The sequence below is a fragment of the Pseudomonas sp. GW823-FHT03E05 genome (genome assembly GCF_058796855.1).
Genome location: NZ_JBXAJB010000010.1, coordinates 171,547 through 227,675, shown reverse-complemented (window position 1 = coordinate 227,675; position 56,129 = coordinate 171,547). Strand labels below are relative to the sequence as shown.

Below are 56,129 nucleotides of genomic sequence, written 5' to 3'. Positions count from 1 at the left end.
GCTATGGCGACGACTATCCGGTGGAGGCCAATGCTTCCGAGCGGGGAAGGGCGCAGAACCGTCGGGTAGAGATCGTGTTCTCCGACGAAAAAGGCCAGTTGGGCGCTTCTCGCTGAAGCTGCGCCAGTGCCACGGAAAAACCCGACGCCTTGCCCGCGTCGGGTTTTTTTATGCCTGCCAAGAGGTTCACAAAAACCCTACAGTTATGCTTTTCACTGCCCTGTGTCCTCGACTATTGTAGAAACTGTCCCAGTACACTTCTAAACTGTGCCGGTATTGTTTCACACAAGAATAAAACGCCGTGAAATCGAGTGCTGCGCCATGACCAATCTCTTGCTCTATCAACGTATCGCTCAGCAACTGGCTGAGGATATTCGCCGTGGTGTCTACCAGCCGGGGGAGCGCGTACCGTCGGTACGCAAGATGAGCTCGCAGCTCAATGTCAGCCACGCCACGGTACTCCAGGCCTACGCCAACCTCGAAGACCAGGGGCTGATTCGCGCGCGCCCGCAGTCGGGCTACTACGTGCACCAGACGCCGGCGCTGACCGCGCCCACGCCGGATATCGCCCGGGTCGAGCGCCCTGGGCTGGTGACCCGCAGCAGCATCATTCAGCAGGTGCTGGTGGAGTCCCGTCGCGAAGGTGTGTTTCCGTTGGGGGCCGCAGTGCCCAGCGTTGACTATCTGCCAGTGCGGGCGCTGCACCAGCAGTTGGCCAAGGTCACCCGGTTTCACAGCCCCCGGGCATTCAGTTACATGTTCAGCCCGGGCTTCGAGCCACTGCGGCGTCAGGTGGCCATTCGCATGCGCGATGCCGGGGTGGTGGTCGACCCGTCGGAAGTGGTGATCACCCACGGCTGCGTCGATGCCCTGCAGATGTCATTGCGGGTACTGACCCGGCCCGGGGACCTGATTGCTGCGGAGTCGCCGACCTACTACGGCCTGCTGCAACTGGCGGACTTGCTGGGGCTCAAGGTCATCGAGATTCCCAGTGATCCGTCCACCGGCATGAGCCTGGAAGCCCTGCAACTGGCGGCCAACCAATGGTCGATCAAGGCCCTGGTGCTGACCACACGCCTGAGCAATCCCCTGGGCGGCACCATGCCCGAGGAGCGGCAGAAGCAGTTGCTGCGCCTGGCATCGGATTTCGATATCCAGGTGGTCGAGGATGATATCTATGGCGAGTTGATGTTCGAGGTGGGGCGTACCAAGGCCCTCAAGGCCTATGACCGCCTGGATCGGGTGATCTACTGTTCGAGCTTCTCCAAGACCCTGTCTCCCGGCGTGCGCATCGGCTGGATGATTGCCGGCAAGTACCAGCAGGAGATCCAGCGCCTGCAGACCTTCAGCACCCATTCTGCGTGCAGCGTCACCCAGATGGGGGTTGCGGCCTACCTGGAAAACGGCGGTTATGACCGGCATTTACGGTACATCCGCCAGGAATACCGGAAGAATCTCAGCGCCTTTCAGCTGGCGGTGCAGCAGTACTTCCCAGAGGGCACGCAGATCACCCGGCCCAACGGGGGCTTCATTCTCTGGGTCAGCCTGCCGGGGCGGGTCAACACCCAGGAGCTTCATGTGCGAGCCTTGCAGCAGGGCATCAGCATCGCCCCGGGGCTGATCTTCAGCAACACCGAGCAGTTCAACCACTGTGTGCGGCTCAACTGCGGTACGCCCTGGAATCGCGAGGCCGAGCGGGCCCTGATGACTTTGGGAATGCTTGCCAGCCAGTTGTGCCAGGAGGCGGCGGGCGGATTTTAATCAGTGTGGCCCTGTGCTTGTCATGGGGCCTGCAACAAGCGAGCATAGAGGACCTTTTGTCGATCTACCTGTCTTTCATGAAAGCCTTTCTACCTGCCCTCTGGTTAAGTGTCTGTCTGTTGGGAACCGCCTTCGTGGCTCCTGTCCAGGCGGCTTCCTCCCAGGACAAGCCGGCTGCCGGGGCGGCCCATGCCACTAAGGCGGCCCCTGCCAAGAAGGCTCCGGCCAGCAAGGCCAAGCCTTCGGCCAGTGCCAGCAAGAGCAAGTCCGCGGCCAAGAAGGCGCCCGCCAAGCCCAAGTCCAAATGGGCCTATCAGGACATCAAGAAGCCGTTGCCCAGTGCCAAGGTGGACTTGAGCCTGCCGCCGGAAATGGTCAAGCACCTGCAGCCGGTGGGCAGTGTGCCGCTACCCAAGCGCGAGCCGCTGCTGCCGCAGATGTTTGGCGAGAAGCCCAAGGAAAGCAGCCCGTTCCAGCTCAACGGCCGCTTGCTCAGCAATGAAATGCAATTGCAGCTGCGCAACGAGGAGCGTCGGGATATCGAAGGCGCGGCCCTGGATTTCGAGTTCAAGCAGTAAATTCTTCATCCTCTTCTGTGACGGGTTGGCTCGACACTTTGTCGGAGACTGATCAGTCACGCACGGTTGTGCGTCAAATCCGTTCTTTGAGTAATTTTAAACGGCTGTTTTAGCGGTTACTCTTGGCGGGCGTCATTCAACACTCTGCTTGTCGCAAGGAGCTTTTCCTCATGAACTGCCGTGAAGGTTGTGGCGCCTGCTGCATCGCCCCTTCCATCAGCACCCCGATTCCCGGAATGCCCCAGGGCAAGCCGGCGGGAGAACGTTGCCTGCATCTTTCTGTCGAACACCTGTGCGGGCTGTTCGGCCTGCCGGAGCGGCCGGCGGTGTGTGGGGCGTTCCTGGCGGATCCCGAGGTGTGTGGCGAAAGCCGCGAAGAAGCTATCCGCCTGATTGGCTGGTGGGAACAAGTGACCGCGGCATAGAGTGTTCTCAATGAACGGAACTTCAACAATAAGGAATAAGACAATGGGTTCGCTGCAACGAATGGCTGTGCTCTGTGGTTTAACCGTGCTCTTGTCGGCAACGGCCCACGCCGAAGACTGGCAAACCGCCAAGGATGAAGACGGCATCAAGGTCTCCTTGAGTGAAGTGGCCGGCTCCAAATACAAGGCCTACCGTGGTGTGACCACCATGAAGACCTCCATCGCCAAGCTCCGCGCGCTTCAGGAAGACGTGGCGGGCGCCTGCTCCTGGATCCATGAGTGCAAGACCCAGAAACTGCTCAAGCACGAGGGCGATCAAAGCTGGACCTACACCCAGTTCAACACCCCGTGGCCAGTCACTGCCCGTGATTCGGTATTGCACATCACTACCAGCGAAGCGGCCGACGGCAGCCTGACCCGCAAACTGGAGGGCGTCCCCACCTACATCCCTGAAGAGAAAGGCTTCGTGCGGGTGGCCCAGGTCGAGGGCTACTGGAAGTTCGTACCCAAAGGCGCCGACCAGGTGGAAGTGACTTACCAGGTGCACACCGAGCCGGGTGGCAGCGTGCCGTCCTGGCTGGCCAACAAGTTCGTGGTGGATGCGCCGTTCAACACCCTGAAGGCACTCAAGGCTCGCGCCGAAAAGCCTTGATCGGCTGAGTTTTGCCAGCATTACCAGGGCCGCCTTCGGGCGGCCTTGTCATTGATGTGTTCCGGCAGCGCGGTGGAACGATTGCCCGTTGCTCAGGGTCGAGATGTTGTCAGCCCACTCATGGGGCTATCGAGGAGGCACTGATGCAAAAGTGGCAAGTCACTTTCGTTGACGATCATGGTGTCCAGTCCGTCGAGCATTTCGACTGCGACCAGCAACCGACGATGGAACGCGCCGCACAACTGGTGCGGGCCAAGTTGTTGCCAGTGAGTGCCGAACTGGACCTGAACGATCTGGACGGGCGCACCGAGGATCCCACCCTCAAGAGCCTGAAAGAGCAGAACAGCATTCAGATTCTCAGTATCACGCCGATCTAGAGAGGGTAGAGCGCGCTTCGCAGCAATTTCTGGCGACGTCCAGAGCAAGGCGCTAATCTGCAAACGAGATCAGCGAATTCTTCGCTAGGCTCTGATCTTGTCAGCTCCATGCTTGTTTCCTGACGACCCGCCCCGGGTCGTGATGCCGGTCCCTTTGGCCGGCGGTTCGGGAAACACGGAAAGTCTATCCATCGGTTTGAGGAGGACGTTTCATGAGCACAGCCGTTCAAGAAGACATCAGCAGCAGTGTGCTGCGCCGCATGAAAGAAGGCGGTTTCGACTTTTCACGATTCCATCCCATCGAGTTCTACGCCATTTTTCCGGATGAGGAGCGGGCACGCAGGGCGGCAGGACATTTTCGCGGTGAATCCTTGAATGCCCAGGTCAGCGTGCGTGACGACGGCGCCTGGTACCTGGAACTGAGCAAGGTGATGTACGCCACCTATGGCGGCATCGGGGATTTTGAACAGGACTTCGAGGCGGTGGTCGAGCCCCTGGGCGGCATCATTGAGGGCTGGGGAGTGAAACAGGAGATCCGTGGACGGCTGGTATAGCCTGCGCTAGATATACCGAGACAGACAATTGGCTGGCCCCTGGGCCGGCCAATTGTGTTTTCGGGGCCCGCACAAGGTAAAAAAAAGCCACCCGAGAGGGTGGCTAAAAGGGAAGACCGGTCAGGAGAGGGAACCGGTCGGGAGAGCCCGGACCCGGTTGTCATCGGCGTCATCAAGGTTGCAGCAGCGACTTCATCAGGCTTGGCGAAGTGTTTGCTCGATAGGCGCGATTATCCCCAGCGGCCAGCGGGCAGTGAAATCAACTCTGACTATGCTGGTGATAGCCAAGACCGATGCCAGCCATGGCCGGGGCAGGGGCGGTCCGCATGCATCGGTTATGCGGGCATCGGCCTTGGGCTGCAACGGACTGATTTTGGGGCGCTTGTGCCGAAGGCACAGGGCTGGCGAAGCCCGGGTGTGCAGGTGACAGGGAGTACGGCATGAACCACAGCGCTGTTGATGAAATGCATGGGGCCGACGGCCAGGTTCGCGAGCATTACCGCGAGTTCGCCCGCTGGCTGGCCAATACCCCCGACGAACTCCTGGCCCGCCGCCGTCGCGAGGCCGACCTGCTGTTCCACCGTGCCGGCATCACCTTTACCCTGTACGGCGATGAGCAGGGCACCGAGCGGCTGATTCCCTTCGACACCATTCCCCGCATCATCCCGGCCCGGGAATGGCGGATCATCGAACAAGGGTGCATCCAGCGGGTACGGGCGCTGAACCTGTTTCTGGCCGATCTCTACCACCAGCAACGAATCATCCGCGCCGGGATCATTCCCGCCGAGCAGGTCCTGGCCAATCAGCAGTACCAGCTGGCCATGCAGGGCCTGGACCTGCACGGTGATGTCTATGCCCATGTCTGCGGAGTTGATCTGGTACGCGACGGCGGCGGCCGCTACTGCGTGCTCGAGGACAACCTGCGCACCCCCAGCGGCGTCAGCTACATGCTCGAAGACCGCAAGATGATGATGCGCCTGTTTCCCGAGCTGTTCGCCGCCCAGCGCATCGCCCCCATCGACCATTACCCGAACCTGTTGCTCGATACCCTGAAAAGCTCCAGCCCCCTGGACAATCCGACGGTGGTGGTACTGACCCCGGGGCGCTTCAACAGCGCATTTTTCGAGCATGCGTTCCTGGCGCGGGAGATGGGAGTGGAGCTGGTGGAAGGTGCCGACCTGTTCGTGCGTGACGACCGGGTGTTCATGCGCACCACCGCCGGCCCGCAGGCGGTGGATGTGATCTACCGTCGCCTCGACGATGCCTTCCTCGACCCCCTGGCGTTCAACCCCGATTCCCTGCTCGGCGTGCCCGGCCTGTTGGCAGCCTACCGCTCGGGCACTGTGGTACTGGCCAACGCCATCGGCACCGGGGTGGCCGATGACAAGTCGGTGTACCCCTATGTCATCGAGATGATCCGTTTCTACCTGGACGAAGAGCCGATTCTGCAGAACGTGCCGACCTGGCAGTGCCGCCGGCCCGCCGAGCTGTCCCATGTGCTGGCCAACCTGGCGCAACTGGTGGTCAAGGAAACCCAGGGTTCCGGCGGCTACGGCATGCTGGTGGGGCCGGCGGCCACGGCGGCGCAGATCGAGGAGTTCCGCGTACGGATCAAGGCCCGGCCCGAGGCGTACATCGCCCAACCAACCCTGGCGCTGTCCACCTGCCCGACCTTTGTCGAAAGCGGCATCGCCCCGCGGCATATCGATCTGCGGCCCTTTGTCCTTTCTGGTGGTGAAACCCGTGTGGTGCCCGGTGGTCTTACCCGTGTGGCCCTGCGTGAAGGTTCGTTGGTGGTGAATTCCTCACAGGGCGGCGGGACCAAGGACACTTGGGTGGTCGAGGATTAAGGAAGCCTGCCATGTTGAGTCGAACCGCGTCGGACCTGTACTGGATGTCACGCTACCTGGAGCGCGCGGAAAACCTGGCGCGGATGCTCGATGTCAGCTATTCCCTGTCGCTGATGCCCCAGGACGGGCGCGGCGATGGCCTGCACGAGCTGGCCATGCCACTGCTGATCACCGGCACCCTGGAGGATTACCACGCCCGCCACCAGGCCTTGCACGCCGAGCAGCTATTGCAGTTCTTCGCCCTGGACCCGGCCAACCCCGCCAGTATCTACAGTTGCCTGGGATCGGCCCGGGCCTGCGCCCATGCCGTGCGCGGGCGGATCACCGCCGACATGTGGGAAAACGTCAATGCCACCTGGCTGGACATCCACCAGATCGCCAGCCAGGGCCTCAGTGCCTATGGCATGAACCGCTTCTGCGAATGGATCAAGGAGCGCTCCCATCTGTTTCGTGGCGCTTCCTACGGCACCATCATGCGCAACGACGCCTTTCGCTTTATCCGCCTGGGAACCTTCATCGAGCGCGCCGACAACACCCTGCGCCTGCTGGACGCACGCTACGAGATGGCCGGCGACCAGGCCGATGCGGTGTGCGACGGCACCGCCCATGCCTATTACCAGTGGAGTGCGTTGCTGCGGGCCTTGTCTTCCTTCGAGGCCTACACCGAGGTCTATCGCGAGGCGCCCGGTGCCCGGCATGTGGCCGAGCTGCTGTTGTTGCGCGCCGACGTGCCGCGCTCGCTGCGGGCCTGTACCGAGGAGATCGACCAGATCCTCGCCAGCCTGCCCGGCGACAACGGGCGCCCGGCCCAGCGTCTGGCGGCGCAGATGGATGCACGCCTGCGCTACATCGGTATCGATCAGATTCTCGACGAAGGCCTGCACGCCTGGCTGACCGACTTCATCCCCCTGGTGCGCCAGTTGGGCAACGCGATTCACCGCTCTTATCTGGAGGCGGCATGAGACTGTCCGTGAGCCATGAAACCACCTATCGCTACGCCGATCCGGTAGGCGCCAGCATCCAGTACCTGCGCCTGACACCCCACGACAGCGAGCGCCAGCAAGTGCTCTGCTGGCAGCTGGATCTGCCACGACCGGTGCGTGCGCAGCGGGACCCCTTCGGCAACATCCTGCACGTACTGACCCTGGACGAGCCCCACGAAGCAGTGATCATCGGCGCCCGTGGCCAAGTGGATATCGATGAGCTGCGCGAGGCCGAGCATGAATGCCAGTCGCCCTTGCCGTTCCTGCGTTTCACCAGCCTGACCGAGGCGGATGCTCAACTGCGCGAGTTCGCCGGCCGGCAATGCGCAAGGCGGCGTGATCGCACAGGGTTGATCGACCTGATGCATGGGCTGCACCAGCTCATGGCCTACACGCCTGGGGCAACGGACGTGGCCACCAGCGCGGCGCAGGCTTTCGCCGGGCGCGCCGGGGTCTGCCAGGACCACACCCACGCTTTCCTTGCCTGTGCCCGTAGCCTGGGCGTTCCGGCACGTTTTGTTTCCGGTTATCTGTACCGCGAGGACAGCGGGCAATTACTTGGCCACGCCTGGGCCGAAGCCTGGCTGGAAGGCGCCTGGTACAGCTTCGATGTGACCCACCAACTGGCGCGGCCCGAGCGCCACCTCAAGCTGGCGGTGGGCCTGGACTACCTGGATGCCTGCCCGGTACGCGGCATGCGCCGGGGCGCCGCCGGTGAGCAGATGCACGCCAGGGTGCTCCAGCAGTAACACGCGTTTTCGCTAGGAGTCGGCTTGCCGGCGAAGGCGCCAGAGGTGGCAAAGGCGATGTCGCAAGGCTCAGGGAACCTGCTTGCGCCCCGCCATGTGCCTAAGATACCCCAGCAGCAGGTCCAGCTCCTGATCCGGCAGGACGTTGTTGTTGAACCCGGGCATCTTCGCCTGGGGCCAGCGCCTCATGCTTTGCGGATCGCGGATATAGCGCTTGAGGAAATCGCCGCTGAAATACTCGGTGGGGCTGTAGGGGATATTCAGGTCCGGACCGAACTGTGAATCGCCGGCACCGTTGAGGCGGTGGCAGGCCAGGCAGTTTTTCTGGAACAGGGCAAAGCCCTGGTTGATCGGATCAGTGGCCGCCAACTGCGGATCCGGAAGCAGGGTGGGGAAGCGCTGCGCCACTGGCTCCAGGCGCTGGATGCGCGCCACCTGGAACGGCCATTGCTCCGGGCTGATATGCCCGGCGGCAGGATCGGTCCACACCAGATAGAAAGGCCCGGCGCTGGGTTTGTCGGCAGCCAGCGCAGGCCATGGCCGGCTCGGGTCCTCCACGGCCAGCCAGGCCTGGGCGCCCTGGCGTTCAAGCAGCGGCGCGGCGCTGAGCTCCGCGGCAAAGCCGTCCAGGGCCACGGCTTGAAGATGGTCTTCGGCCTTCAGGCCCTTGAGCAGGGTCGCCATGGGCACGGCGCGGTACTGCATGTCGCGCTTGTAGGACACATCGTCCTTGATGGTAATGGTCTGGGCCTGGGGGTGCCTTAGCAGTTCTTCGGTCTGCCAGGTGTGGCTGGCGGAGCCCAGGTCGATCAGCAGTTGCGCGGCGTGCAGCGGGCTGCTCAGCAGCAGGGCAGCGCCAAGGAGGAATACTTTCAATTGATGGCCGTCGGGTCGTCGTCAGTGGGTTCGTCGCCGGGAAGCACGTCGTCCGGTCGCGACACATGGTCGAACAGGGCGTCCCGGAGCTCTTCGTAGTTGCCGCCGTTCACGATACCGAAATAGCCGTGCTTGACCAGCGTGTCTTCGGCTTCAAGGGCGTGCTGGTTGGTGTCGCTGTAGATCACCACGGTGGCGTTGGGGTCCAGCACCACTTTGCGCAACTGGTAGGCCAGGCCCTCGGCGCTGATGCCGGTGCCGTCCTCCAGTTCGAGATTGACCTGCAGCGAGTTGTGCACATTGCCGGCGGCAAAGTCGCTCTCGTTGCGCAGATCGAGGATCAACGCCCCATCATTGATTTCGTCCACCGCGCGGTTGACGTCGATGATTCCGGCGTGAGCGTGAAAGGCGCTCAGGAGTGTGGCGAGTGCAATCCAATGGCGCATGAGTCTTCCCCTTGGTGTTCCTCAGGAAGACTGGCACACAAGTCCGTGCCCCGGTAGGAACCGGGGACAATTTTCCGTCTCGTTGATCGAGCAGCCACAGATCAGCCGATCACTTTGGTGAGATTCGGCAAGATCAACAGCAGTGTGGTTGCGAAAAGAATGAGCCCCGCCTGACGTACTTTCGAATGCTTGAACATGGCTGAATGCCTTTTGTTGTTATTCCTGAGCGTCAATGCATGCCGGTGGGTGAACTCCATTACGAGTCACTATGAACCGGCTATGTGTCCTTTTTCTTACTTGCCCCAGTGCAGAATCCGTCTGGAACTTCCTACAGTTTCTACCTTAGGGGCCTTGAATCCTCTGGCTTAGATCCAATTCATATGAATTTATATTTCTGATTTATTAAAAGGCTATATATCGGCCCGGGCGTGCCTTGGCCGCCCTCTGGCTAGACAGCTCGCGACCCTTCATCGGCAGAGCCCTTAGCTGCCTACCGTTCGTCTGAGCGTCGGCGTCAAGGCGGCTGAGCGCATCGGTCATTGAATCCGACGCTGCCGCGCCTAAGGTGGGAGCTCGACATTTTCCCCTGCACAGCGGTTCGAGGACGTCATGACCCAAGCTTTGATATTCGATGCGTTACGCACGCCCCGCGGCAAAGGCAAGGCCGATGGCGCCCTGCACAGCGTGAAACCGGTGAACCTGGCCGCGGGCCTGTTGCGCGCCCTGCAGCAGCGCTGCGAACTGGACACCAGCCAGGTGGACGACGTGGTCCTGGGCTGTGTGACGCCCATCGGTGATCAGGGCGCCGATATCGCCAAGACCGCGGTCCAGGCTGCGGATTGGGATGTAAGCGTGGCCGGGGTGCAGATCAATCGCTTCTGCGCTTCCGGGTTGGAGGCGGTCAACCTGGGGGCGATGAAGGTGCGTTCCGGGTTCGAGGAACTGGTGGTGGTTGGCGGCGTCGAGTCCATGTCGCGGGTGCCCATGGGCAGCGACGGCGGGGCCTGGGTGCTGGACCCGGAGACCAACCTGCACAGCCATTTCACCCCCCAGGGGATTGGCGCCGACCTGATCGCGACCCTGGAAGGCTTCTCCCGGGAGGACGTCGACCGCTTCGCCCTGCACTCCCAGCAGAAGGCCGCCCGCGCCCGGGCTGGCGGGGCCTTTGCCAAATCCCTGGTGCCGGTGCAGGACCAGAACGGCATCGTGCTGCTGGACCATGACGAGTTCATTCGCGCCGATTCGACCCTGGAGGGCCTGGGCAAGCTCAAGCCGAGTTTCGAGATGATGGGGCAGATGGGCTTCGATGCCACGGCGCTACGGGTCTACAGCCATGTGGAGCGGATCGACCATGTGCACACCCCCGGCAACAGCTCGGGCATCGTCGACGGCGCGGCGCTGATGCTGATCGGCTCCGAAGCCAAGGGCCGCGAGCTGGGGCTCAAGCCCCAGGCGCGGATCGTGGCCACGGCGGTCACCAGCACCGACCCCACCATCATGCTTACCGGCCCGGCGCCGGCCACCCGCAAGGCCCTGGCCAAGGCCGGGCTGCGGGTCGAGGACATCGACCTGTTCGAAGTCAATGAAGCCTTCGCCTCGGTGGTGCTCAAGTTCATCAAGGACATGGCCATCGACCCGGCCAAGGTCAATGTCAACGGCGGCTCCATCGCCATGGGCCACCCGCTGGGGGCCACCGGCTGCGCGATCCTCGGCACCTTGCTCGATGAGCTGGAAACCCGGCGCCAGCGCTATGGCCTGGCGACCCTCTGTGTCGGCGGCGGCATGGGTATCGCCACCATCATCGAACGCCTCTGAGCCCCGACTTCAAGGAATCCCTTTCATGACCGATGCCATCCGTTACGAAAAAGGCCAGGACCAGATCGTCGTCCTGACCATCGATATGCCGGGCCAGAGCGCCAACACCATGAATGCCCTGTACCGCGACGCCATGGCCGGTGCCGTGGCGCGCTTGCAGGCCGAACGGGAATCGATTGCCGGGGTGATCATCACCTCGGCGAAAAAGACCTTCTTCGCCGGCGGTGACCTCAATGAGCTGATCAAGGTTGGCAGGCCCGAGGCCAAGGCTTTCTACGACATGGTGCTGGCCCTCAAGGGCCAGCTGCGAGCCCTGGAAACCCTGGGCAAGCCGGTGGTCGCTGCAATCAATGGCGCGGCCCTGGGCGGCGGCTGGGAAATCTGCCTGGCCTGCCATCATCGCGTTGCCCTGGACGATAAATCGGTACAGGTCGGCCTGCCGGAAGTCACCCTGGGCCTGTTGCCCGGCGGCGGCGGGGTAGTGCGCATGGTGCGCATGCTGGGCCTGGAAAAGGCTCTGCCCTATCTGCTGGAAGGCAAGAAAGTGCGCCCGCAGCAGGCGTTGCAAGCAGGCCTGATCGATGCCCTGGCGACGGACCGCGACGACCTGCTGGCCAAGGCTCGGGCCTGGATCCTCGCCAACCCGGGCGCGCAACAGCCCTGGGATGTGCGCGGCTACCAGATCCCTGGTGGCACGCCGTCGAACCCGAAAGTTGCGCAGATGCTGGCCATCGCCCCATCGATTCTGCGGACCAAGACCCAGGGTTGCTTCCCCGCGCCGGAAAAGATCCTCTGCGCTGCCGTCGAAGGCGCCCAGGTGGATTTCGACACCGCGCAACTGATCGAGACCCGTTACTTCACCGAGCTGACCACAGGCCAGGTGGCGAAGAACATGATCGGCACCTTCTGGTTCCAGCTCAACCAGATCAATGCCGGCAGCTCACGGCCACAGGGCGTGCCGCCGCAGGTCACGAAAAAGCTCGGGGTGCTTGGCGCCGGCATGATGGGCGCGGGCATTGCCTATGTCAGTGCGGTGGCGGGTATCGAGGTGGTGCTCAAGGACATCAGCCCCGAAGCGGCCGAGAAGGGCAAGGCCCACTCGGCGGCGCTGCTGGAGAAAAAGGTGGCTCGCGGGCAGTTGAGCCGCGAGCAGCGGGACGCCACCCTGGCGCGGATCCGCACCACCGCCGAGGATGCCGACCTGGCCGGTTGCGACCTGATCATCGAGGCGGTGTTCGAGGATCGCGAGCTCAAGGCCAAGGTCTCCCGGGCTGCGCAGCAGGTGGTCGGCGGTGACGCGGTGATCGCCTCCAACACTTCGACCCTGCCCATCACTGGCCTGGCTACGGCAGTGCCGAACCCGGACAAGTTCATCGGCCTGCATTTCTTCAGCCCGGTGGAAAAAATGCCCCTGGTGGAAATCATCAAGGGGGCGAAAACCAGCGATGAAACCCTGGCCCGCGGCTTCGACTTTGTCTTGCAGATCAAGAAGACCCCGATCGTGGTCAATGACAGCCGTGGCTTCTTCACCTCCCGGGTGTTCGGCACTTTCACCAACGAAGGCATCGCCATGCTCGGCGAGGGCATCGCGGCGCCGATGATCGAGACCGAAGCGCGCAAGGCCGGGATGCCGGTGGGGCCGCTGGCGATTTCCGACGAGGTTTCCCTGAGCCTGATGAGCCATATCCGCCAGCAGACCGCCAAGGACCTGCAGGCCGAGGGCAAGCCGGCCATCGAACATCCGGCATTTGCCGTGATCGACCTGCTGCTCAACGAATACAAGCGCCCGGGCAAGGCGGCCGGTGGCGGTTTCTACGATTATCCGGCCGGTGCCCAGAAGCATTTGTGGCCGCAGTTGCGCACGCGCTTCTACAAGGCCGACGGGCAGATCTCGCCCCAGGATGTGCGGGATCGCCTGCTGTTCGTCCAGGCCATCGAGACCGTGCGTTGTGTGGAGGAGGGAGTGTTGCACTCCACGGCGGACGCCAACATCGGCTCGATCTTCGGCATCGGCTTTGCCGCCTGGAGCGGGGGCGCCCTGCAGTTCATCAATCAGTACGGGGTGCAGGATTTCGTCGCCCGTGCGCAGTACCTGGCCGAGCAATATGGCGAACGTTTCCGGCCGCCGACGCTGCTTCTGGAAAAGGCTCGCCTGGGCCAGTTGTTCTGACGCCGACAGGCGCTCAATGAGCTGATCCGGGGCTTGCCTTGCCGTGGTATTTCAAGGCAGGCTCTGGACTGTTCATTATTGCCATCGCCTTGTCAGGAATTTTTTATGTCGCTACGCATCTGCATTCTTGAAACCGATATCCTGCGTCCCGAACTGGTCGATCAATATCAGGGTTACGGGCAGATGTTCCAGCGCCTGTTTTCCCAGCAGCCCATCGCTGCCCAATTCAGCGTCTACAACGTGGTCCAGGGGGAGTACCCCAGCGATGACCTGGAATTCGACGCCTATCTGGTGACAGGCAGCAAGGCCGATTCGTTCGGCACCGATCCCTGGATCCAGACCCTCAAGACCTACCTGCTGGGGCGCTACGAGCGTGGCGACAAGCTGTTGGGCATCTGCTTCGGCCATCAGTTGCTGGCATTGCTACTGGGGGGCAAGAGCGAGCGCGCGAGCCAGGGCTGGGGTGTCGGTACCCACAGCTACAAGCTGGCGGCCAAGGCGCCGTGGATGAGCCCGGTGGTGGAGGAGCTGACGCTACTGATCAGCCATCAGGACCAGGTTACTGCCTTGCCGGAGAACGCCACGGTGATCGCCTCCAGCGATTTCTGCCCGTTCGCGGCCTACCATATCAATGATCAGGTGCTGTGCTTCCAGGGCCACCCCGAGTTCATCCACGACTATTCCCGCGCCTTGCTGGACCTGCGCCAGGAGTTTCTCGGCGAGCAGATCTACCAGAAGGGCGTGGCCAGCCTTGAGCACGACCATCACGGCACCACTGTGGCGGAGTGGATGATGCGTTTCGTCGCTCACAAGCCCGAGGCTGCCTGAACCCGGCCATGGCCCTGCCGCAAGACGCAGGGCCGTCGCTCCTTCAGAGCCAGCCGGAACGCTTGAAGCTGGCCCAGAGGCCGACACAACCCACGCTGATAAAACCCAGGACGCCAAAGTAGCCGTAGTGCCAACTCAGCTCCGGCATGTTCTGGAAGTTCATCCCGTAGATTCCCGCCACCGCCGTCGGAAACGCCAGGATCGCGGCCCAGGCGGCGAACTTGCGTTGCACGATGCTTTGCCGTGAAGCCTCCAGCAGTACGCCGATCTCGATGGTCTGGCTGGCGATATCGCGCAGGGTCGAGAGGTCTTCCATCTGCCGGGTGACGTGAATCTGCACATCCCGGAAGTACGGCCGCATGTTCTTGTCGATAAAGGGAAAACTGAGCTTCTGCAGCTCTTCGCTGATCTCCACCATGGGCGCTACATGCCGGCGCAGGCGCAGCACGTCGCGGCGCAGGCCGTGCAGGTGCTGGATGTCCCGTTCGTTCAGCGAGTCGCAGAGGACGTTGCGCTCCAGCTCGTCGATTTCCGCATGGATGGCTTCGCTGACCGGCTGGTAGTTCTCGGTAACGAAGTCCAGCAGGGCATAGAGCACGAAGTCTTCACCGTGCTCCAGCAGCAGCGGGCGCGCCTCGCAGCGCTGGCGCACGTAGCCATAGGAGGCCGAGTGGCCGTTGCGCGCGGTGATGATGTAGCCGTTGCCGGCAAAGATGTGGGTTTCGATGAACTCCAGCTTGCCCTGATCGCGCACCGGCGAATAGGTGACGATGAACAGCGCATCGCCGAAGGTTTCCAGCTTCGGCCGGCTGTGCTTTTCCAGGGCATCCTCGATGGCCAGCTCATGCAGGTTGAACTGGCGCTGCAGGTTGGCCAGCTCATGGGCGTTGGGTTCCTCCAGGCCGATCCAGACGAAGTGGCCGGGCTTGGCGGCCCAGGCGGCCCCTTCGTCGAGGCTGATATCCGTGACTTTTTTTCCGCCGCTGTAGACGGCGGCAGCAACAACTCTACCCATGGTTCCGGTTCACTTCTTCTTATCAAGGGGGCGGTGACAGATAAGGTGCAGCTTAGCCTGCAATGCTCCATCAGAGTCACTGGCCGCGAGGGAGTTCGCGGACAAATAAAAGCCCGCGCAAGGCGGGCTTTTTGTGGCGCCGGGGTCAGGCGGCCTGCAGCTGGCGGTCCATGCTGGCGATGCATTCGCGCATCTGTTCGCGGCACTGGGCGATCAGCAGGGGCATGTCGTCCAGGGTCAGCCCGGCCGTGGGGATGGCCGGCAGCGAGCGGATCAGGATTTTGCCGCTGTTCCAGCGATCCAGGCGCATGTGCTTGATGTAGCTGCTGACGCACACCGGGACTATGGGCACGCCTGCGGCGATGGCCATCTGGAATGCACCTTTCTTGAAGGGCAGCAGCTCTTCCCCGAGGTTGCGGGTGCCTTCCGGGAAGACCCAGATCGAGGTGTCCTTGTGCTGCAAGGTGTGGGTGGTGGTGAGCATCGAGCGCCGGGCCTTGTGCGGGTTGCCACGGTCGATCAGCACGTTGCCTGCCAGCCAGAACAGCTGGCCGAACAGCGGCACCCATTTCAGGCTCTTCTTGCCGATGCACACGGTCCTTCGCGGCACCACGTTGCCGAATACGAACAGGTCGTAGTTGGACTGGTGGTTGGCGATGATCACGCAGCCCTGGGGTTTGTCCATCAGCGGGCCGACCTCGGCCTTGACCCGCAAGCGCAGGATGCACATCGCCGGCCAGGCGTAGAGGCGGGCGCACAGTCGGCTGTTGTCCGGGTTGAATGGGCGGCACAGGCCGAGCAGCAGGCCCAGGCTGCCTGCCAGGATAAAGTGCAAGCCCATCAACGACATACGAAGCAGATACAGCATCTAAACGGCCCACCCGGGGACAAAAGGTGGCGCAGTGTACGGATGTGCACTGTTTTCGGCAATTGCCGTTCTCAGCCGGGAGATGGGCGATGTTTAAGTACATGTTTCCAGCAATGGCTGGCGATGGTGATCTAGAGCGGTCGCGGCTTGTTGGCAAGGCATGCAGTAAAAAGCCCGGCGCGAAGGCCGGGCTGGTTCAGGTAGCAAATCCGCGGGTTTCAGCCCAGGTGCTCCTGGTCCTGGATGATCGCGTTGTCCAGGGCATCCAGCAGTGCCTTGCGCACCTTCAGCTTGGTGTTCTTGTGCGCCACCATGTTGATCTTCTTCAACTGGCGTGCAGCGGCCAGGGCGGCGCCTTGCAGTTCATCGGGCGCTACCACCTTGTCGAGGAAGCCGGCATCTACCGCGCTTTGCGGGTCGAACATCTCGCCATTGATTACCGAGCGATGCAAAGCCGAGCGACGCAGGCGGTCACGGGCCAGCTCGATACCCGCGTGGTGCATGGTCATGCCGATCTGCACTTCATTGAGGCCGATGCTGAAGGGGCCTTCGACACCGATGCGATAGTCCGCCGACAGCAGCAGGAACGCGCCCTTGGCCACCGCGTGCCCCGGGCAAGCGACGATCACCGGGTAGGGGTGGGAAAGCAGGCGGCGGGCCAGGGTCGAACCCAGGGTTACCAGAGCCACGGCCTCCTTGGGGCCGGCTGTCATGACCTTGAGGTCGTAGCCGCCAGAGAGAATCCCCGGCTGGCCGGTGATGATCACCACCGCGCGATCGGCGGTAGCCTGATCCAGCGCCGCATTAAAGGCGGCAATCACGTCCGGGGAGATGGCATTGACCTTGCCATTGCTCAAGGTCAGGGTCGCGATACCGTCTTCGAGATGGTAGGAAATCAACTCACTCATGACGCAATTCCTTGTATTGAAGTGCTGCAGAAGTTACCCACCACGGTAGCTGCGGTAAAGCGCCATGACTGACTGGTGAGTCAGCCCCGAGGCCGCCAAGGGCCCTGCATCACACAGCAGGTAACGCATGGTTTCTTCTATAGGGTTGTGGGCAAGGCTGAAGAATGGCCGGTTTGCCTTATTGCATGGGGGCTGCATTGCCCTTGGCCGGGGATCGAGCTTAAGCGCATGAAAATTCTGAAAAAAAAGTTTGCCATCTGAAAAGCGATCGACTACATTAGCGCGCCTCGACAGACTGAATCGGTTTGAAGAGATACGGTGAAGTGTCCGAGTGGCTTAAGGAGCACGCCTGGAAAGTGTGTATACAGGAAACTGTATCGAGAGTTCGAATCTCTCCTTCACCGCCACATTCTACAAACACAAACCCCTGACTTTCCTAAAGAAAGTCGGGGGTTTGTGGTTTTTGGCGTCTGAAAAATGGCCCGATGGAGCGGGTAGGGGGAGTTGTGTTGGGTTGACCCGGGGCGGCCTGTAGCAGGCTCTGGTGCGCGCTGATTCGGCAAGCCACGCACCAGCTACGCCTGAAGAGTTACCACTGGCCGCTTATGAGGCAGCCGACGATTTCCCAGCCGCTGTATTCCCACCAGGAATATCGGCTATCGGAGCAGCTTCTGGCCAGGCTGGCCATCTGGATTTCGCCCGCTGCTTTTTGGGTTCCGAAAGGGGTGTCAGTAGAAGCTGTCACCTGATTGACGGTCTGCGGAGCCTTGATCGGGGTTGGATGTACGGAAGCGTTCGCGACAGTTGCGGTGAAAGCGATCGTCGCGGATACGGCCAGAGCAGTTATGGACTTTTTCATGTTCGAATCCTTTCAGTCATCTGACAAGCGGCTTATACCTGAGCCTGACCTGCCTTTATCAATAGCCTGAACAGATCGGGCGCGCGCATGGTGTGACGCCAGGAAAGCCTAGCACCGCGTTATTTCCCGCACAGTCGCTCAACGGCACTATTGACAAAGATATAAAAAACTGGGTTTTTCAGATGGTGGCGGCAGGTGAAGTAATGTAGAGCTTGAGCACATGCTTCCAGGCTGGTCTTCAAAGCTTTAATGCCAGCTGCAGTAACCCGATGACAACCGGCCCATTTTCAGCTGTTACGTGCGGTCGGGAGGTGCAGCGATCCATCGTCGCCCATGGCGTGCAGCCACTCGTCGGCGCCTGTCTGTTTTGAACGGCGGGTCGGCAAATGACTGTCTAGTCTGAACTGCCGTGACGAGCAGTATTTTCCAGGCAATCAGGAGCTTGCCGGTACTGGTCGGTTGTTGGAGGGAGCTGGGTATGAGGAGTCTTGCTTATATTGAAGACAACGGGGATGAGTTCCCAATCAACAACTTGGTGCGTTGCGGTCAGGCTGCATTCGAAGCAGAGGTTGAATCTTCTGGCACAGTTGTCAGCAAGAGAAAGGCGGCGGTGCCTGTAGCCAGCAACAAGATGTTTTTCCCCAGGGTGTTGCCGAAGAGAAGGTAACGCAGGGTGCAGACAGCCTCGCTTTATGCGGGGCTTTTTATTGCCTGGAGGTTTTTCAGGGGAAAGATTGGCGAGGTCCCATTGTTCGCCAGGGAGCTTTTTGGGCTATTTATTAAGATGTTTTCTGTGTGTTTCGGAATTTTCTTATCTCAATTTGTTATAAGTAGCGATATGTTCCTTATCCCGACTCAAACGGGGCTGCGCATCCAGCGATGATGCTTTTTATATGTAGCGTGATAAGGAAATAAACGTGAAAGCCATTTTCAAACTCCTCGCACTGTCCGCTCTTGTTGCCACCGCTGCAGGTTGCACCAGCTACAACATCAGCCAGTCATCTTCGCCAATCGACAGTCAGGTCAAGGCTGACCTGAAGGCGGATGTAGTAGTGGGCGAAGCGATTTCCGGTCAGTCGTCGGTCAACATCCTGTTTGGTTTCCTGAAGTTCGGTGGCGATAGCCAGTTTGCCGACGGTGTGGCTTACGGTGGTGACGGCAGTGGTGCACTGGGCGGCCTGGGCTTTGATCCGGTTAGTGCGGTCAAGTCCGCCGCGGCTTTCAAGGCAGTCAAATCTTCGGGCGCTGACCTGATCGTTGCTCCGCGTTATGAAGTGAGTGAAGAAAACTACTTTGTCTTCAAGAAAGTCTCGGTCACGGTCAAAGGCAATAAAGGCAGCATCCGCAGCATTCGTTGAGTGCAACTGCGTTCGAGCCTCTGTGGCGGGGATCGGGGCGTTGCACTGGTAACGCTCCAAGGCGTTGCCTGCCAGCGGCCCGGTCTGAACATTTTCGGTAAGGTGAGCTGAAGATGCCTCGGGATGAGTGAAGCTCAAGATCTGTTGGTGTTGCTCCCACTGACAGGCTCTTTTCACATAATCTTCACATCTGCCTGAGTAGGCTCGAACCATCCGTTAAAAGCAGCATCCCTAGCCCGTTCCCCAGCGGGCTTTTTTTTGCGCGGGGATAAAACTCTTTTAAAATCAGCTGTCCAAGGCACCTGGGAGCAACCCGGGTGCGGCCGCGATAGCTCGAATTGGCCAGCGTGGCACTGGGCTTTCTTGTCAGTCCGACAGTCTTTCTTTGAGGTTCAAGTCATGCGTTTAACTCTACCTGCCCTGGTTGTGGGACTTCTGCTGGCTCAAGGCGCTATGGCCGGCGATGGCACTGCGGCCATTGGTGGCGGGCTTGGCGGCGCGTTGGGCAATGTGGTCGGGCAGAAGCTCGGTGGCAGCACCGGTGCGGCAATCGGCGCGGGTGTTGCCGGTGCGGCAGGCAGTGCGGCCGGGGCGCGCAAAGGCAGCCGGGCCAAGGCGGCCATCGGTGGTGGCCTGGGTTCGGCCGGTGGCTCGCTGATCGGTAATCGCCTGGGCGGTAGCACCGGCTCGACCGTCGGTGCCGGTATCGGCGGCGCGGCCGGTGGCGCCCTGGGTAGCAGCATGGGTCACAAGAAGCGTCACTGATTCTGCCTTGCCTGAAGAAAACCCGGCCCTGTGCCGGGTTTTTTGTGTGGCTTGCCCCAGGCTTCGCCATACTCAAGGCTCTGAGTCCCGATGTTCAAGGAGACGATCATGCCCCGCGAGACGCCAGGCCAGGCACAGCCCGCTTCCGACGAGCCGGAGGTGATCAACGACCCCGGGAATGAAGACCCCGGTTCATTGCAGGACGATGCACGCGTACCTCTGCAAGAGGCGCCAGAAGGCGACAAGAGCCCGCCTGGTGTAGCCGACTAAGGTCCGCAGCAACCGCCGTCCAGCCCCCTCGGTTGCTCCCGACCCAAGCCCGCCGCTATGCTGCTGAATCCTTTAATTGATGAATTGCCAAGAAGAACTGGCCGTACCTGAGCCGCTCCCTGGAATGTACTTTTGCTAACGGATCAGATGCGATGAATGCACAGTTGAATGATTTGGGGCCGATCAAGGCCGTCATTTTCGACATGGACGGCTTGCTCCTGGACACCGAGGGCATCTACACCGAAATCACCCAGTTGATCGCCGAGCGTTATGGCCGCACCTACGATTGGACCATCAAGCAGAACATCATCGGCCGGGGAGCCGGCGACCTGGCGCGCTATGTGGTCCAGGCCCTGGACCTGCCCATCAGCGCCGAAGAGTTCCTGGTGATGCGCGAACCGTTGATGCGTGAGCGCTTTCCCCGCGCCCAGGCCATGCCCGGGGCCCAAGAGTTGGTGCGGCACTTGAAGGAACACCGGATCCCCATTGCCGTGGGCACCAGTTCGTCGCAGATGTCGTTCGGCGAGAAAACCACCCGCCATGGCGACTGGTTCGCGCTGTTCGACACCATCGTCACCGCCGACGATCCGGAAGTGACGGCGGCCAAGCCGGCGCCGGATATCTTCCTCACGGCTGCCCGTCGCCTGGGGGTGGCCCCGGCCGAGTGTCTGGTGTTCGAGGATTCGCCGTTTGGCGTGACCGCGGCCAGGGCCGCTGGCATGAGCGTGATCGCAGTGCCCGATCCGGCCATGGCCGATAGCAAGTTTGCCCATGCCCACGGAATCATCCGTTCCCTCAAAGGCTTTCAGCCGGCTGCCTGCGGCTTGCCCCACCTACACTGGGACTGATGGCTGAGCGGTAGCAAACCGCTGTTTTAAAGGCACTGAAAAACGGGCCGCCGGTCACCGGCGGCCCGTTTTTTTGTGGGGTATCAGGCGCCGAAGCCACCGTCGATGGTCAGGCTGGCGCCGGTGATATAGCCCGCTTCGGCGCTGGCCAGGTAGGCGACGAAACCGGCGACTTCCTCGGCATGGCCATAGCGACGGATAGCCATCAGGTCCATCAGGCTCGCGGCGAAGTCACTGTCCGCCGGGTTCATGTCGGTGTCCACCGGGCCGGGCTGGACGTTGTTGATGGTGATGCCCCGCGGGCCAAGGTCCCGGGCCAGGCCCTTGGTCAGGCCCACCAGTGCGGCCTTGCTCATGGCGTAGGGGCCGCCACCGGCGAAGGGCATGCGGTCGGCGTTGGTGCTGCCGATGTTGATGATGCGGCCACCTTCGCCCATGTGTCGTGCGGCTTCCTGGGTGGCGATGAATACGCTGCGCACGTTGATGGCCAGGGTCCGGTCGAAGTCCTCCAGCTTGAACTCGTCCAATGGCGCAATGGCCAGCACCCCGGCGTTGTTGACCAGGATATCGAGTCGGCCAAAGGCCTTGACGCTGTCGTTCACTGCGCGGCGGATGGCCTCGGCGTCGGCGCTGTCGGCGTGGATCGCCAGGGCCTTGCCACCCTTGGCGATGATGCTGTCCTGCAGGGCCTGGGCCTTGCTCGCCGAACTGACGTAGGTAAAGGCGACGCTGGCGCCTTCTGCCGCCAAGCGCTCGACAATGGCTGCGCCAATGCCACGGGAACCGCCTTGGATCAAGGCTACTTTGCCGCTGAGGTCATATGTGCTCATGTGCTTCTCCAGAGATTCAAGGCCGGGTGCCTTGTGCTTGGAGCGAGTATCTGCCGCGGATTAGCCTCTGTGTAGCCGGTAATTTCTATACTCTGTGTAAACCAGAAGTTTAGAGTGGCCTCTATGGAAGCCTTTAGCAGTATCGAATGTTTTGTCCGCAGCGCTGAAGTCGGCAGTTTTGCCGAGGCGGCGCGGCGGCTCGGCCTGACCCCGGCGGCGGTGGGCAAGAGTGTGGCCAAGCTGGAAACCCGGGTTGGTGTGCGCCTGTTCCAGCGCAGCACCCGGCGCTTGACCCTGACGGAGGCCGGCCGCCTGTTTCTCGCGGAAGTCGCCGACAGCCTGCAGACCATCCAGAACGCGGTCAGCACCCTGGCCGATGCCCAGGGGCGCCCGGCGGGGACGCTCAAGGTCAGCATGGGCACGGTGTTTGGCGGGCTGTACATAGTGCCGATGCTCGGCGCCTTTTTGCGCCGCTACCCGGATATTCATCCCGACTGGCATTTCGACAACCGCCAGGTGGACCTGATCGGCCAAGGTTTCGATGCGGCCATTGGCGGCGGTTTCGAATTGCCCCAGGGAGTGGTCGCCCGGCGGCTGTCGCCGGCTCACCGGGTGCTGGTGGCAAGCGCCGATTACCTGCGGGGGCGGGCACCGATCAACGGGCCCGAAGACCTGCGGCATTGCCGGGGGATTCTTATCCGCTCCCCCCAGACCGGGCGCATCCGCACCTGGCAGATGACCGGTCGGGGAGGGCTGATGTGCCCGCTGGAGCTCAAGGCCAGCATGACCATGAGCGATTCCGAGGCCGCCTGCATCGCCGCGGCCCAAGGGCTGGGCCTGGCCTTGGTGAGCATGCCGTTTGCCATCAATTACCTGCGTTCCGAGGCCTTGCAGCGGGTGTTGCCGGACTGGTACGTGGACGATGGCTTTACCTCGATCTACTACGCCGAGCACAAGATGCTCCCGGGCAAGACGCGGGCCTTCGTCGACTTCGTCATTGAGCAGTTCGCCGAGCAAGGCCTGGCTCAGGCCTTCAGCGCCTTGTAGGAGCCGGCCTGACGACTCTATGTACCGCCGGCCTCAGCGCCCCGCCCGCAAGGGCCAGCCCAGCACTCGCTTGGGCCGGGGCGTGGCATAGGTGCGTACCTTGGAGGTGGATAGCCCCAGACGCATCAGGGACTCGGCAATGGTCACTGCTGCCGTTACTCCGTCCACCACCGGCACGCCGGTGCGCTGGCGAATCTGTTCATCCAGGCCGGCCATGCCCCCGCAGCCCAGGCAGATGACTTCGGCCCTGTCCTCGGTCACCGCCCGTTCGGCCTGGCGCACGATGGCTTCCACGGCGCGCAGCGGGTCTTCCTCCAGCTCCAGTACCGCCAGGCCGCTGGCGCGCACCGAGGCGCAGCGGTCATAAAGGCCGGAGAGCTTGAGCCGGTCTTCGATCAGCGGCACGGTGCGGTCCAGGGTGGTGACCACCGAGTAGGCGTGGCCAAGGAACATGGCAGTGCTGGCGGCGGCGTCGGTGATGTCCACCACTGGCACGTTCAGCAGTTCCTGCAAGCCTTCGCGGCCGTGCTCGCCGTAGCCGGCCTGGATCACCGCGTCATAGGGCTGGTCGTAGGCCAGCACCCGGTCCATTACGGCGATGGCCGCCAGGTAGCTTTCGAAGTTGCCTTCCACCGATTCGGCGCCGAAGTAGGGAGTCAGGCCGATGATCTCGGTACCCGGCGCTGCCACGCTTTGTGCCTGGTGGGCGATGGCCTGGGTGATGGAGTCGGTGGTGTTGACGTTGACCACGAGAATTCGCATGAGGGTTCCTTGCAGGTTGGGCAGTTCAGGCCCGGCGCGCCGGGCCGGGCAGGTTCAATGGCTGACGTTGTCCACGGCGATGCTTTCGCCGCTGACGTCCGCGTAGCCAGGTTGGCGCTTGGCGATGATCAGGTAGAGCATCCCGGCGATGCCGGCGCCGATCAGCCAGGAGAATGGCGAGACGCTGGCAAAACCCGGCACCAGGGCCAGCACGATGGCGATCAGCGCCGCGGGAATAAAGGCCGCCACTGCCCGCAGGTTGACCCCGTGGCTGTAGAAATAGGCGCCTTGCGGGTCTTCGCTATAGAGCTGCGGCACGTTGACCTGGGCTTTGCGCAGGATCCAGTAGTCCACCATGATCACCCCGTACAGCGGGCCGAGCAGGGCGCCCAGGCCGGAGAGGAAATACACGATCACCAGCGGGCTGTTGTACAGGTTCCACGGCAGGAGCAGCACCGCCAGCGCCGCGCTGATCAGCCCGGCGCGGCGGAAGGTCAGGTACTTGGGCGCCAGGTTGCTGAGGACGAAGGCCGGGGCGACGAAGTTGGCCATGATGTTCACCGCCACGGTCACGATCAGAAAGGCCAGGCAGCCCAGGACCAGGAACAGTGTGTTGGGGATCGAGGCGATGATCTCCGTGGGGCTTTCGATGACCCGGCCATTGATCTGGAACTGCGCGCCGCACAGCAGCACGGTGATGGTGGCGAACACCAGGATGTTCACCGGCAGGCCCCAGAAGTTGCCGACCTTGATGGTCTTGCGGCACGGCGAGGAGCGGGCGAAGTCGCAGAAGTTGAGGATCAGGGTGCCGTAGATCGCCAGCCACAGGGCGCCGCCGGCGAAGATCTGCCGCCACATTTCGCTGCCGGTCAGAGGTTCGCGGATCGACCAGGCGATCTGCCCGTCGGCCTGGGTGTACATCCAGGCGGCCAGGCAGGCCACGGTCAGCAGGATGATCGGCCCGGCGAAGGCTTCGTAGCGCCGGATCATTTCCATGCCATAGGCGAGGATCGCCAGTTGCACCAGCCAGATCACCAGGAAGCAGGCCCAGCCCAGGGTCGAGAGGCCGAGGATCGAGTTGTGATCGTAATCGGCGAAGCCCGGATGGATGGCCGTGAGCAGCACGCGAAACACCACCGAGGCCAGGTAGGTCTGGATGCCGAACCAGGCGATGGCGATCACTGCCCGGATGAGTGCCGGAATCTGCGCGCCATGGATGCCGAAGCTGATGCGGCTGATCACCGGGAACGGCACCCCGGTCTTCTGCCCCATGTAGCCGGACAGGTTCATGAAGAAATACACCAGCGCCGCGCCTATCCCCAGGGACAGCAGGATCTGCCAGCCGCCCAGGCCCAGGGCGTAGAGGCCGATGGCGAAGGAGTAGTTGGCGATGTTGTGCACATCGTTGGTCCACAAGGCGAAGATGCTGTAGCCACCCCAGCGCCGGCCTTCGACCTTGGTCGGTGCCAGGTCGCGGTTGTGCAGGCGTGGGCTGAGCGCGATGGGGGCCGCATCGGCGACAGGTTGTTGGACGTTGTGCGAATGCAGCGAGGAGGGCAGATCCAGTGCGATGTTGTTGGAAGGGCTGGTACGCATTCCGGCATGCTCCTGACTCCGGCCCTGGATGACTGTGCTTGAGCGAGGGGGCTCGACAATCTTCGTCACAGGGGAGGAATCACTGGGTTCGGGGCATCTGCAGCTTGAGTCGTGGGTCAGGCGTGCGGACGGTTAGTGTATGTATGTTTTGGTTTTTTTGTATACAAAACATAAATCCACTAAAGCCACTTCTGTGCCAATTTCACGACTATGAAATTGGCTGCTGATTTCGTTTTGTTATGGGTTATTCCTAACCTTCTGAAAAGACGAGATTAAAAATTGACCGTTTGAACAGGTATTTATTTTTCGCCAGGCACGGCTTGGCGCCCAATGGATATCGGCGCAGGAAAGGCTTGTAACCTTTTGGGGCGGGGAATCTTTGAAGTGCACACAAAAATGGCACCGACGGTGACATTCTTGTGTACAGGTTTTGCTGCGGGTTGGCTTTCAGTGCGGACGTCCTTCAGGCGCGCCCGCAGGGAAGGGGGTCAGGCTTTGCTGATGATGTTGCCGGCGTGCAAGCCGCATTCTTTCTGGGTGGCTTCCTCCCACCACCAGCGGCCTTCGCGCTCGTGCTGGTTGGGCAGTACCGGGCGGGTGCAGGGCTCGCAGCCGATGCTGATGAAGCCGCGTTCATGCAGGCTGTTGTAGGGCAGTTCGAGCATGCGGATGTAACCCCAGATCTCCTCGCTGCTCATTTGTGCCAGTGGGTTGAACTTGTACAGGGTGCGCTCCGGCGTGGAGAAGGCTGTGTCGACTTCCAGCACCGCCACCTGGCTGCGGGTACCCGGGCTCTGATCACGGCGCTGGCCGGTGGCCCAGGCGCTGACGGTGGACAGCTTGCGCCGCAGCGGTTCGATCTTGCGGATACCGCAGCACTCGCCATGGCCGTCCTTATAGAAGCTGAACAGGCCCTTTTCCTTGACGAAGGGTTCGAGCTTGCTGTGGTCCGGCGAGATCAGCTCGATCTGGATCTTGTAGTGCTCACGCACCTGATCGATGAAACGGTAGGTTTCCGGGTGCAGGCGGCCGGTATCCAGGCTGAACACCTTGACGTTCTTGTTCAGCTTCCAGGCCATGTCCACCAGCACCACATCCTCGGCACCGCTGAAGGAAATCCACAGGTCATCGCCGAACTGGGCAAAGGCCAGTTTGAGAATGTCCTGGGCAGACTTGTTGGCATAGGTCGCGGCGAGTTCAGCGACGTCGAACGATGGGGTCATCAGGGCGGTTTCCTACAGGTCGGTGGCGCTGTGCGCTCTATAGGGGGGCGATCTTAACAAAATCCACACCGCCCTGGCGCGCTCCTCTGCGTTGCGCCTGTGCAGGCGAATCGCTAGAGTTCGGCAGTCCTTTTGCTCGCTCAATTTAAATAATCAGAACCAATGGGAGTGTCTTGTGGAAATTGCCTGTCTCGATCTGGAAGGTGTACTGGTCCCGGAAATCTGGATCGCCTTTGCCGAAAAAACCGGGATTGAATCCCTCAAGGCAACCACCCGGGATATTCCCGACTACGACGTGCTAATGAAACAGCGCCTGCGGATTCTCGACGAACACGGCCTGAAGCTTTCGGATATCCAGGAAGTGATCGCCACCCTCAAGCCACTGGACGGCGCGGTGGAATTCGTCAACTGGCTGCGCGAGCGCTTCCAGGTGGTGATCCTTTCCGACACCTTCTATGAATTTTCCCAGCCCCTGATGCGCCAGCTGGGCTTTCCGACCCTGCTTTGCCACCGCCTGATCACCGATGACGGCGGCCGGGTGACCGGCTATCAGTTGCGCCAGAAAGACCCCAAGCGCCAGTCGGTGCTGGCCTTCAAGAGCCTGTACTACCGGGTGATTGCGGCGGGGGATTCCTACAACGACACGACGATGCTCGGTGAGGCGGATGCCGGCATCCTGTTCCACGCCCCGGACAACGTGATCCGCGAGTTCCCGCAGTTCCCGGCGGTGCACAGCTTTGCCGAGCTGAAGCAGGAGTTCATCAAGGCTTCCAATCGTCCCCTGAGCCTGTAAACCGGTTCGCCGGCGAAGAGACCCTTGGATTTTTCACAAATCCTGCCGACGCCTTCGCTGGCAAGCCAGCTCCTACGGGTGGGAGAACGACGCGCGCTTGTAGGAGCCGGCTTGCCGGCGAAGAGGCCCTAAAGCCCCTGCAGCGTTTCCAGCAACACCCGCACCTTGGTGATGGATTCCTGGTATTCCTCCTGCCAGTCGGAATCCGCGACTATTCCGCCGCCGCCCCAGCAACAGATCTGCCCATCCTTGGCCAGCAGGCTGCGGATGGCGATCGAACTGTCCATTTCTCCGCGCACGTCCAGGTACAGCAGCGAACCGCAGTACAGCGCACGCCGCGTGGGTTCCAGCTCGTCGATGATCTGCATCGAGCGGATCTTCGGCGCGCCGGTGATCGAGCCGCCGGGAAAGCTGCCGGCGATCAGGTCCAGGGCGTCCTTGCCGTCCGCCAGCTCGCCAGTGACGCTGCTCACCAGGTGGTGCACGTTGGGGTAGCTTTCCAGGCTGAACAGCTCCGGTACCCGTACCGAGCCTATGCGGCAGGTGCGCCCCAGGTCGTTGCGCAGCAGGTCGACGATCATCAGGTTTTCCGCCCGGTCCTTGGGGCTGGACAGTAGCTCGGCGGCGTTGGCCGCGTCTTCGGCAGCTTCCCGGCCGCGGGGGCGGGTGCCTTTGATCGGGCGGGTTTCCACCCGGCCCTGGCTGACGTGGACGAAGCGCTCCGGCGACAGGCTCAGCACCGCACCGCCTTCCGGCAGCCGCTGGAAACCCGAGAACGGGGTCGGGCAGGCGGCGCGCAGGGCGCAATAGGCCGCCCAGGGATCCCCCTGGTACTGGCCGCGAAAGCGTTGGGCGAAGTTCACCTGGTAGCAGTCGCCGGCCTGGATGTAGTGCTGGATGCGCTGGAACGCCTGGCGGTAGTCCTCGGCGCTCAGATCAGCCAGCATGGCGCCGGTCAGCTTGAATGCCGGCTGCGACGCGGGCAGCGGCTGGCTGAACAGTTGAATCAGGCGCTGGCGCTCGGTGGCATCCAGGCTGGGGTGGAACACCAGCTGGCTGGTGCCTGCCTGGTGGTCGTTGATCAGCGCCCAGGCATACAGGCCAAAGCGTGCATCGGGCAGTTGCAGGTCATCCCGGGCCTGGCTTGGCAGGCGCTCCAGATGGCGGCCGAAGTCATAGCTGAGGTAGCCGATCAGGCCGCCGGCGAAGGGCAATTCATAAGGAGCGGGCAGTTGCGCCGGGCCCAGTTGCCCCAGGTTGTCCCGCAGGCGCTGGAGAAAGCCCCTGCCGCTTTCTTCGGCGGCCACGGTCAACTGCGCCAGGGGCCAGGCGCTGAGCAGGTCATAGCGCCCGCGCTCGGCGCTGGGCCGGCCGCTGTCCAGCAGCACGGCGCCGGGGGCGTGCTCGATTGCCGCGAAATACTCGGCGGGGTTGGTGCGGTAGGGGAGCGGGTGTACGGAACAGGTCAACATGCGGGGCAAATCAGCCATCGGAGCGCGGTTGGCGATTGTATGCCTCTGCAGGAGTTGCTCCTAGAGGGGATGTCGGTGTTTGCCCGGTTCGTGGCGTATTCACCGACCTGTAGCTGCTGCCGCAGGCTGCGAAAAGGTCCGCAGGACCTTCCGTTCGCACCCTGCGGCAGGCGCTATCAGCCTTCCACGGCAGGTATATGGCCAAACAGTTCCTGGGCGAAGCGTACCCGCTCCTCGACGCTTTCCTCGATGCCCTGGGCCTTGAGCTCCTCAAGGTGGGCTTCGATGGCGTGGGTGCGCTGGGTCAGGCCGCAGTCGTTGGCGATCTGGATGTTCAGCCCCGGCCGCGCGTTGAGTTCGAGAATCAGCGGGCCCTTGTCCTGGTCCAGCACCATGTCCACGCCGATGTAGCCCAGGCCGCAAAGCTCATAGCAGCCGGCTGCCAGCTTCATGAAGCCGTCCCAGTAGGGCAGTTGCACGCCGTCCACCGCGTTGGTGGTGTCCGGGTGCTTGGTGATGATGTTGTTCAGCCAGGTACCGCGCAGGGTCAGGCCGGTGGCCAGGTCGACCCCGACGCCGATGGCGCCCTGGTGCAGGTTGGCCTTGCCCCCGGACTGGCGGGTCGGCAGGCGCAGCATGGCCATCACCGGGTAGCCCATGAGCACGATGATGCGGATGTCCGGCACGCCTTCATAGCTGATGCTCTTGAAGATCTGGTCCGGGGTCACCCGGTACTCGATCAGCGCCCGGTCGCGGTGGCCGCCCAGGGAGTACAGGCCGGTGAGGATGCTGGAGATATGGTGCTCGATCTCTTCGTGGCTGATGATCTTGCCGGACACCGTGCGATAGCGGCCCTCGAAGCGGTCGGCGATCACAATGATCCCGTCACCTCCGGCGCCCTGGGCCGGCTTGATCACGAAGTCGTTGCGCCCTTTGAGGATCTCGCCGAGCTTGTCGATTTCCTTCTCGGTGGAGATCACCCCGTACAGTTCCGGCACATGGATACCGGCCTTGATCGCCCGTTCCTTGGTGATGATCTTGTCATCGACGATGGGGTACAGGCTGCGCTTGTTGTACTTGAGCACGTAGTCGGCATTACGCCGGTTGATACCCATGATTCCCCGCGCTTCCAGGGCTTTCCAGGTCTTCCACAGGCCGAACATCAGGAGTCGGCCTTGACGAAGGCTTTGAAACGCACCAGCTCCGTCAGGCGGTAGCCGCGGTAGCGACCCATCGCCAGCATGAAGCCCACCAGGATCAGCAGCATCGCCGGGAAGGTAAAGACGAAGTAGGTGAGTTCCGGCACGCTCATGATCAGGTGCGCCAGGGAGGCGGCGAACAGGGTGCCGATGGCGACTTTCATCGCATGGCCGCCGCCGCGCTCTTCCCAGGTGATGGACAGGCGTTCGATGGTCATGGTCAGGATCACCATCGGGAACAGCGCCACCGACAGGCCGCGTTCCAGGCCCAGCTTGTGGCTGAACAGGCTGATGGCGGCGATCAGCACCACGACGAAGGTCAGTACCACCGAGAGTCGCGGCAGCATCTGCAACTTCAAGTGTTCGAGGTAGGAGCGCAAGGACAGCCCGAGCGCGGTGATCACCGTGAACAGCACGATGCCAAAGCCCAACTGGGTCTCGCGGAAGGCCAGGGCGATCAGCACCGGGGTGAAGGTGCCGAGGGTCTGCAGGCCGATCAGGTTGCGCAGCACGAGGATCACCAGCACGCCGATGGGGATCATCACCATGATCATGAAGGTCTGCTGGGTCTGCAGCGGCAGGCCGTACAGCGAGTATTCGAGGAAGTTGGCGTCGGTGTTCTCGTCGGTCAGCTTGGCCAGGCGAATGGCGTTCATTTCGCTGTTGTTGAGGCTGAAGGTGACGTTGGCTTTCTTGCCGCCATCGACGGTGATCAGGTTGTCGTCGCCGGTCCACCACAGCAGGCGGTCGCTGGGCATGCCCTGCTCACCGGTTTCCGGGTTGAAGTACAGCCAGTCGGTGCCGTTGAAGCTGCGCAGCCAGAGCTCCGGGGTCTGCGGCTGGTCGGCCACCAGGCGGATGGTGTGGACCTTTTCCACCGGCACGTGGGCGATGGACAGCAGCAACTCGACAATCTTCGCCTTGTTGGTGCTGGACGGATCGCCGGCCAGCAGCAGCTTGGCGTTGTCGTCATTGGCGTTGTTGACCCGCTTGATGGCTTCGCTGATGAAGGTCTCGACGTCCGCCGAATGCTGGCGGATCGGCGCCAGCAGGGCGTCGGCGGCGATCTTTTCCGGGCCTTCCACGGCCATGCTGTCACGGAAGGTCGGGCCCTTGACCTTGGCTTTCTCGGCGCTGTAGCGCTTGGTCAGCACCAGGCGGTAGTACAGGGTCTGGTTGCCCTTGGCCCGGCGCGCCGACCAGGTGACCTTGCGGTTGCCGTCGACGCGGTTAACCGCCACCCCGTAGTTGTTGGAAATGAAGCTCTCGTTGAGGCTCACGTAATCGCGGCTCAGGGGCGGCACGAACATCTGGATCTTGATCGGGTCCTTGCCGTTGGCGACGAACTCGACCTTGGCATCGATATTCCACAGATCGTCGGTAGCGTCTTCGGTCACCGGAATGCCGAGCACGAAGATCTGATAGGCCGTGATCGAAATGCCCAGCACCACCAGGATGGCGATCAGGACTTTCAGATGAAGGGTAAGAGAGCGCATTGGAATTACTCTGCGGTATGAGCGTCGGTGGCGCAGGCGGGTTTGCCAGCAGCGTATTTAAGACTGGGGTCGACCAGCGCATCGAAGCGTTTCAGGGCTTCGGAGCCGATCAGGAGCGGGTATTGGAATGCGCTGCGGTCGGTCAAGTTCACTTCGATACTGCGCAAGGCGCTGCCCATGCAGACATCCAGGGCGATGACCGGCCGTGCGGTGTAGTTCTTGTCCTCATCGGGGTCGTAGTCGCCGGCACGGCGCTTGATCTTGCTGACCCGGGCCAGAGGCCGTTCGATGGGATGGGAATGGGCGGCGTCGATCGCCAGGTAGAAACGCACCCAGGACTCGCCATTGCGCTTGAAGCGCTTGATGTCGCGGGCACTCAGGGAAGCGGTCTTGGCCCCGGTGTCGAGCTTGGCCGCGACCTCCAGGTCGATGCCGGACAGCCGAGCGTATTCATTCAAGCCGTAGACAGTCTTGCCGGCGGCGGCGCTGATGCCGGGCAGGGCAAGCAGGCAGAGCAGTAGGGGAAGGGCCTTGAGTCTCATAGATCCTGATGGGCATGGGTTCTTCAGTTCAAGGCGACCGGCATTGCTGCGCAAGCTCCCTCGTATGCGTGCCATAAAAAGATGACAGGCCAATGCGGGCGGCATTCTAGCATGCTGGTTTTATGGCGCCAGCGCCGGGGGCGGGCCTTTTGTCTTGCCCTGGCGCTTAGGGTTATTAGACGATTGTCGACAATCTCTATTTTTCCTTTGACTGTTTTCGGTGTATTGGCTAATTTTTGCCTCATTGATTTTAAAGGTGTCGACAATATGCTGGATCAACTCGAACACCCGATGCAGGCACAGGACGATTCTGAAACCCTGTCCGAAAACGTCTTCCGGCGGATCCAGGCGGCCATCGTCAAGGGCGAGATCGCCCCGGGCAGCAAGATCTCCGAGCCCGAGCTGGCGCGCACCTACGGCATCAGTCGCGGTCCGCTGCGCGAGGCCATCCACCGCCTGGAAGGTCAGCGTCTGCTGGTGCGGGTGCCCCATGTCGGCGCCCGGGTGGTGTCCCTGAGCCATGCCGAGCTGATCGAACTCTACGAAATCCGTGAGTCCCTGGAAGGCATGGCCTGTCGCTTGGCGGCCGAGCGCATGACCACCGAGGAAATCGACGAACTGCGCCGGGTGCTCGATACCCACGAACGCGATGCGGCGTTCCAGGCCGGCGTCGGCTACTACCAGCAGGAAGGGGACTTCGACTTCCACTACCGGATCATCCAGGGCGCCGGCAACCGCACCCTCACGCAGATGCTCTGCGGCGAGCTGTATCAACTGGTGCGCATGTACCGCATCCAGTTTTCCGCGACCCCCAACCGCCCGCACCAGGCCTTTGCCGAACACCACCGGATTCTCGATGCCATTGCCGATCGCGACGGCGAACTGGCCGAGTTGTTGATGCGCCGCCACATCGGCGCCTCGAAACGCAATATCGCGCGTCACTACCAGGACAGCGCCCATCAGACAGCCACTCCACGAGGTGAGTCATGAGTTCCAACAAGAGCACTCCAGGCCAGCGTTTCCGCGATGCGGTCGCCAGCGAACAGCCGTTGCAAGTGGTCGGCGCGATCAACGCCAACCATGCCCTGCTGGCCAAGCGCGCCGGTTTCAAGGCCATCTACCTGTCGGGCGGCGGGGTCGCTGCCGGCTCCCTCGGCGTGCCTGACCTGGGCATTACCGGTCTGGACGACGTTCTCACTGATGTGCGTCGTATTACCGACGTCTGCGACCTGCCGCTGCTGGTGGACGTGGACACCGGTTTCGGTTCGTCGGCCTTCAACGTGGCGCGTACCGTCAAGTCGATGATCAAGTTCGGCGCCGCGGCGATCCATATCGAAGACCAGGTCGGCGCCAAGCGCTGCGGTCACCGCCCTAACAAGGAGATCGTTTCCCAGCAGGAAATGGTCGACCGCATCAAGGCCGCGGTGGATGCCCGTACCGACGACAGCTTCGTGATCATGGCGCGCACCGACGCCCTGGCGGTGGAAGGCCTGGAGTCGGCCCTGGAACGCGCCGCGGCGTGCATCGAGGCCGGCGCTGACATGGTGTTCCCGGAAGCCATCACCGAGCTCGAGATGTACAAGATCTTCGCCGATCGGGTGAAAGCCCCGATCCTGGCCAACATCACCGAATTCGGCGCCACACCGCTGTACACCACCGAACAGTTGAAATCCGTGGATGTTTCCCTGGTGCTGTACCCGCTGTCGGCGTTCCGTGCCATGAACAAGGCCGCAGAAAACGTCTACACCGCGATCCGTCGCGACGGTACCCAGCAAAATGTGATCGACACCATGCAGACCCGCATGGAACTGTACGAGCGCATCGATTACCACAGCTTCGAGCAGAAGCTCGATGCGCTGTTCGCGCAGAAGAAAGGCTGAATCAATCCCTGTGGGAACGAGCTAGCTCGCGATGGCCGTCAGCGATAACGCGCAGCCCCTGATTCGCTGGGGCGCGCGGGCCCGGATCGCGAGCAAGCTCGCTCCTGCACTGTCGGGGGAGCCCCGACCCGTGAAGTTGCCAAGTCCCTAACAAATTCAAGATTGGAGAGAGCAATGGCCGAAGCAAAAGTATTGAGTGGTGCAGGTCTGCGCGGCCAGGTGGCCGGGCAAACCGCGCTGTCCACCGTGGGCCAGGCCGGTGCCGGGTTGACCTACCGCGGCTATGACGTGCGCGAACTGGCGGCCGATGCGCAGTTCGAGGAAGTCGCCTACCTGTTGCTGTACGGCGACCTGCCGACCCAGGAACAATTGGCCGCCTACAGCGCCAAGCTGAGCAAGCTGCGCGACCTGCCACAGGCGCTGAAGGAAGTGCTGGAGCGCATACCGGCCCAGGCCCATCCGATGGATGTGATGCGTACCGGTTGCTCGTTCCTGGGCAATATCGAGCCGGAGAAGGATTTCTCCCAGCAGCACGACGTCACCGACCGCCTGCTGGCGGCCTTCCCGGCGATCATGTGCTACTGGTACCGCTTCAGCCACGAAGGCGTGCGCATCAATTGCGTCAGCGACGAGCAGACCATCGGTGGCCACTTCCTGCACCTGCTGCATGGCAAGAAGCCCAGTGACTTGCACGTCAAGGTGATGAACGTCTCGCTGATCCTCTATGCCGAGCACGAATTCAATGCCTCCACCTTCACCGCCCGGGTCTGTGCCTCGACCCTGTCGGACCTCTATTCCTGTGTCACCGCGGCCATCGGTTCGCTGCGCGGCCCGCTGCACGGCGGCGCCAACGAAGCGGCGATGGAGCTGATCGAGCGCTTCCAGAGCCCCGAGGAGGCGACTGCCGAGTTGCTGCGGATGCTCGAGCGCAAGGACAAGATCATGGGCTTTGGCCATGCAATCTACAAAGACAGCGACCCGCGCAACGAGGTGATCAAGGGCTGGTCGCAGAAGCTGGCTGACGAAGTCGGTGACAAGGTGCTGTTCCCGGTGTCCGAAGCCATCGACAAGACCATGTGGGAGCAGAAGAAACTCTTCCCCAATGCCGATTTCTACCACGCCTCGGCGTACCACTTCATGGGCATCCCGACCAAGCTGTTCACACCGATCTTCGTCTGCTCGCGCCTGACCGGCTGGGCCGCCCACGTGTTCGAGCAGCGTGCCAACAACCGCATCATCCGTCCAAGCGCCGAGTACATCGGCGTTGAACAGCGCAAGTTCGTGCCAATCGAGCGCCGCTGACCGGGAGGGCGCCGGTACTGTTGATTGAATGCACCGCAGCACCTGCAGGAGCGAGCTTGCTCGCGATAGCGATGGACCAGCCGACAGCGATGTCGGACCTGATTCAGTCATCGCGAGCAAGCTCGCTCCTGCAAGGGATAGATGCCCATTCAACACGGTGCCAGGCGCTCCCTTTGAAACTACCGTGACCGAGCCCTGACCATGAACAGTGAATTTCGCAAGACGCTGCCCGGCAGCCAACTGGACTATTTCGACGCCCGGGCGGCGGTCGATGCGCTTAAGCCAGGCGCCTACGACAGCCTGCCCTACACCTCCCGCGTACTGGCGGAAAACCTGGTGCGCCGTTGTGATCCGGCAACCCTCAACGCTTCCCTCGGCCAACTGATCGAACGCCGCGACGACCTGGACTTCCCCTGGTTCCCGGCCCGTGTGGTGTGCCACGACATTCTTGGCCAGACCGCACTGGTGGACCTGGCCGGCCTGCGCGACGCCATCGCCGACCAGGGCGGTGACCCGGCGCTGGTCAACCCGGTGGTGCCGACCCAGTTGATCGTCGACCACTCCCTGGCGGTGGAGTGCGGCGGTTTCGACCCGGACGCCTTCGACAAGAACCGCGCCATCGAAGACCGGCGCAACGAAGACCGGTTCCACTTCATCAACTGGACCAAGAAGGCCTTCAAGAACGTCGACGTGATCCCGCCCGGCAACGGCATCATGCACCAGATCAACCTGGAGAAAATGTCCCCGGTGATCCAGGTGCTCGACGGTGTGGCCTTTCCTGATACCTGCGTCGGCACCGACAGCCACACCCCCCACGTGGATGCGCTGGGGGTGATCGCCATCGGCGTGGGCGGCCTGGAAGCCGAGAGTGTCATGCTCGGCCGCGCCTCGTGGATGCGCCTGCCGGACATCATCGGCGTCGAGCTCACCGGCAAGCTGCAGCCGGGCATCACCGCCACCGACATGGTGCTGGCGCTGACCGAGTTCCTGCGCAAGCAGAAAGTGGTGGGGGCCTGGCTGGAATTCTTTGGCGAAGGTGCCGCGGCGCTGACCCTGGGCGACCGCGCCACCATCTCCAACATGGCCCCGGAATACGGCGCCACGGCGGCGATGTTCTACATCGACCAGCAGACCATCGACTACCTCAAGCTCACCGGCCGTGAAGACGAGCAGGTGCGTTTGGTCGAAAGCTACGCCAGGCACACCGGCCTTTGGGCCGACAGCCTGAAGAGCGCACGCTACGAGCGCGGCCTGCAGTTCGACCTGTCGTCGGTGGTACGCAACATGGCCGGGCCGAGCAACCCGCACGCCCGGGTCGCCACCAGCGACCTGGCGGCCAAGGGCATCGCCGGGCAGTGGTCCGAAACCCCGGGGCAGATGCCGGACGGCGCGGTGATCATCGCCGCCATCACCAGTTGCACCAACACCAGCAACCCGCGCAACGTGATCGCCGCCGGCCTGCTGGCGCGCAACGCCAACAAGCTGGGGCTGACCCGCAAGCCATGGGTCAAGTCGTCCCTGGCCCCGGGTTCGAAAACCGTGGCCATGTACCTGGAAGAGGCCGGCCTGGGCCATGAGCTGGAGCAACTGGGCTTTGGCGTGGTGGCTTTTGCCTGCACCACCTGCAACGGCATGTCCGGTGCCCTCGACCCGGTGATCCAGAAGGAAATCATCGACCGCGACCTGTACGCCACCGCCGTGCTTTCGGGCAACCGCAACTTCGATGGGCGCATCCACCCTTACGCCAAGCAGGCGTTCCTGGCTTCGCCGCCGCTGGTGGTGGCCTACGCCATTGCCGGCACCATCCGTTTCGATATCGAAAAGGACGTGCTGGGCCTGGAAGCCAACGGCCGGGAAATCCGCCTCAAGGACATCTGGCCGAGCGATGAGGAGATCGATGCGATGGTCAAGGCGGCGGTCAAGCCGGAGCAGTTCCGCAAGGTCTACATCCCGATGTTCGCCATCCACGAAGACACCGGCCCGAAAGTCGAGCCGCTGTATGAGTGGCGCCCGCAGAGCACCTACATCCGCCGTCCGCCGTACTGGGAAGGGGCCCTGGCCGGTGAGCGCAGCCTGACCGGGATGCGCCCGCTGGCGGTGTTGCCGGACAACATCACCACCGACCACCTGTCGCCGTCCAACGCCATCATGGCGGGCAGCGCGGCCGGCGAGTACCTGGCGAAAATGGGCCTGCCGGAAGAGGACTTCAACTCCTACGCGACCCACCGTGGCGACCACTTGACCGCTCAGCGCGCGACCTTCGCCAACCCGAAACTGTTCAACGAAATGGTCCAGGAAAACGGCAAGGTCAAGCAGGGTTCCCTGGCGCGGATCGAGCCGGAAGGCAAAGTGACGCGGATGTGGGAAGCCATCGAAACCTACATGCAGCGCAAGCAGCCGCTGATCATCGTTGCCGGTGCCGACTACGGCCAGGGCTCGTCCCGCGACTGGGCAGCCAAGGGCGTGCGCCTGGCGGGGGTGGAAGCCATCGTCGCCGAAGGCTTCGAGCGCATCCACCGTACCAACCTGGTGGGCATGGGCGTGCTGCCGCTGGAGTTCCTCGCGGGCACCGACCGCAAGACCCTGGGTATCGACGGCACTGAAACCTACGACGTGATCGGCGCGCGCACGCCTCGGGCGCAACTGACCCTGGTGATCAACCGCAAGAACGGCGAGCGGCTCGAGGTGCCGGTGACCTGCCGCCTCGACACCGCCGAAGAGGTATCGATCTACGAGGCGGGCGGGGTGCTGCAACGCTTCGCCCAGGACTTCCTGGAATCGGCAGTAGCCAGCTAAGCAACGTACCGGGGGCGGGCCGCAAGGCGCCGCCCCCGGTCATTATCGGGACCTGAAATTCATGGCATTCGTAGCGCAGATCAAGATTCCCGCCACCTACATGCGTGGCGGCACCAGCAAGGGCGTGTTCTTCAACCTGCAGGACCTGCCCGAGGCGGCCCAACTGCCGGGCGCAGCCCGTGACGCCCTGCTGTTGCGGGTGATCGGCAGCCCCGATCCCTATGACAAGCAGATCGACGGCATGGGCGGCGCCACGTCCAGCACCAGCAAGACGGTGATCCTGTCCAGGAGCATCAAGGCCGACCACGACGTCGACTACCTGTTCGGCCAGGTGGCCATCGACAAGGCCTTTGTCGACTGGAGCGGCAACTGCGGCAACCTCTCGGCGGCAGTGGGCTCCTTCGCCATCAGCAGCGGCCTGGTGGACCCGGCGCGCATTCCGCAGAACGGCGTGGCGGTGGTGCGCATCTGGCAGGCCAATATCGGCAAGAGCATCATCGCCCACGTGCCGATCACCAACGGCGAGGTCCAGGAAACCGGCGACTTCGAGCTGGACGGCGTGACTTTCCCAGCGGCCGAAGTGCAGCTGGAGTTCCTTGACCCTGCAGCCGAGGAAGAGGGTGCGGGCGGTTCGATGTTCCCCACCGGCAACCTGGTGGACGACCTGGAAGTGCCCGGTGTCGGCATCTTCAAGGCGACCCTGATCAATGCCGGGATTCCGACGATCTTCGTCAACGCGGCAGACATCGGCTATCGCGGTACCGAGCTGCAGGGCGATATCAATGGCGACCCCAAGGCCCTGGCGATGTTCGAGACCATCCGCGCCCATGGCGCCCTGCGCATGGGCCTGATCAAACACCTGGATGAAGCCGCCCAGCGCCAGCACACGCCGAAAGTGGCCTTTGTCGCCGCGCCTGCGGACTACCAGGCCTCCGGCGGCAAGGCGATCAAGGCCGGGGACGTCGACCTGCTGGTGCGGGCCATGTCCATGGGCAAGCTGCACCACGCGATGATGGGCACCGCGGCGGTAGCCATAGGTACCGCGGCGGCGATCCCCGGGACCCTGGTCAACCTGGCGGCCGGTGGTGGCGCGCGCAGCGCGGTACGTTTCGGCCATCCCTCGGGCACCTTGCGCGTCGGCGCCGAAGCCACCCGAAGCGGCGGTGACTGGACGGTGGTCAAGGCCATCATGAGCCGCAGCGCGCGGGTGCTGATGGAAGGCTGGGTGCGAGTGCCCGGAGACAGTTTCTAGGAAGAGAAGCGCTTGCTGTGGAGGGGCTTGCTGTCCCGCGGGAGCAAGCTCCCTCGCCACAGCCGCTGGTTGTGATTGAATCGCTGAGCAGGCGCAGACCTGCGATGCCGTTATTGACCTGAACCTGTCACTGAGGAATCGACACCACCTACCATCCTGTACTGGAGTGAAGTGCACATGAGCAGCAACGTTGACCTGAACAACCGTCCCGATTACGACCAGGTCCTGCAGGACATTGCCGATTACGTCCTGGATTATTCCATCGACTCCCGAGAAGCCCTCGATACCGCACGCAATTGCCTGATGGACACCCTGGGCTGCGGCCTGCTGGCCCTGCGTTTTCCCGAATGCACCAAGCACCTGGGGCCGATCGTCGAAGGCACCGTGGTGCCTTTCGGTGCCCGGGTGCCCGGCACCAGCTATCGCCTCGACCCGGTGAAGGCGGCCTGGGACATCGGCTGCATCGTGCGCTGGCTGGACTACAATGACACCTGGCTCGCGGCCGAATGGGGCCACCCCTCGGACAACCTCGGGGGAATTCTCGCGGTGGCCGATCACCTGTCACAAAAGCGCGTGGCCAATGGCGAAGCACCGCTGACCATGAATGATGTGCTCAAGGCCATGATCATGGCCCATGAGATTCAAGGCGTGATTGCCCTGGAAAACTCCTTCAACCGTGTCGGCCTCGATCATGTGCTGCTGGTGAAAGTGGCTTCCACCGCGGTGTGCGCCAAGCTGATGGGGGCCAATCGCGAGCAGTTGCTGGCGGCACTGTCCCAGGCCTTTGTCGATGGCCAGGCGCTGCGCACCTATCGCCATGCACCCAATGCCGGTTCGCGCAAATCCTGGGCGGCGGGGGATGCCTCCAGCCGTGGAGTGCGCCTGGCGGATATCGCCCTGCGTGGCGAGATGGGCATTCCCGGCGTCCTGACGGCGCCGCAGTGGGGCTTCTATGACGTGCTGTTCAGCCATACCAACAAGGACCTGGCGCTCAAACCCGAGGGCCAGCGGCAGTTCAGCCTGACGCAGAAATACGCCAGCTACGTGATGGAAAACGTGCTGTTCAAGATCAGTTTCCCGGCAGAATTCCATGCGCAAACGGCCTGCGAAGCGGCGGTGACCTTGCATCCTCTGGTGCGCAACCGCCTGCACGAAATCGACCGCATCGTCATCACCACCCATGAGTCGGCGATCCGCATCATTTCCAAGGTCGGGCCGCTGGCCAATGCCGCCGATCGCGACCACTGCCTGCAATACATGGCCGCCGTGCCCCTGGCCTTCGGCACCCTGGTGGCCGAGCATTACGAGGACGATTTCCATGCCGCGCACCCGATCATCGATCAGTTGCGCGAGAAGATGCACATCGTCGAAGAGCCTCGCTACACCCGTGAATACCTGGAGGCCGACAAGCGCTCCATTGCCAATGCGATCCAGGTGTTCTTCAAGGACGGCTCCAGCACCGAGCAGGTCGCGGTGGAATACCCCATTGGCCACCGGCGCCGCCGCGCCGAAGGCATCCCGCTGCTGGAAGACAAGTTCAAGGCCAACCTGGCCACGCGTTTCACGGCCCAGCGTTCGACGCAGATTTTCCAGCTGTGCAAGGATCAGGCGCGGCTTGAGGCGACGCCGGTGCACCGGTTCGTCGACCTGCTGGTAATCTGAAACCCACCCTTGTAGGGGCGAGCTTGCTCGCGATGAACGTCAATGATGACGCGGGCTCGCTGGGCGGACGCGGTGTCCTCAAAGCCTTCGCGAGCAAGCTCGCTCCTACAGAATCTCTTTAGCGTCGGGCGGGCTTTCCGGACAGCCATTTGTCCAGGGGCAGTTTGGTGATGGCGAAACCGCCGAGCAAGGTCGAGGAATACAGCAGCAGGTCCCGGGACAGGCTCTGGCCTTCGTACCAGGCGCCGATGATCACCGCGAACACCGGAAAAATGATGAACACGAAGGACAGGATCACCGGGTTCAGTCGTTTCAGCAGGAAAAAATAGACAATGAACCCACCCACCGAAGCCGCCAGCCCCAGATACAGCAGGGCGCCCCAGGAACGCGGGCTGATGGCGGAAAAGTCCGGGTGCTCGATCCCCAACCCCGCCAGGCACAGCAGTAGACCGGCGATGCCGATCGGCAAGGTGTTGTAGGTGATGACGCTGATGGCGCTGCCGTGTTTCTTGGTGACCACGTAACACAATGCATGCAGCAGCGCCGCGCCGAGAATTGCCAGTACTCCCGAGAGTTCATTGTGGTCGCTGAGCAGGCCCTGGCCGCGAATGATCTGGAACAGGCTGGCAAAGCCGATGGCGATGCCGAGCAGTTGCGCCAGGTGAATCTTCTCCCGCAGCAGCAGGGCGGAAAAAATCAGGATGAACACCGGCATGCAACTGAACAGCAGCGCGGTCAGGCCGGAGGAAACGTGCACCTCGCCGTAGTTGAGCAGGGTGTAGGGCAGGCTGAAGTAGCACAGGGTGACGAATGCCAGGAAGCCCCGGCTGCCCTTGGGAAACATCAGCGGCTCGCGGCGCAGCCAGGCAAAACAGGCGAACAGCGGAAAGGCAATCAGAAAGCGCAGGCCGGCGGCGGTCAGTGGCGGCACGCTTTGCACCGCAATCTTGATGCCCAGCCAGGTGGTGCCCCAACTCAGGCAGACAATCAGGAACAGGGTGCAGGTCACCAGGGTGGCAAGCCAGGGACGGGGCAGGGCCCGGGTGTCGGATATGACGGTGCTGGTATTCACGCTGGCATTCCTTTCGTGATGGGCAATTGACCTCTATATTGGGCGAGTCATTTGCGGTAATTGAGCCCTTGAGCAACGCTATTGGTGAAAATGATGGCTGTCAAAGTAAGTATTGACACAGTGTCAATGATGCGTTCCGCATTGCAGGAAGGGGTGGGCGCCAAGTACAAGCGACTGGCCGAGACCCTGGAAAAGGCCATTGCCGACGGTACGCTGGCCCCCGGTAGCAAACTGCCGCCCCATCGCCTGCTGGCGGACAAGCTGGGCGTGACCATTGGCACCATCAGCCGCGCGTACGCCGAGCTGGAACGCCTGGGGCAGGTGGTGGCACGGGTCGGCGATGGTACTTATGTGCGCCAGGACGGTTTGCAGCGCCAGCGCGACAGCGGCTTTCGCAACGTCGCCGAGGAGCCTGAGGCGCTGTTCGACATGAGCCGCAACACCCATATTCCCGGCCAGGAAAACCATTTCATCGCTCAGGGCTTGCGGGCATTGGCAGAAGATCCTTTGGGACTGCAGCAAATCGCCCGTTACAGCGCCGAGGCCGGTCTGGCGCGGTATCGCGCCGCGGGTGCGCGCTGGCTGACCCAGGATGGCTTGCAGGCGGATCCCGAGCAGGTGATTTGCGTCAACGGCGCCCAGCACGGCTTGCATGTCGCCTTGCTGGCACTGCTCAAGCCCGGCGATACCCTGGCCACTGAACACCTGACCTATCCGGGCCTGATCAGCACGGCGCGAATGTTGGGCATCAAGCTCCTGGGGTTGCCGATGGACGCACAGGGGCTGTTGCCGGAGGCCTTGGACGAAGCGTGCCGGCAGCACCGCATTTCAGCGCTGTATTGCACCCCGACCCTGCAAAACCCCACGGCTGCGGTGCAGTCCGCTGCGCGGCGCGAGGCCGTGGCGGAGCTCTGTCGCCGGCATAACCTGTTGATTCTGGAGGATGAAACCCACGCCGTGCTGATGGAGCGGCGCCCGGCGCCCCTGGCCCATTTCGCAGCGGAGCGCACGGTGCTGATCAGCAGCCTGAGCAAGGCCGTGGCGTCAGGGCTGCGGGTCGGTTTCCTGCATGCGCCGTCGCCCCTGGTGGGACGTTTGGCCGCAGCGGTACGCGCCACCTGCTGGATGGCCACGCCTTTGCCGCTGGAGCTGGTAGCGGGCTGGATCGACACGGGAGTTGCCGAGCGCCTGCGTCAGCAGCAGATGGCCGAAATCGCTCGGCGCAAGGAGCTGGTCACGGAGGTGTTGCAGGGGCTGGAGTGGCGCGGTCCGGAGGGTTGCCCGCATTTCTGGATCAGGGTTCCGGAGCCGTGGCGTGCCTCTGAAATCGAGGTGGATCTCAAGCATCAGGGATACCTGGTGGCCACTGCCGAAGCCTTTGCCGTGGGCCAGGCGGCGGTGCCGCAATTCGTCCGGGCCAGTGTCTGCAATACCTCCGCGGATGATCGTCGGCTACAGGACGGCTTTGCCGCGTTGGCCGCGGCCTTGAAGCAGGAGAGCGGGCTGTCCCGCTGGTAGGGCGGCAGGCGAGGGGCAGTGCGGGCCTCGCCTTCGGTCGCGCAGAGGTTACTTGAAGCGCCGTTCCACGCCTTTTTCCACGAGGATCTTGGCCGAGATCTCTTCCACCGAGAAATGGGTGGAATTGATGTGGGGGATGTTTTCGCGGCGGAACAGGTTTTCCACTTCGCGCACTTCGAATTCGCACTGGGCGTAGCTGGAATAGCGACTGTTGGGCTTGCGCTCGTTGCGGATCGCGGTGAGGCGGTCGGGGTCGATGGTCAGGCCGAACAGCTTGTGCTTGTGGGCGCGCAGGGCATTGGGCAGCTGCAGGCGCTCCATGTCTTCCTCGGTCAGCGGGTAGTTGGCCGCGCGGATGCCGAATTGCATGGCCATGTACAGGCAGGTCGGGGTCTTGCCGCAACGCGACACGCCCACCAGGATCAGGTCGGCCTTGTCGTAGTAGTGGGTGCGGGCGCCGTCGTCGTTGTCCAGGGCGAAGTTCACCGCCTCGATCCGCTCCATGTAGTTGGAGTTGTGGCCAATGGAGTGGGATTTGCCGACGGAGTAGGAGGAATGTTCGCTCAGCTCCTGTTCCAGGGGCGCGAGGAAGGTCGAGAAGATGTCGATCATGAAACCATTGGAGGTCGCGAGGATCTCACGAATGTCCTGATTGACGATGGTGTCGAAGATAATCGGGCGATGGCCGTCTTTTTCGGCGGCTATATTGATTTGTTGTACCATGGCCCGCGCTTTTTCCATGCTGTCGATATACGGCCGCGTGAATTTGCTGAAGGTAACGTTTTCGAACTGCGCCAACAGGCTCTGGCCGAGGGTTTCCGCTGTGATGCCGGTACCGTCGGAGATAAAGAAAGCAGATCGTTTCATTTGCGGCTTGGGCCTTAAGCTAGTGACGATTCTTGGATATGATAGGCGCGATTTGTCGGCCGGGAATGGCCCGCATTCTCACTTATTTTCCAGGTCCAGGCCATATAGCGGGCAAACGCTCCCTGGAGCAGCCGGCTTCTGAGCTTTTCCAACACAGTTAGTGGAGAGATCACCTTGGTAGAGTACGTAGTTTCCCTCGATAAGCTCGGCAAACACGATGTTGAGCATGTGGGGGGCAAGAACGCATCCCTGGGCGAGATGATCAGCAACCTCGCAGGTGCGGGCGTATCGGTCCCTGGTGGCTTCGCCACGACAGCTCAGGCTTATCGTGATTTTCTTGAGTTGAGTGGTCTGAACGACCAGATCCATGCAGCGCTCGATGCGCTGGATGTCGATGACGTCAACGCCCTGGCCAAGACCGGCGCGCAGATCCGTCAGTGGATCATGGAGGCCGAGTTCCCCGAGCGCCTCAACACCGAGATCCGTACCGCCTTCGCCGCACTGTCGGCGGGCAATCCCGACATCGCCGTGGCCGTGCGTTCTTCGGCCACCGCCGAAGACTTGCCGGACGCCTCCTTTGCCGGCCAGCAGGAAACCTTCCTCAATATCCGTGGCGTGGACAATGTGATTCGCGCTGCCAAGGAAGTGTTCGCCTCGCTCTTCAACGACCGCGCCATTTCCTACCGCGTGCACCAGGGGTTCGACCACAAGCTGGTGGCCCTGTCTGCCGGTGTGCAGCGCATGGTGCGTTCGGAAACCGGCACCGCCGGCGTGATGTTCACCCTCGACACCGAATCGGGCTTCCGTGACGTGGTCTTCATCACCGGCGCCTATGGCCTGGGTGAAACCGTGGTCCAGGGCGCGGTCAACCCGGACGAATTCTACGTCCACAAGAACACCCTTGAAGCCGGTCGTCCGGCCATCCTGCGCCGCAACCTGGGCAGCAAGGCGATCAAGATGATCTACGGCGACGAAGCCAAGGCTGGTCGCTCGGTGAAAACCGTGGACGTGGACGCCGCCGATCGCGCGCGTTTCTGCCTGACCGATGCTGAAGTCAGCGAGCTGGCCAAGCAGGCGATGATCATCGAGAAGCACTATCAGTGCCCGATGGACATCGAATGGGCCAAGGACGGCGACGACGGCAAGCTGTACATCGTCCAGGCCCGTCCGGAAACCGTGAAGAGCCGTACCCAGGCCAATGTCATGGAGCGCTACCTGCTCAAGGAAACCGGCACCGTGCTGGTGGAAGGCCGTGCCATCGGCCAGCGCATTGGCGCCGGCAAGGTGCGGATCATCAAGGACGTGTCCGAGATGGACAAGGTCCAGGCCGGCGACGTGCTGGTCTCCGACATGACCGACCCGGACTGGGAACCGGTGATGAAGCGCGCCAGCGCCATCGTCACCAACCGCGGCGGCCGGACCTGCCACGCAGCAATTATCGCTCGCGAGCTGGGCATTCCGGCAGTAGTGGGTTGCGGCAACGCCACCGAGCTGCTGAAAGATGGCCAGGGCGTGACCGTTTCCTGCGCTGAAGGCGACACCGGTTTCATCTTCGAAGGCGAACTGGGCTTCGATATCAAGCAGAACTCGGTGGATGCCATGCCGGAGCTGCCGTTCAAGATCATGATGAACGTCGGCAACCCGGACCGTGCCTTCGACTTCGCCCAGCTGCCGAACGCCGGCGTGGGCCTGGCCCGCCTGGAGTTCATCATCAACCGCATGATCGGCGTGCACCCCAAGGCACTGCTGAACTACGCCGGGCTGCCACAAGAGATCAAGGACAGCGTCGACAAGCGTATTGCCGGCTACCACGATCCTGTGGACTTCTACGTCGACAAGCTGGTTGAAGGCATCAGCACCCTGGCTGCGGCGTTCACACCGAAGAAGGTCATCGTGCGTCTGTCGGACTTCAAGTCCAACGAATACGCCAACCTGATCGGTGGCAAGCTCTACGAGCCGGAAGAAGAGAACCCGATGCTGGGCTTCCGCGGTGCTTCGCGTTACATCAGCGAATCCTTCCGTGACTGCTTCGAGCTCGAATGCCGCGCCCTGAAGCGCGTGCGCAACGAGATGGGCCTGACCAACGTCGAAATCATGGTGCCGTTCGTGCGCACCTTGGGCGAGGCCAGCCAAGTAGTTGATCTGCTGGCTGAAAACGGCCTCAAGCGCGGCGAGAACGGCCTGCGCGTGATCATGATGTGCGAACTGCCGTCCAACGCCATTCTGGCTGACGAGTTCCTCGAGTACTTCGATGGTTTCTCCATCGGCTCCAACGACCTGACCCAACTGACCCTGGGCCTGGACCGTGACTCGGGGATCATCGCCCACCTGTTCGACGAGCGTAATCCTGCGGTCAAGAAGCTGCTGGCCAATGCCATTGCCGCCTGCAACAAGGCTGGCAAGTACATCGGCATCTGCGGCCAGGGGCCTTCGGACCACCCGGACCTGGCCAAGTGGCTGATGGAGCAGGGCATTGAAAGCGTTTCGCTGAACCCGGACTCGGTACTGGAAACCTGGTTCTTCCTGGCTGAAGGTCAGGGCGCGGCGTAATCGGTGAGTGCAGAGTCGGTCGGTCGCAAGGCTGGCTGGCTCTTGAAGATTCAAGCAGGGCGTGCTTCTTCTGGATGCCGCCCTTTTTTGTGCAAGAAGAATATGCAAAGCAGCAGCAACCTATTTCCGGTCGCCTTGATCAGTGCCGAGCGTCGAGGCGACCTCAGCGAAGATGTCTATCGCTTGAAGCCCGGCAACAGTCCCGACCCTTCCGTGGAGTTGGCCGTCACCCGCCTGGGGCTGGCCGATGAGCCTGAAGCCCGGGGGATCCCCGTGGTCCTGCTGCATGGCAGCTTTTCCAATCGACGTTTCTGGTATTCGCCCAAGGGCATCGGGCTGGGGGCCTATCTGGCCCGCGCAGGCTTCGATGTGTGGATTCCTGAAATGCGCGGTCACGGTTTGTCGCGCCGCAATGCCGACTACCGCAAGAACCGTGTCGCCGACTACGCTCGGTACGATTTGCCGGCAATTGCCGCCTTCGTCCGTGAGCAAAGTGTGCAGGTTCCCCATTGGATCGGTCATTCCCTGGGCGGCACTACCCTGGCGGCGGCGTTGGGCGGGCAGTACCTGGGTGATGCGGGCGTGGCTTCGGCGGCGTTTTTCGGTACCCAGATCAGCCGTACCTACTGGCCCTTGAAGATCCCGATGGTGGAGTGGGGTGGGCGCCTGGTGATCAAGCGCTTTGCTCAGTTGTCCGGCTCGCGGCTCAAGCGCGGCCCCGAGGACGAGCCCATCGGGCTGGCTCTGGAGAGCATGCGCTGGCATGGATTGTTTGGTCGTTTCGGCGATGCCGACAAGGATTGGTGGGCGGGCCTGGCGCAGGTTACGGTGCCGGCACTGGCAGTCAGTGCCGCAGGGGATCATCAGGATCCGACCTGGGCCTGTCGCAAGTTGTTCGAGCAGTTGGGCAGCGAGCAGAAACAATTTGTCTGCCTGGGACGCGAGCAGGGATTCAGCGGTAATTTCGGTCACGTCGAGATGCTGGTGAGCAAACCGGCGCAGACTGAGGTCTGGCCGCTGGTCGCGTGCTGGCTCAAGGATCAGCAGGCTCCATTGCTGGTTTCTGTTGCCGAACCCGTGGCTGCGGTTTGAGGCGAAGGCTCTGACAAGGGCATTTCGCTCGATAGCGCTTGCGGCTAAGATATGACGCATTGCGCTGTTCTGGTCACATTCAGTTATTGAGTCGGCTTTCCGTTCCGCTGGCCTGGCTGCGAAAATACGGGGCAGGCGGGTTCGCTCATCAGGCCTTGCAGGTTAAACATCTGCGGTCTGGGCGCGTATCTATATAAGGCAGCACCGACACCTTCGATCGTGTTCTTTCTGTTACAGGAGTTTCTCGATGAACCATTACCTCACTCCCGACCTGTGCGACGCCTACCCGGACCTGGTGCAGGTGGTAGAGCCGATGTTCAGCAATTTCGGTGGTCGCGATTCCTTTGGTGGCGAAATCGTCACCATCAAGTGCTTCGAGGACAACTCGCTGGTCAAGGAACAAGTGGAACTCAAGGGGCAGGGCAAGGTGTTGGTGGTGGATGGTGGCGGCTCGCTGCGCCGCGCCCTGCTGGGCGACATGCTGGCCGAGAAAGCCGCAAAAAACGGTTGGGAAGGATTGGTGATCTACGGTTGCATCCGTGATGTGGATGTCATCGCCCAGACCGATCTTGGCGTCCAGGCCCTGGCCAGCCACCCGATGAAGACTCACAAGCGCGGCATCGGCGACCTCAATGTGGCGGTGACCTTTGCCGGTGTGACTTTCCGCCCTGGCGAGTATGTCTACGCCGACAACAATGGCGTGATCGTTTCGCCAAGCCCGCTGAAAATGCCTGAATAAACAATCGACCTGACAAGGGATGCGGATGTTCGAGGAAGAAAACGCGCAATGGGGGCTGGTACATGCCCTGGTGCTGGATGGTGAAGGCGGTGCGCGTTCGATTGCCCGGACTGAGCTCGACGACCTGCAACTGCAGGCCCATGAAAGCCTGTGGCTGCATTGGGATCGCAGTCATCCGCAGACCCAGACCTGGTTGCGTCGCTCCAGCGGCCTGAGCGAGTTCAGCTGTGACCTGCTGCTGGAGGAAAACACCCGGCCACGCTTGCTGGCGCTCCCGGACTCGGAGTTGCTGCTGTTTCTGCGGGGTATCAACCTGAACCCGGGGGCCGAGCCGGAAGACATGGTCTCGGTGCGGATCTTTGCCTCTGCCCAGCGGGTGATTTCCTTGCGCCTGCGTCAGTTGCGCGCCACCGATGAGCTGTTGGTGCAGCTTGCCGAGGGCCGAGGGCCGAAGACGTCTGCCGAACTCCTCCTTTATATGGCCGAGTACCTGACCCACAAGGTGCAGAATCTGGTCAGCGACCTCTCGGAAGTGGTCGATGGCGAGGAAGAAAAGCTGGATGCCGACGAACGGTATACCCCCGAGCACGGCAGCATTTTGCAGATCCGTCGGCGGGCTGCCGGGCTCAAGCGCTTCCTGGCGCCGCAGCGGGATATCTTCGCCCAGTTGAGCCGGATAAAACTGCCCTGGTTCGCCGTGGATGATGGTGATTACTGGAACGAGTTGCACAACAGTCTGACCCGTTACCTGGAAGAGCTGGAATTGACCCGAGAGCGCGTGGGGCTTGTGCTGGAGGCCGAAGACCGGCGTTTGAGCGTGCGCATGAATCGCACCATGTACCGCTTCGGGATCATTACCGGGATCTTCCTGCCGATGAGTTTTCTCACCGGCCTTTTGGGGATCAACGTTGGCGGCATTCCGTTCTCGGCCAGCCCTTATGGTTTCATCATCGCCTGCCTTTTATTGGTGGCGGTGGCCGTGGGGCAATGGTGGTTGTTTCGTCGTTTGCGCTGGGTGTGATGATGCTTCATGTGACCCGAATAAATCTGATCGCGTCTTTTTCAGACATCACCAGAGGTGCGTATGCACGATCCGTTTGAACAGTCTTTGCGTGACATGCTCAAAGCCTCGCCATCGAGCCGCGATGACGATGCCTGCCTGGGCCGCGTACTGAAAACCGCCAACCGTCAGGTGGGGGCGGGGGATCTGTTCAGCCTTCTGGGCCGCTGGCTGCCGGCGCTGATGATCGCCTTGAATAACGGATCGGCTCATGTTGCGCCGGTTTCTCGTCGTAAATCTTCTGCTCGCACTGCTGATAAGGCTGATTGAATATGGAACTGGATCTCTGGACGCAGAGCCTCGTCACGGCGATGACCGCCTTGTGGACCAAGGTGGCGAACTTCATTCCGAACCTGTTCGGCGCGTTGGTGGTGCTGTTGCTGGGCTTCGTGGTGGCCAAGCTGCTCGATACCCTGCTCTCGAAATTGCTGGCCAAGCTGGGCCTGGATCGCCTCATGGGCGGCACCGGCCTGACCAAGTTGCTGTCTCGTGCGGGTTTGCAGGTACCCATCTCGACCCTGATCGGCAAGATCGTCTATTGGTTCGTTTTGCTGATTTTTCTGGTTTCTGCTGCTGAATCCCTTGGCCTTGAGCGAGTTTCGGCTACGCTCGATATGCTTGCGCTGTATTTACCGAAGGTTTTCGGTGCTGCGCTGGTGCTGCTGGTGGGGGTTTTGCTGGCGCAACTGGCCAATGGCCTGGTGCGCGGCGCCGCAGAAGGCGTAGGCCTGGATTACGCCGGCGGCCTGGGGCGAATTGCCCAGGGGCTGGTGATCATCATCAGTATTTCCGTGGCGATCAGTCAGTTGGAGGTCAAAACCGACCTGCTCAACCATGTGATCGTCATTGTATTGATTACCGTTGGTCTGGCTGTTGCGTTGGCCATGGGGTTGGGAAGCCGGGAAATTGCCGGGCAGATTCTTGCGGGAATCTATGTGCGTGAGTTGTATCAGGTTGGGCAACAAGTACGTGTTGGTGAGGTCGAAGGCCAGATCGAAGAGATTGGCACGGTTAAAACTACATTGCTGACCGATGAGGGTGAGCTAGTCTCTCTCTCCAATCGGATCCTGCTGGAGCAGCATGTAAGTAGCCGCTAACCCGGCAAACCCTGCTAATGTATGCCGCCGCAAAATGCTCGTCATCGGGCTGCGGCGGACATTGACCTGACTGTCGGCACGACTCGTTTTGAATAAAACCCAATCGCTATCCACGCGCTATGACCCCCGTGAGCTCTCTGATGAGGAGTTGGTTGCGCGCTCACATACGGAGCTGTTTCACGTAACACGCGCCTATGAAGAGTTGATGCGGCGCTATCAGAGGACCCTATTTAATGTTTGTGCACGTTATCTGGGGAACGATCGGGATGCGGATGATGTCTGTCAGGAAGTGATGTTGAAGGTGCTGTATGGCCTTAAGAACTTTGAGGGTAAATCGAAGTTCAAGACATGGCTATATAGCATCACGTACAACGAATGCATCACGCAGTATCGCAAGGAGCGGCGCAAGCGTCGGTTGATGGACGCTTTAAGTCTTGACCCCCTCGAGGAGGCGTCTGAAGAGAAGGCGCCGAAACCTGAGGAAAAGGGTGGACTTGATCGCTGGTTGGTGCATGTGAACCCGATTGATCGGGAAATTCTGGTGCTACGATTTGTCGCAGAGCTGGAATTTCAAGAGATCGCGGACATCATGCATATGGGGTTGAGTGCTACAAAGATGCGTTACAAACGTGCTCTTGATAAATTGCGTGAGAAATTTGCAGGTATTGCTGAAACTTAGTTCGGCGCAAATATCTCTTACGTCTAGGTGAGTTCTGATAGACTTACCGCCGAGTTGTCCCCCGGTATGTGGGACTGCTTTACAATCACCAGATGGGGATTTAACGGATGAAACTGAAAAACACCTTGGGCATTGCCATTGGTTCTATTGTTGCCGTGACTTCGTTCGGCGTTCTGGCGCAAGGCCAAGGCGCGGTCGAGGGTGAACTGTTTTACAAAAAACAGTACAACGACAGCGTTAATCACGTTGAAGACGGCTTCAACCCAGGCGCATCGATCGGCTACTTCCTGACCGACGATCTGTCGTTGAACGCCACCTACGACAAGACCAACCACACCCGTTCCAACGACGGTACTGGTAACCAGAAAATCAAAGGCGACAACTTCGGCCTGAACGCTCAGTACCACTTTGGTACCGTGGGTGACGCTCTGCGTCCATACGTTTCCGGCGGTGTTGCTCACAAGAGCATGACCAACGTTGAGGCCGACGGCCACAGCGGTCGCGACCAGTCGACTTTCCTGACTGCAGGCGCTGGTGTTAAGTGGTACATCACCGACAACCTGTTCGCCCGTGCTGGCGTTGAAGCTGACTACAAGCTGGACAACGGCAAGTGGGACTACGCTCCTACCATCGGTCTGGGTGTGAACTTCGGTGGCAGCGGCGGCAAAGTCGCTCCAGCTCCAGTAGCACCAGCTCCAGCTCCAGAGCCAGCTCCAGAAGCTCCAGTTGCTGAAGTGGTTCGTGTTGAGCTGGACGTGAAGTTCGACTTCGACAAGTCGGTCGTCAAGCCTAACAGCTACGCTGACATCAAGAACCTCGCTGACTTCATGAAGCAGTACCCACAGACCACCACCGTTGTTGAAGGTCACACTGACTCCGTCGGTCCTGACGCTTACAACCAGAAGCTGTCTGAGCGTCGTGCAAACGCCGTTAAACAAGTTCTGGTTAACCAGTACGGCGTTGGCGCTAACCGCGTTCAATCCGTTGGTTACGGTGAGTCCCGCCCAGTTGCCGACAACGCAACTGAAGCTGGTCGCGCAGTTAACCGTCGCGTAGAAGCCTCGGTAGAAGCTCAAGCTAAGTAATTAGCCTTGTAGCTTGGAAAAACCCGGCCTAGGCCGGGTTTTTCTTTGCCTGCGATTTGTCTTCCCGGTGCGGGTCGTCCTAGGTCGGTGCTCGGTCTATGTTGCTCCGCGAAGCCCAGGTCGATGGCGGACTTTTCCGGGGCATCGCTGCCGTTGACCCAGGCCGACGGGGTGTTGGGAAGATCGGTCATGGCATGGCACCTTGCATCAAAAAGCGTCGTACCCGCCGGCCGGGTGAAGCAGGGGCGGGTGACGACGCCATTGTCCTGGCACCTCAGCCGTCCTTGGCCGAGGTCTGCATGCACAAGAGAGTGCAAGGCATATGCCAGCCCGGTGGGGATTTCATTTCGCGCCTCGCCTGCAAGCCCCGGGGCCGGCTATAATCGGCGCCCTATTTCGCCGCCAACCGAGTTCATCCCGCCCATGTATACCCTGGCCCGCCAGCTGTTGTTCAAACTCTCCCCGGAAACCTCCCACGATCTGTCCCTGGACCTGATCGGCGCGGGCGGGCGTTTGGGCCTTAACGGGCTGTTGTGCAAGGCCCCGGCGCAGATGCCGGTCAAGGTCATGGGGCTGGAGTTTGCGAACCCGGTAGGGCTGGCTGCGGGCCTGGACAAGAACGGCGCAGCCATCGACGGCTTCGCCCAATTGGGGTTTGGTTTTGTCGAGATCGGCACCGTCACCCCACGCCCGCAACCGGGCAACCCCAAGCCGCGGATCTTCCGCCTGCCCCAGGCCGAGGCCATCATCAACCGCATGGGCTTCAACAACCTGGGGGTCGACAACCTGCTGGCACGGGTCGCGGCCTCGCAATACAAAGGCGTGCTGGGGATCAATATCGGCAAGAACTTCGACACCCCGGTGGAGCGGGCGGTGGATGATTACCTGATCTGCCTGGACAAGGTCTATGCCCACGCCAGCTATGTCACGGTCAACGTCAGCTCGCCCAATACCCCGGGCCTGCGCAGCCTGCAATTTGGCGAGTCGCTCAAGCAACTGCTGGCGGCCTTGAGCCAGCGCCAACAGGAACTGACTGCGATCCACGGCAAGCGTGTACCGCTGGCCATCAAGATCGCTCCGGACATGAGCGACGAGGAAACCGTGGAAGTGGCCCGCGCCCTGCTTGAAACCGGCATGGACGCAGTGATCGCCACCAACACCACTTTGAGCCGTGAAGGTGTCGAAGGCCTAGAGCACGGCGCCGAGGCCGGCGGCCTGTCCGGCGCACCGGTACGGGAAAAGAGCACCCACACGGTCAAGGTACTGGCTGCTGAACTGGCCGGCCGTTTGCCGATCATCGCCGTGGGCGGCATCACCGAAGGCAAGCACGCGGCTGAGAAGATCGCTGCGGGCGCCAGCCTGGTGCAGCTGTATTCGGGGTTCATCTACAAGGGGCCGGCGCTGATTCGCGAGTCGGTGGATGCCATCGCGGCCATGGGCTGAGAGGGAAGGACGGCACGCGGGCATAAAAAAGGGCTCCTCGAAGGAGCCCCTGGGCCGAAGCCCGCCGCCCGGATGGGGCGTGCGTGGTTAAGTCGTCATCTATTCAAGTTTTAGGTGTCGGAATGTGCCCTGATCAGCCGACAGCGCGAAGTTCGTTGAGTCTGTGGATGCCCGCAGTGCCTGTCATACCGTCCCAGTTGTCGCCGCGTCCTTCTCGCCAGCCGTTAATCCAGGCTTGGCGCACCGACGGTAGAGTAAATGGGCAAAGCTCACGGGACTTGCCATTAACGCCATACTGATATCCGCGTAAAAACGCTTTTTCCAACGGATCACGCTTTAGTCTTCTCATAGGGTGTTTCCCTCACTTGTTGACTGCTTTATGTCCCGTCGACCTTCGTTGAGGTCGGGCAGATTGCTTCTGCCGTTGGTGCTCGCTGCCGGCGTCGCGAGCTTTGATGTTGACGCCGTTGCGGCGCCAACCTGTGTTGAGTTCTAACCAATAGGTCACAGCAAGTGAATGATCGTTTTGTCATAAGGACGTAACGATAATGCTGTCCAGGCCATAAGCCTGGGGCGGTTTTGTATCGTGCCTGTCACGCAAAGCCCCCTGTGATCAGCCTCTCACTAGATGATGAGGTTAATGCTTTAGTGAGAATGTCGAACGGTTGCACTCAACTACTATTCGACGAAGGGTCGACTTATGTCATTTTGTTGCCCTGACTTTTTATCTGTCCCGGCCTCTAAGCTCTTTTGCCCTGCAAGAAAGCCAGCCTGCCGGGGTGGGACGGCGCAGTTTCGCGCCACACGAGCGCTCTTGAAGAAAAGCGCTTGATTGAAAAACGAACGGGCGATGCGTTGCCCGTTCACTTATTGCTAAAGGCCCTGGTATTCCCATGTCGGATCGTTACGAAATCTTCCTCACCTGTCCCAAAGGCCTTGAAGGCCTGCTGATCGAGGAAGCCGTCGGGCTTGGCCTTGAGCAAGCGCGTGAGCACACTTCTGCCGTGCGCGGCATGGCCGACATGGAGACAGCCTATCGCCTGTGCTTGTGGTCGCGCCTGGCCAACCGGGTGCTGCTGGTGCTCAAGCGCTTCCCGATGAAGGACGCCGAGGATCTCTACCACGGCGTGCTGGATGTCGATTGGCAGGACCACATGCTGGCCGACGGCACCCTGGCCGTGGAGTTCAGCGGCCATGGCTCGGGCATCGACAACACCCACTTCGGCGCCCTGAAGGTCAAGGACGCCATTGTCGACAAGCTGCGCACTCCGACCGGCGAGCGCCCTTCGGTGGACAAGCTCAACCCCGACCTGCGCATCCACCTGCGCCTGGACCGCGGCGAAGCCATCCTCTCCCTGGACCTCTCCGGCCACAGCCTGCACCAGCGCGGCTACCGCCTGCAGCAAGGCGCCGCGCCGCTCAAGGAAAACCTGGCGGCGGCGATCCTGATCCGTTCCGGCTGGCCGCGCATCGCTGCCGAAGGCGGCGCCCTGGCCGACCCGATGTGTGGCGTGGGCACCTTCCTGGTGGAGGCGGCGATGATCGCTGCCGACATCGCCCCCAATCTCAAGCGTGAACAATGGGGCTTCACCGCCTGGCTCGGCCACGTGCCGGCGCTGTGGCGCAAGCTGCACGACGAAGCGCTGGCCCGGGCCCAGGCCGGCCTGGCCAAGCCACCGCTGTGGATCCGCGGCTACGAAGCCGATCCGCGTCTGATCCAGCCCGGCCGCAACAACGTAGAGCGCGCCGGCCTGAGCGAGTGGATCAAGATCTACCAGGGCGAAGTGGGCACCTTCGAGCCGCGCCCGGATCAGAACCAGAAAGGCCTGGTGATCTGCAACCCACCCTACGGCGAGCGCCTGGGTGACGAAGCCAGCCTGCTGTACCTCTACCAGAACCTCGGCGAGCGCCTGCGCCAGGCCTGCCTGAACTGGGAGGCGGCGGTGTTCACCGGTGCCCCGGACCTGGGCAAGCGCATGGGCATCCGCAGCCACAAACAGTACTCGTTCTGGAACGGCGCCTTGCCCTGCAAGCTGCTGCTGATCAAGGTCCTGCCGGATCAGTTCGTCACCGGCGAGCGCCGCACCGCCGAGCAGCGCCAGGTGGAACGCGAGCAGGCC

The 56,129-nt window shown here is 61.8% G+C and carries 54 protein-coding genes and 1 tRNA gene (2 of these 55 only partly in view); 37 read left to right on the top strand and 18 right to left on the bottom strand.

The features are described 5' to 3' along the window. The 10 genes from AC1RCO_RS30590 to AC1RCO_RS30545 all read left to right on the top strand — a co-directional run. Positions 1-116: the 3' end of an OmpA family protein gene (locus AC1RCO_RS30590; RefSeq protein ID WP_011060144.1), read on the top strand. It extends 697 nt beyond the left edge of the window; 116 of the gene's 813 nt are visible here — the last part of the coding sequence; its start codon lies off the left edge, out of view; its stop codon occupies positions 114-116. A gap of 205 nt (positions 117-321) precedes the next feature. Continuing rightward, positions 322-1,761 (top strand): aminotransferase-like domain-containing protein, encoded by a 1,440-nt coding sequence (locus AC1RCO_RS30585; RefSeq protein ID WP_011060145.1) that lies wholly within the window; start codon positions 322-324, stop codon positions 1,759-1,761. Positions 1,762-1,838: 77 nt separating this feature from the next. After that, complete coding sequence (locus AC1RCO_RS30580) at positions 1,839-2,339, top strand: translation initiation factor 2 (RefSeq protein WP_065364693.1); 501 nt, start codon at positions 1,839-1,841, stop codon at positions 2,337-2,339. 170 nt (positions 2,340-2,509) lie between these two features. After that, positions 2,510-2,764, top strand: coding sequence for a YkgJ family cysteine cluster protein (locus tag AC1RCO_RS30575; protein WP_011060147.1), 255 nt, complete (start codon positions 2,510-2,512; stop codon positions 2,762-2,764). A gap of 43 nt (positions 2,765-2,807) precedes the next feature. Then, entirely contained in the window at positions 2,808-3,416 is a 609-nt protein-coding gene (locus AC1RCO_RS30570; protein WP_011060148.1) for an START domain-containing protein, read from the top strand. Positions 3,417-3,559: 143 nt separating this feature from the next. After that, positions 3,560-3,793 (top strand): hypothetical protein, encoded by a 234-nt coding sequence (locus AC1RCO_RS30565; protein WP_015634724.1) that lies wholly within the window; start codon positions 3,560-3,562, stop codon positions 3,791-3,793. A gap of 212 nt (positions 3,794-4,005) precedes the next feature. Continuing rightward, positions 4,006-4,347, top strand: a complete 342-nt coding sequence (locus AC1RCO_RS30560) for a ribonuclease E inhibitor RraB (protein WP_011060150.1) — start codon at positions 4,006-4,008, stop codon at positions 4,345-4,347. Between the two features lie 440 nt (positions 4,348-4,787). Next, positions 4,788-6,197, top strand: a complete 1,410-nt coding sequence (locus AC1RCO_RS30555; protein WP_492618360.1) for a circularly permuted type 2 ATP-grasp protein — start codon at positions 4,788-4,790, stop codon at positions 6,195-6,197. 11 nt (positions 6,198-6,208) lie between these two features. Next, the gene (locus tag AC1RCO_RS30550; protein ID WP_011060152.1) at positions 6,209-7,159 is read left to right on the top strand and encodes an alpha-E domain-containing protein; all 951 of its coding nucleotides are present in this window, start codon (positions 6,209-6,211) and stop codon (positions 7,157-7,159) included. Then, positions 7,156-7,929 carry a transglutaminase family protein gene (locus AC1RCO_RS30545; RefSeq protein ID WP_019093261.1) on the top strand — a complete coding sequence of 258 codons (774 nt, stop codon included), beginning with the start codon at positions 7,156-7,158 and terminating at the stop codon, positions 7,927-7,929. Before AC1RCO_RS30550 ends, AC1RCO_RS30545 begins: the two co-directional genes overlap by 4 nt. A 69-nt stretch (positions 7,930-7,998) precedes the next feature. On the opposite strand, the gene AC1RCO_RS30540 is transcribed toward AC1RCO_RS30545, so the two are convergent. Both AC1RCO_RS30540 and AC1RCO_RS30535 read right to left on the bottom strand, forming a co-directional pair. Further along, complete coding sequence (locus AC1RCO_RS30540) at positions 7,999-8,805, bottom strand: c-type cytochrome (protein WP_065363428.1); 807 nt, start codon at positions 8,803-8,805, stop codon at positions 7,999-8,001. After that, complete coding sequence (locus tag AC1RCO_RS30535; RefSeq protein WP_011060155.1) at positions 8,802-9,251, bottom strand: rhodanese-like domain-containing protein; 450 nt, start codon at positions 9,249-9,251, stop codon at positions 8,802-8,804. Before AC1RCO_RS30535 ends, AC1RCO_RS30540 begins: the two co-directional genes overlap by 4 nt. A 609-nt stretch (positions 9,252-9,860) precedes the next feature. Here AC1RCO_RS30535 and AC1RCO_RS30530 point away from each other — a divergent pair. The 3 genes from AC1RCO_RS30530 to AC1RCO_RS30520 all read left to right on the top strand — a co-directional run bounded on the left by AC1RCO_RS30530 (position 9,861) and on the right by AC1RCO_RS30520 (position 14,064). After that, the gene (locus AC1RCO_RS30530; protein WP_492618359.1) at positions 9,861-11,066 is read left to right on the top strand and encodes an acetyl-CoA C-acetyltransferase; all 1,206 of its coding nucleotides are present in this window, start codon (positions 9,861-9,863) and stop codon (positions 11,064-11,066) included. Between the two features lie 25 nt (positions 11,067-11,091). Next, positions 11,092-13,236, top strand: a complete 2,145-nt coding sequence (locus AC1RCO_RS30525) for a 3-hydroxyacyl-CoA dehydrogenase NAD-binding domain-containing protein (protein WP_103289738.1) — start codon at positions 11,092-11,094, stop codon at positions 13,234-13,236. Positions 13,237-13,341: 105 nt separating this feature from the next. Further along, complete coding sequence (locus AC1RCO_RS30520) at positions 13,342-14,064, top strand: amidotransferase (protein ID WP_015634730.1); 723 nt, start codon at positions 13,342-13,344, stop codon at positions 14,062-14,064. A 43-nt stretch (positions 14,065-14,107) separates the two neighbouring features. Here AC1RCO_RS30520 and AC1RCO_RS30515 read toward each other — a convergent pair whose 3' ends face one another. The 3 genes from AC1RCO_RS30515 to AC1RCO_RS30505 form a co-directional block, all read right to left on the bottom strand. Beyond that, the gene (locus tag AC1RCO_RS30515; protein ID WP_011060159.1) at positions 14,108-15,079 is read right to left on the bottom strand and encodes a magnesium and cobalt transport protein CorA; all 972 of its coding nucleotides are present in this window, start codon (positions 15,077-15,079) and stop codon (positions 14,108-14,110) included. 145 nt (positions 15,080-15,224) lie between these two features. Next, positions 15,225-15,947, bottom strand: a complete 723-nt coding sequence (locus tag AC1RCO_RS30510) for a lysophospholipid acyltransferase family protein (RefSeq protein WP_011060160.1) — start codon at positions 15,945-15,947, stop codon at positions 15,225-15,227. Between the two features lie 218 nt (positions 15,948-16,165). Further along, on the bottom strand, positions 16,166-16,855 hold the full coding sequence (locus AC1RCO_RS30505; RefSeq protein ID WP_011060161.1) for a crotonase/enoyl-CoA hydratase family protein: 690 nt from the start codon (positions 16,853-16,855) through the stop codon (positions 16,166-16,168). Positions 16,856-17,172: 317 nt separating this feature from the next. On the opposite strand from AC1RCO_RS30505, the gene AC1RCO_RS30500 reads away from it, so the two are divergent. Continuing rightward, positions 17,173-17,262, top strand: a tRNA-Ser gene (locus AC1RCO_RS30500). A 182-nt stretch (positions 17,263-17,444) separates the two neighbouring features. Here the strand turns inward: AC1RCO_RS30500 and AC1RCO_RS30495 are convergent. Further along, on the bottom strand, positions 17,445-17,714 hold the full coding sequence (locus AC1RCO_RS30495) for a hypothetical protein (RefSeq protein ID WP_019093267.1): 270 nt from the start codon (positions 17,712-17,714) through the stop codon (positions 17,445-17,447). A gap of 917 nt (positions 17,715-18,631) precedes the next feature. Here AC1RCO_RS30495 and AC1RCO_RS30490 point away from each other — a divergent pair. From AC1RCO_RS30490 to AC1RCO_RS30475, 4 genes are all read left to right on the top strand, one after another. Continuing rightward, complete coding sequence (locus AC1RCO_RS30490) at positions 18,632-19,072, top strand: hypothetical protein (RefSeq protein ID WP_492618358.1); 441 nt, start codon at positions 18,632-18,634, stop codon at positions 19,070-19,072. Positions 19,073-19,471: 399 nt separating this feature from the next. After that, positions 19,472-19,837, top strand: coding sequence for a glycine zipper domain-containing protein (locus AC1RCO_RS30485; RefSeq protein WP_015634733.1), 366 nt, complete (start codon positions 19,472-19,474; stop codon positions 19,835-19,837). Between the two features lie 108 nt (positions 19,838-19,945). Further along, on the top strand, positions 19,946-20,107 hold the full coding sequence (locus AC1RCO_RS30480) for a hypothetical protein (protein WP_401403107.1): 162 nt from the start codon (positions 19,946-19,948) through the stop codon (positions 20,105-20,107). Positions 20,108-20,259: 152 nt separating this feature from the next. Beyond that, positions 20,260-20,955 carry an HAD-IA family hydrolase gene (locus AC1RCO_RS30475; protein ID WP_011060169.1) on the top strand — a complete coding sequence of 232 codons (696 nt, stop codon included), beginning with the start codon at positions 20,260-20,262 and terminating at the stop codon, positions 20,953-20,955. 83 nt (positions 20,956-21,038) lie between these two features. On the opposite strand, the gene AC1RCO_RS30470 is transcribed toward AC1RCO_RS30475, so the two are convergent. Further along, positions 21,039-21,785 (bottom strand): 3-oxoacyl-ACP reductase family protein, encoded by a 747-nt coding sequence (locus tag AC1RCO_RS30470; RefSeq protein ID WP_011060170.1) that lies wholly within the window; start codon positions 21,783-21,785, stop codon positions 21,039-21,041. 123 nt (positions 21,786-21,908) lie between these two features. Between AC1RCO_RS30470 and AC1RCO_RS30465 the strand changes: the two genes are divergently transcribed. After that, positions 21,909-22,832, top strand: coding sequence for a LysR family transcriptional regulator (locus AC1RCO_RS30465; protein WP_492618357.1), 924 nt, complete (start codon positions 21,909-21,911; stop codon positions 22,830-22,832). Between the two features lie 33 nt (positions 22,833-22,865). On the opposite strand, the gene AC1RCO_RS30460 is transcribed toward AC1RCO_RS30465, so the two are convergent. From AC1RCO_RS30460 to AC1RCO_RS30450, 3 genes are all read right to left on the bottom strand, one after another. After that, complete coding sequence (locus tag AC1RCO_RS30460) at positions 22,866-23,594, bottom strand: aspartate/glutamate racemase family protein (RefSeq protein ID WP_492618356.1); 729 nt, start codon at positions 23,592-23,594, stop codon at positions 22,866-22,868. A gap of 54 nt (positions 23,595-23,648) precedes the next feature. Further along, complete coding sequence (locus AC1RCO_RS30455) at positions 23,649-25,190, bottom strand: NCS1 family nucleobase:cation symporter-1 (protein WP_492618355.1); 1,542 nt, start codon at positions 25,188-25,190, stop codon at positions 23,649-23,651. 488 nt (positions 25,191-25,678) lie between these two features. Next, a complete protein-coding gene (locus AC1RCO_RS30450) occupies positions 25,679-26,413 on the bottom strand; it encodes a phosphoadenylyl-sulfate reductase (protein WP_011060174.1) in 735 nt (244 codons plus the stop codon). Between the two features lie 175 nt (positions 26,414-26,588). On the opposite strand from AC1RCO_RS30450, the gene thrH reads away from it, so the two are divergent. Beyond that, positions 26,589-27,206 (top strand): bifunctional phosphoserine phosphatase/homoserine phosphotransferase ThrH, encoded by a 618-nt coding sequence (gene thrH / locus AC1RCO_RS30445; protein ID WP_011060175.1) that lies wholly within the window; start codon positions 26,589-26,591, stop codon positions 27,204-27,206. A gap of 128 nt (positions 27,207-27,334) precedes the next feature. Here thrH and pabB read toward each other — a convergent pair whose 3' ends face one another. The 4 genes from pabB to rloA form a co-directional block, all read right to left on the bottom strand. Beyond that, entirely contained in the window at positions 27,335-28,678 is a 1,344-nt protein-coding gene (gene pabB, locus AC1RCO_RS30440; RefSeq protein WP_492618354.1) for an aminodeoxychorismate synthase component I, read from the bottom strand. Between the two features lie 176 nt (positions 28,679-28,854). Next, positions 28,855-29,841 carry an alpha-L-glutamate ligase-like protein gene (locus tag AC1RCO_RS30435; RefSeq protein ID WP_015634740.1) on the bottom strand — a complete coding sequence of 329 codons (987 nt, stop codon included), beginning with the start codon at positions 29,839-29,841 and terminating at the stop codon, positions 28,855-28,857. After that, positions 29,841-31,373: an osmotic stress tolerance membrane protein RloB gene (rloB, locus tag AC1RCO_RS30430; protein ID WP_011060178.1), complete on the bottom strand. Its 1,533-nt coding sequence runs from the start codon at positions 31,371-31,373 to the stop codon at positions 29,841-29,843. Before rloB ends, AC1RCO_RS30435 begins: the two co-directional genes overlap by 1 nt. 5 nt (positions 31,374-31,378) lie before the next feature. Next, positions 31,379-31,915, bottom strand: a complete 537-nt coding sequence (gene rloA, locus AC1RCO_RS30425) for a retropepsin-like aspartic peptidase RloA (protein ID WP_011060179.1) — start codon at positions 31,913-31,915, stop codon at positions 31,379-31,381. Between the two features lie 267 nt (positions 31,916-32,182). Between rloA and AC1RCO_RS30420 the strand changes: the two genes are divergently transcribed. From AC1RCO_RS30420 to prpD, 6 genes are all read left to right on the top strand, one after another. Beyond that, positions 32,183-32,905 (top strand): GntR family transcriptional regulator, encoded by a 723-nt coding sequence (locus AC1RCO_RS30420; protein WP_011060180.1) that lies wholly within the window; start codon positions 32,183-32,185, stop codon positions 32,903-32,905. Next, positions 32,902-33,795 (top strand): methylisocitrate lyase, encoded by an 894-nt coding sequence (gene prpB, locus AC1RCO_RS30415; RefSeq protein WP_011060181.1) that lies wholly within the window; start codon positions 32,902-32,904, stop codon positions 33,793-33,795. The genes AC1RCO_RS30420 and prpB overlap by 4 nt, the downstream gene beginning before the upstream one ends. 174 nt (positions 33,796-33,969) lie before the next feature. Continuing rightward, entirely contained in the window at positions 33,970-35,097 is a 1,128-nt protein-coding gene (prpC, locus tag AC1RCO_RS30410; RefSeq protein ID WP_011060182.1) for a bifunctional 2-methylcitrate synthase/citrate synthase, read from the top strand. A gap of 201 nt (positions 35,098-35,298) precedes the next feature. Continuing rightward, complete coding sequence (gene acnD, locus AC1RCO_RS30405; RefSeq protein ID WP_492618353.1) at positions 35,299-37,893, top strand: Fe/S-dependent 2-methylisocitrate dehydratase AcnD; 2,595 nt, start codon at positions 35,299-35,301, stop codon at positions 37,891-37,893. Positions 37,894-37,954: 61 nt separating this feature from the next. Next, a complete protein-coding gene (prpF, locus tag AC1RCO_RS30400; protein WP_492618352.1) occupies positions 37,955-39,145 on the top strand; it encodes a 2-methylaconitate cis-trans isomerase PrpF in 1,191 nt (396 codons plus the stop codon). A gap of 177 nt (positions 39,146-39,322) precedes the next feature. Further along, positions 39,323-40,807, top strand: a complete 1,485-nt coding sequence (gene prpD / locus AC1RCO_RS30395; protein ID WP_492618351.1) for a 2-methylcitrate dehydratase — start codon at positions 39,323-39,325, stop codon at positions 40,805-40,807. Positions 40,808-40,925: 118 nt separating this feature from the next. Here the strand turns inward: prpD and AC1RCO_RS30390 are convergent, their stop codons facing one another. After that, complete coding sequence (locus AC1RCO_RS30390) at positions 40,926-41,879, bottom strand: DMT family transporter (RefSeq protein ID WP_011060186.1); 954 nt, start codon at positions 41,877-41,879, stop codon at positions 40,926-40,928. Positions 41,880-41,972: 93 nt separating this feature from the next. Between AC1RCO_RS30390 and AC1RCO_RS30385 the strand changes: the two genes are divergently transcribed. After that, positions 41,973-43,397 carry an aminotransferase-like domain-containing protein gene (locus tag AC1RCO_RS30385; RefSeq protein ID WP_492618350.1) on the top strand — a complete coding sequence of 475 codons (1,425 nt, stop codon included), beginning with the start codon at positions 41,973-41,975 and terminating at the stop codon, positions 43,395-43,397. Positions 43,398-43,445: 48 nt separating this feature from the next. On the opposite strand, the gene ppsR is transcribed toward AC1RCO_RS30385, so the two are convergent. After that, complete coding sequence (gene ppsR, locus AC1RCO_RS30380) at positions 43,446-44,264, bottom strand: posphoenolpyruvate synthetase regulatory kinase/phosphorylase PpsR (RefSeq protein WP_011060188.1); 819 nt, start codon at positions 44,262-44,264, stop codon at positions 43,446-43,448. Between the two features lie 174 nt (positions 44,265-44,438). On the opposite strand from ppsR, the gene ppsA reads away from it, so the two are divergent. From ppsA to AC1RCO_RS30340, 8 genes are all read left to right on the top strand, one after another. Further along, on the top strand, positions 44,439-46,814 hold the full coding sequence (ppsA, locus tag AC1RCO_RS30375) for a phosphoenolpyruvate synthase (RefSeq protein ID WP_041116859.1): 2,376 nt from the start codon (positions 44,439-44,441) through the stop codon (positions 46,812-46,814). A 102-nt stretch (positions 46,815-46,916) separates the two neighbouring features. Continuing rightward, positions 46,917-47,906 carry an alpha/beta fold hydrolase gene (locus AC1RCO_RS30370; RefSeq protein WP_011060190.1) on the top strand — a complete coding sequence of 330 codons (990 nt, stop codon included), beginning with the start codon at positions 46,917-46,919 and terminating at the stop codon, positions 47,904-47,906. A 247-nt stretch (positions 47,907-48,153) separates the two neighbouring features. Further along, a complete protein-coding gene (gene rraA / locus AC1RCO_RS30365; protein WP_492618349.1) occupies positions 48,154-48,645 on the top strand; it encodes a ribonuclease E activity regulator RraA in 492 nt (163 codons plus the stop codon). 25 nt (positions 48,646-48,670) lie between these two features. Next, positions 48,671-49,666, top strand: a complete 996-nt coding sequence (locus AC1RCO_RS30360) for a zinc transporter ZntB (RefSeq protein WP_015634750.1) — start codon at positions 48,671-48,673, stop codon at positions 49,664-49,666. A gap of 63 nt (positions 49,667-49,729) precedes the next feature. Next, positions 49,730-49,975, top strand: a complete 246-nt coding sequence (locus AC1RCO_RS30355) for a CrfX protein (protein WP_492618348.1) — start codon at positions 49,730-49,732, stop codon at positions 49,973-49,975. A gap of 2 nt (positions 49,976-49,977) precedes the next feature. Continuing rightward, a complete protein-coding gene (locus AC1RCO_RS30350) occupies positions 49,978-50,802 on the top strand; it encodes a mechanosensitive ion channel family protein (RefSeq protein ID WP_011060194.1) in 825 nt (274 codons plus the stop codon). 88 nt (positions 50,803-50,890) lie between these two features. After that, positions 50,891-51,481 (top strand): RNA polymerase sigma factor SigX, encoded by a 591-nt coding sequence (gene sigX / locus AC1RCO_RS30345; RefSeq protein WP_011060195.1) that lies wholly within the window; start codon positions 50,891-50,893, stop codon positions 51,479-51,481. A 107-nt stretch (positions 51,482-51,588) separates the two neighbouring features. Beyond that, positions 51,589-52,566 (top strand): OmpA family protein, encoded by a 978-nt coding sequence (locus tag AC1RCO_RS30340; RefSeq protein WP_011060196.1) that lies wholly within the window; start codon positions 51,589-51,591, stop codon positions 52,564-52,566. On the opposite strand, the gene AC1RCO_RS30335 is transcribed toward AC1RCO_RS30340, so the two are convergent. Further along, positions 52,554-52,757 carry a hypothetical protein gene (locus AC1RCO_RS30335; RefSeq protein ID WP_073698925.1) on the bottom strand — a complete coding sequence of 68 codons (204 nt, stop codon included), beginning with the start codon at positions 52,755-52,757 and terminating at the stop codon, positions 52,554-52,556. The genes AC1RCO_RS30340 and AC1RCO_RS30335 overlap by 13 nt on opposite strands. A 232-nt stretch (positions 52,758-52,989) precedes the next feature. On the opposite strand from AC1RCO_RS30335, the gene AC1RCO_RS30330 reads away from it, so the two are divergent. Further along, positions 52,990-54,009 carry a quinone-dependent dihydroorotate dehydrogenase gene (locus tag AC1RCO_RS30330; RefSeq protein WP_011060197.1) on the top strand — a complete coding sequence of 340 codons (1,020 nt, stop codon included), beginning with the start codon at positions 52,990-52,992 and terminating at the stop codon, positions 54,007-54,009. Between the two features lie 133 nt (positions 54,010-54,142). On the opposite strand, the gene rmf is transcribed toward AC1RCO_RS30330, so the two are convergent. Then, the gene (gene rmf, locus AC1RCO_RS30325) at positions 54,143-54,358 is read right to left on the bottom strand and encodes a ribosome modulation factor (protein ID WP_015634760.1); all 216 of its coding nucleotides are present in this window, start codon (positions 54,356-54,358) and stop codon (positions 54,143-54,145) included. A gap of 544 nt (positions 54,359-54,902) precedes the next feature. Between rmf and rlmKL the strand changes: the two genes are divergently transcribed. Further along, positions 54,903-56,129, top strand: the 5' portion of a protein-coding gene (rlmKL, locus tag AC1RCO_RS30320; protein WP_053150032.1) for a bifunctional 23S rRNA (guanine(2069)-N(7))-methyltransferase RlmK/23S rRNA (guanine(2445)-N(2))-methyltransferase RlmL. It continues 1,038 nt past the right edge of the window; 1,227 of the gene's 2,265 nt are visible here — the first part of the coding sequence; it begins with the start codon at positions 54,903-54,905; the stop codon falls past the right edge of the window.

Bases quoted from the DNA above. Each gene is read 5' to 3' on its own strand.
- AC1RCO_RS30580 (WP_065364693.1), top strand. From the start codon at position 1,839: ATGAAAGCCTTTCTACCTGCCCTCTGGTTAAGTGTCTGTCTGTTGGGA.
- rloA (WP_011060179.1), bottom strand. From the start codon at position 31,915: ATGAGACTCAAGGCCCTTCCCCTACTGCTCTGCCTGCTTGCCCTGCCC.
- rraA (WP_492618349.1), top strand. From the start codon at position 48,154: ATGAACCATTACCTCACTCCCGACCTGTGCGACGCCTACCCGGACCTG.
- prpB (WP_011060181.1), top strand. From the start codon at position 32,902: ATGAGTTCCAACAAGAGCACTCCAGGCCAGCGTTTCCGCGATGCGGTC.
- AC1RCO_RS30455 (WP_492618355.1), bottom strand. From the start codon at position 25,190: ATGCGTACCAGCCCTTCCAACAACATCGCACTGGATCTGCCCTCCTCG.
- AC1RCO_RS30560 (WP_011060150.1), top strand. From the start codon at position 4,006: ATGAGCACAGCCGTTCAAGAAGACATCAGCAGCAGTGTGCTGCGCCGC.
- AC1RCO_RS30350 (WP_011060194.1), top strand. From the start codon at position 49,978: ATGGAACTGGATCTCTGGACGCAGAGCCTCGTCACGGCGATGACCGCC.
- AC1RCO_RS30485 (WP_015634733.1), top strand. From the start codon at position 19,472: ATGCGTTTAACTCTACCTGCCCTGGTTGTGGGACTTCTGCTGGCTCAA.
- AC1RCO_RS30575 (WP_011060147.1), top strand. From the start codon at position 2,510: ATGAACTGCCGTGAAGGTTGTGGCGCCTGCTGCATCGCCCCTTCCATC.
- AC1RCO_RS30460 (WP_492618356.1), bottom strand. From the start codon at position 23,594: ATGCGAATTCTCGTGGTCAACGTCAACACCACCGACTCCATCACCCAG.
- AC1RCO_RS30545 (WP_019093261.1), top strand. From the start codon at position 7,156: ATGAGACTGTCCGTGAGCCATGAAACCACCTATCGCTACGCCGATCCG.
- AC1RCO_RS30450 (WP_011060174.1), bottom strand. From the start codon at position 26,413: ATGACCCCATCGTTCGACGTCGCTGAACTCGCCGCGACCTATGCCAAC.
- AC1RCO_RS30470 (WP_011060170.1), bottom strand. From the start codon at position 21,785: ATGAGCACATATGACCTCAGCGGCAAAGTAGCCTTGATCCAAGGCGGT.
- AC1RCO_RS30340 (WP_011060196.1), top strand. From the start codon at position 51,589: ATGAAACTGAAAAACACCTTGGGCATTGCCATTGGTTCTATTGTTGCC.
- AC1RCO_RS30505 (WP_011060161.1), bottom strand. From the start codon at position 16,855: ATGAGTGAGTTGATTTCCTACCATCTCGAAGACGGTATCGCGACCCTG.
- AC1RCO_RS30465 (WP_492618357.1), top strand. From the start codon at position 21,909: ATGGAAGCCTTTAGCAGTATCGAATGTTTTGTCCGCAGCGCTGAAGTC.
- AC1RCO_RS30355 (WP_492618348.1), top strand. From the start codon at position 49,730: ATGCACGATCCGTTTGAACAGTCTTTGCGTGACATGCTCAAAGCCTCG.
- AC1RCO_RS30525 (WP_103289738.1), top strand. From the start codon at position 11,092: ATGACCGATGCCATCCGTTACGAAAAAGGCCAGGACCAGATCGTCGTC.
- AC1RCO_RS30385 (WP_492618350.1), top strand. From the start codon at position 41,973: ATGGCTGTCAAAGTAAGTATTGACACAGTGTCAATGATGCGTTCCGCA.
- rmf (WP_015634760.1), bottom strand. From the start codon at position 54,358: ATGAGAAGACTAAAGCGTGATCCGTTGGAAAAAGCGTTTTTACGCGGA.
- AC1RCO_RS30335 (WP_073698925.1), bottom strand. From the start codon at position 52,757: ATGACCGATCTTCCCAACACCCCGTCGGCCTGGGTCAACGGCAGCGAT.
- AC1RCO_RS30360 (WP_015634750.1), top strand. From the start codon at position 48,671: ATGTTCGAGGAAGAAAACGCGCAATGGGGGCTGGTACATGCCCTGGTG.
- prpC (WP_011060182.1), top strand. From the start codon at position 33,970: ATGGCCGAAGCAAAAGTATTGAGTGGTGCAGGTCTGCGCGGCCAGGTG.
- prpD (WP_492618351.1), top strand. From the start codon at position 39,323: ATGAGCAGCAACGTTGACCTGAACAACCGTCCCGATTACGACCAGGTC.
- AC1RCO_RS30495 (WP_019093267.1), bottom strand. From the start codon at position 17,714: ATGAAAAAGTCCATAACTGCTCTGGCCGTATCCGCGACGATCGCTTTC.
- acnD (WP_492618353.1), top strand. From the start codon at position 35,299: ATGAACAGTGAATTTCGCAAGACGCTGCCCGGCAGCCAACTGGACTAT.
- AC1RCO_RS30535 (WP_011060155.1), bottom strand. From the start codon at position 9,251: ATGCGCCATTGGATTGCACTCGCCACACTCCTGAGCGCCTTTCACGCT.
- AC1RCO_RS30330 (WP_011060197.1), top strand. From the start codon at position 52,990: ATGTATACCCTGGCCCGCCAGCTGTTGTTCAAACTCTCCCCGGAAACC.
- AC1RCO_RS30520 (WP_015634730.1), top strand. From the start codon at position 13,342: ATGTCGCTACGCATCTGCATTCTTGAAACCGATATCCTGCGTCCCGAA.
- AC1RCO_RS30555 (WP_492618360.1), top strand. From the start codon at position 4,788: ATGAACCACAGCGCTGTTGATGAAATGCATGGGGCCGACGGCCAGGTT.
- AC1RCO_RS30515 (WP_011060159.1), bottom strand. From the start codon at position 15,079: ATGGGTAGAGTTGTTGCTGCCGCCGTCTACAGCGGCGGAAAAAAAGTC.
- pabB (WP_492618354.1), bottom strand. From the start codon at position 28,678: ATGTTGACCTGTTCCGTACACCCGCTCCCCTACCGCACCAACCCCGCC.
- ppsR (WP_011060188.1), bottom strand. From the start codon at position 44,264: ATGAAACGATCTGCTTTCTTTATCTCCGACGGTACCGGCATCACAGCG.
- AC1RCO_RS30480 (WP_401403107.1), top strand. From the start codon at position 19,946: ATGCCCCGCGAGACGCCAGGCCAGGCACAGCCCGCTTCCGACGAGCCG.
- AC1RCO_RS30550 (WP_011060152.1), top strand. From the start codon at position 6,209: ATGTTGAGTCGAACCGCGTCGGACCTGTACTGGATGTCACGCTACCTG.
- AC1RCO_RS30565 (WP_015634724.1), top strand. From the start codon at position 3,560: ATGCAAAAGTGGCAAGTCACTTTCGTTGACGATCATGGTGTCCAGTCC.
- rloB (WP_011060178.1), bottom strand. From the start codon at position 31,373: ATGCGCTCTCTTACCCTTCATCTGAAAGTCCTGATCGCCATCCTGGTG.
- AC1RCO_RS30420 (WP_011060180.1), top strand. From the start codon at position 32,183: ATGCTGGATCAACTCGAACACCCGATGCAGGCACAGGACGATTCTGAA.
- AC1RCO_RS30435 (WP_015634740.1), bottom strand. From the start codon at position 29,841: ATGTTCGGCCTGTGGAAGACCTGGAAAGCCCTGGAAGCGCGGGGAATC.
- AC1RCO_RS30510 (WP_011060160.1), bottom strand. From the start codon at position 15,947: ATGCTGTATCTGCTTCGTATGTCGTTGATGGGCTTGCACTTTATCCTG.
- AC1RCO_RS30530 (WP_492618359.1), top strand. From the start codon at position 9,861: ATGACCCAAGCTTTGATATTCGATGCGTTACGCACGCCCCGCGGCAAA.
- prpF (WP_492618352.1), top strand. From the start codon at position 37,955: ATGGCATTCGTAGCGCAGATCAAGATTCCCGCCACCTACATGCGTGGC.
- AC1RCO_RS30475 (WP_011060169.1), top strand. From the start codon at position 20,260: ATGAATGCACAGTTGAATGATTTGGGGCCGATCAAGGCCGTCATTTTC.
- AC1RCO_RS30370 (WP_011060190.1), top strand. From the start codon at position 46,917: ATGCAAAGCAGCAGCAACCTATTTCCGGTCGCCTTGATCAGTGCCGAG.
- AC1RCO_RS30570 (WP_011060148.1), top strand. From the start codon at position 2,808: ATGGGTTCGCTGCAACGAATGGCTGTGCTCTGTGGTTTAACCGTGCTC.
- AC1RCO_RS30585 (WP_011060145.1), top strand. From the start codon at position 322: ATGACCAATCTCTTGCTCTATCAACGTATCGCTCAGCAACTGGCTGAG.